General features: G+C 72.1%; 58 protein-coding genes and 2 pseudogenes (2 of these 60 running past the window's edge). 34 read left to right on the top strand and 26 right to left on the bottom strand.

Annotated elements, in window-relative coordinates:
• From ABZ128_RS12755 to ABZ128_RS12725, 7 genes are all read left to right on the top strand, one after another.
• A protein-coding gene (locus ABZ128_RS12755; protein WP_356848003.1) for an exo-beta-D-glucosaminidase crosses the window boundary here: on the top strand, positions 1–671 show its final stretch. Its footprint begins 2,149 nt before the window's first position; the window shows 671 of its 2,820 coding nt (coding positions 2,150–2,820); its start codon lies beyond the left edge, outside the window; it ends in the stop codon at positions 669–671.
• Positions 668–1,837 carry a DUF1343 domain-containing protein gene (locus ABZ128_RS12750; RefSeq protein ID WP_356848002.1) on the top strand — a complete coding sequence of 390 codons (1,170 nt, stop codon included), beginning with the start codon at positions 668–670 and terminating at the stop codon, positions 1,835–1,837. The genes ABZ128_RS12755 and ABZ128_RS12750 overlap by 4 nt, the downstream gene beginning before the upstream one ends.
• 117 nt (positions 1,838–1,954) lie before the next feature.
• Complete coding sequence (locus ABZ128_RS12745; protein ID WP_356848001.1) at positions 1,955–2,935, top strand: GNAT family N-acetyltransferase; 981 nt, start codon at positions 1,955–1,957, stop codon at positions 2,933–2,935.
• A complete protein-coding gene (locus ABZ128_RS12740) occupies positions 2,932–4,272 on the top strand; it encodes an ABC transporter substrate-binding protein (protein ID WP_356848000.1) in 1,341 nt (446 codons plus the stop codon). The genes ABZ128_RS12745 and ABZ128_RS12740 overlap by 4 nt, the downstream gene beginning before the upstream one ends.
• Positions 4,266–5,228 (top strand): sugar ABC transporter permease, encoded by a 963-nt coding sequence (locus ABZ128_RS12735; protein WP_356847999.1) that lies wholly within the window; start codon positions 4,266–4,268, stop codon positions 5,226–5,228. The genes ABZ128_RS12740 and ABZ128_RS12735 overlap by 7 nt, the downstream gene beginning before the upstream one ends.
• Positions 5,225–6,094 (top strand): carbohydrate ABC transporter permease, encoded by an 870-nt coding sequence (locus ABZ128_RS12730; RefSeq protein WP_356847997.1) that lies wholly within the window; start codon positions 5,225–5,227, stop codon positions 6,092–6,094. The genes ABZ128_RS12735 and ABZ128_RS12730 overlap by 4 nt, the downstream gene beginning before the upstream one ends.
• A 155-nt stretch (positions 6,095–6,249) precedes the next feature.
• Complete coding sequence (locus ABZ128_RS12725) at positions 6,250–7,743, top strand: M1 family metallopeptidase (RefSeq protein ID WP_356847996.1); 1,494 nt, start codon at positions 6,250–6,252, stop codon at positions 7,741–7,743.
• 17 nt (positions 7,744–7,760) lie between these two features.
• Here the strand turns inward: ABZ128_RS12725 and ABZ128_RS12720 are convergent, their stop codons facing one another.
• Positions 7,761–8,453, bottom strand: a complete 693-nt coding sequence (locus tag ABZ128_RS12720) for a peptidoglycan recognition family protein (RefSeq protein WP_356847994.1) — start codon at positions 8,451–8,453, stop codon at positions 7,761–7,763.
• 373 nt (positions 8,454–8,826) lie between these two features.
• Here ABZ128_RS12720 and ABZ128_RS12715 point away from each other — a divergent pair, with 373 nt between their 5' ends.
• Positions 8,827–9,717, top strand: a complete 891-nt coding sequence (locus ABZ128_RS12715) for a DUF4436 family protein (RefSeq protein ID WP_356847993.1) — start codon at positions 8,827–8,829, stop codon at positions 9,715–9,717.
• A gap of 202 nt (positions 9,718–9,919) precedes the next feature.
• A complete protein-coding gene (locus tag ABZ128_RS12710; RefSeq protein ID WP_356847991.1) occupies positions 9,920–10,939 on the top strand; it encodes a glycosyl hydrolase in 1,020 nt (339 codons plus the stop codon).
• Between the two features lie 52 nt (positions 10,940–10,991).
• Here the strand turns inward: ABZ128_RS12710 and ABZ128_RS12705 are convergent, their stop codons facing one another.
• Positions 10,992–11,867 (bottom strand): AraC family transcriptional regulator, encoded by an 876-nt coding sequence (locus ABZ128_RS12705; protein WP_356847989.1) that lies wholly within the window; start codon positions 11,865–11,867, stop codon positions 10,992–10,994.
• A 49-nt stretch (positions 11,868–11,916) separates the two neighbouring features.
• Between ABZ128_RS12705 and ABZ128_RS12700 the strand changes: the two genes are divergently transcribed.
• Together ABZ128_RS12700 and ABZ128_RS12695 are read left to right on the top strand one after the other, a co-directional pair.
• Positions 11,917–12,414: a DUF2000 domain-containing protein gene (locus ABZ128_RS12700; RefSeq protein ID WP_356847988.1), complete on the top strand. Its 498-nt coding sequence runs from the start codon at positions 11,917–11,919 to the stop codon at positions 12,412–12,414.
• 131 nt (positions 12,415–12,545) lie between these two features.
• Positions 12,546–12,980: a VOC family protein gene (locus tag ABZ128_RS12695; RefSeq protein WP_356847986.1), complete on the top strand. Its 435-nt coding sequence runs from the start codon at positions 12,546–12,548 to the stop codon at positions 12,978–12,980.
• Between the two features lie 115 nt (positions 12,981–13,095).
• On the opposite strand, the gene ABZ128_RS12690 is transcribed toward ABZ128_RS12695, so the two are convergent.
• Both ABZ128_RS12690 and bla read right to left on the bottom strand, forming a co-directional pair.
• Positions 13,096–13,836: a class I SAM-dependent methyltransferase gene (locus ABZ128_RS12690; protein WP_356847984.1), complete on the bottom strand. Its 741-nt coding sequence runs from the start codon at positions 13,834–13,836 to the stop codon at positions 13,096–13,098.
• 198 nt (positions 13,837–14,034) lie between these two features.
• Positions 14,035–14,943 (bottom strand): class A beta-lactamase, encoded by a 909-nt coding sequence (gene bla, locus ABZ128_RS12685; protein ID WP_356847983.1) that lies wholly within the window; start codon positions 14,941–14,943, stop codon positions 14,035–14,037.
• A gap of 160 nt (positions 14,944–15,103) precedes the next feature.
• Here bla and ABZ128_RS12680 point away from each other — a divergent pair, with 160 nt between their 5' ends.
• The gene (locus ABZ128_RS12680; RefSeq protein ID WP_356847981.1) at positions 15,104–16,378 is read left to right on the top strand and encodes a hypothetical protein; all 1,275 of its coding nucleotides are present in this window, start codon (positions 15,104–15,106) and stop codon (positions 16,376–16,378) included.
• Between the two features lie 45 nt (positions 16,379–16,423).
• Here ABZ128_RS12680 and ABZ128_RS12675 read toward each other — a convergent pair whose 3' ends face one another.
• Positions 16,424–16,984 carry a hypothetical protein gene (locus ABZ128_RS12675; RefSeq protein ID WP_356847979.1) on the bottom strand — a complete coding sequence of 187 codons (561 nt, stop codon included), beginning with the start codon at positions 16,982–16,984 and terminating at the stop codon, positions 16,424–16,426.
• Positions 16,985–17,076: 92 nt separating this feature from the next.
• Between ABZ128_RS12675 and ABZ128_RS12670 the strand changes: the two genes are divergently transcribed.
• Entirely contained in the window at positions 17,077–17,634 is a 558-nt protein-coding gene (locus ABZ128_RS12670; protein WP_356847977.1) for a PadR family transcriptional regulator, read from the top strand.
• A 274-nt stretch (positions 17,635–17,908) separates the two neighbouring features.
• Here the strand turns inward: ABZ128_RS12670 and ABZ128_RS12665 are convergent, their stop codons facing one another.
• Positions 17,909–19,141, bottom strand: a complete 1,233-nt coding sequence (locus tag ABZ128_RS12665) for a glycosyltransferase (protein WP_356848067.1) — start codon at positions 19,139–19,141, stop codon at positions 17,909–17,911.
• Between the two features lie 143 nt (positions 19,142–19,284).
• Between ABZ128_RS12665 and ABZ128_RS12660 the strand changes: the two genes are divergently transcribed.
• Both ABZ128_RS12660 and ABZ128_RS12655 read left to right on the top strand, forming a co-directional pair.
• Positions 19,285–20,094 carry an inositol monophosphatase family protein gene (locus ABZ128_RS12660; RefSeq protein WP_356847976.1) on the top strand — a complete coding sequence of 270 codons (810 nt, stop codon included), beginning with the start codon at positions 19,285–19,287 and terminating at the stop codon, positions 20,092–20,094.
• A gap of 198 nt (positions 20,095–20,292) precedes the next feature.
• On the top strand, positions 20,293–21,333 hold the full coding sequence (locus ABZ128_RS12655) for a CorA family divalent cation transporter (RefSeq protein ID WP_356847975.1): 1,041 nt from the start codon (positions 20,293–20,295) through the stop codon (positions 21,331–21,333).
• Between the two features lie 96 nt (positions 21,334–21,429).
• On the opposite strand, the gene ABZ128_RS12650 is transcribed toward ABZ128_RS12655, so the two are convergent.
• Entirely contained in the window at positions 21,430–21,807 is a 378-nt protein-coding gene (locus ABZ128_RS12650; RefSeq protein ID WP_356847973.1) for a hypothetical protein, read from the bottom strand.
• Between the two features lie 89 nt (positions 21,808–21,896).
• On the opposite strand from ABZ128_RS12650, the gene ABZ128_RS12645 reads away from it, so the two are divergent.
• Positions 21,897–22,349, top strand: coding sequence for a GNAT family N-acetyltransferase (locus ABZ128_RS12645; RefSeq protein ID WP_356847972.1), 453 nt, complete (start codon positions 21,897–21,899; stop codon positions 22,347–22,349).
• Here ABZ128_RS12645 and ABZ128_RS12640 read toward each other — a convergent pair.
• Positions 22,346–23,266 (bottom strand): LysR family transcriptional regulator, encoded by a 921-nt coding sequence (locus ABZ128_RS12640; RefSeq protein ID WP_356847970.1) that lies wholly within the window; start codon positions 23,264–23,266, stop codon positions 22,346–22,348. The two genes, ABZ128_RS12645 and ABZ128_RS12640, sit on opposite strands and share 4 nt — an antisense overlap.
• Positions 23,267–23,337: 71 nt before the next feature.
• Between ABZ128_RS12640 and ABZ128_RS12635 the strand changes: the two genes are divergently transcribed.
• Both ABZ128_RS12635 and ABZ128_RS12630 read left to right on the top strand, forming a co-directional pair.
• A complete protein-coding gene (locus tag ABZ128_RS12635) occupies positions 23,338–24,000 on the top strand; it encodes a maleylpyruvate isomerase family mycothiol-dependent enzyme (RefSeq protein ID WP_356847969.1) in 663 nt (220 codons plus the stop codon).
• Positions 24,001–24,002: 2 nt separating this feature from the next.
• A complete protein-coding gene (locus ABZ128_RS12630) occupies positions 24,003–24,482 on the top strand; it encodes a DUF1772 domain-containing protein (protein WP_356847968.1) in 480 nt (159 codons plus the stop codon).
• Positions 24,483–24,562: 80 nt separating this feature from the next.
• Here the strand turns inward: ABZ128_RS12630 and ABZ128_RS12625 are convergent, their stop codons facing one another.
• Positions 24,563–24,859, bottom strand: a complete 297-nt coding sequence (locus ABZ128_RS12625) for a hypothetical protein (RefSeq protein WP_356847967.1) — start codon at positions 24,857–24,859, stop codon at positions 24,563–24,565.
• A 429-nt stretch (positions 24,860–25,288) separates the two neighbouring features.
• On the opposite strand from ABZ128_RS12625, the gene ABZ128_RS12620 reads away from it, so the two are divergent.
• The 8 genes from ABZ128_RS12620 to ABZ128_RS12585 all read left to right on the top strand — a co-directional run bounded on the left by ABZ128_RS12620 (position 25,289) and on the right by ABZ128_RS12585 (position 31,059).
• On the top strand, positions 25,289–25,765 hold the full coding sequence (locus ABZ128_RS12620; protein WP_356847966.1) for a hemerythrin domain-containing protein: 477 nt from the start codon (positions 25,289–25,291) through the stop codon (positions 25,763–25,765).
• A gap of 93 nt (positions 25,766–25,858) precedes the next feature.
• Positions 25,859–26,068: an HTH domain-containing protein gene (locus ABZ128_RS12615; protein WP_030315760.1), complete on the top strand. Its 210-nt coding sequence runs from the start codon at positions 25,859–25,861 to the stop codon at positions 26,066–26,068.
• Positions 26,068–26,628 (top strand): Clp protease N-terminal domain-containing protein, encoded by a 561-nt coding sequence (locus ABZ128_RS12610; RefSeq protein WP_356847964.1) that lies wholly within the window; start codon positions 26,068–26,070, stop codon positions 26,626–26,628. The genes ABZ128_RS12615 and ABZ128_RS12610 overlap by 1 nt, the downstream gene beginning before the upstream one ends.
• A gap of 315 nt (positions 26,629–26,943) precedes the next feature.
• Positions 26,944–28,374: an amidohydrolase family protein gene (locus tag ABZ128_RS12605; RefSeq protein ID WP_356847963.1), complete on the top strand. Its 1,431-nt coding sequence runs from the start codon at positions 26,944–26,946 to the stop codon at positions 28,372–28,374.
• 1,011 nt (positions 28,375–29,385) lie between these two features.
• Positions 29,386–29,718 (top strand): DUF6233 domain-containing protein, encoded by a 333-nt coding sequence (locus tag ABZ128_RS12600; protein WP_356847961.1) that lies wholly within the window; start codon positions 29,386–29,388, stop codon positions 29,716–29,718.
• Between the two features lie 23 nt (positions 29,719–29,741).
• Entirely contained in the window at positions 29,742–29,957 is a 216-nt protein-coding gene (locus tag ABZ128_RS12595; protein WP_356847960.1) for a hypothetical protein, read from the top strand.
• Between the two features lie 216 nt (positions 29,958–30,173).
• Positions 30,174–30,404, top strand: a complete 231-nt coding sequence (locus ABZ128_RS12590) for a helix-turn-helix transcriptional regulator (protein ID WP_356847958.1) — start codon at positions 30,174–30,176, stop codon at positions 30,402–30,404.
• Positions 30,405–30,702: 298 nt separating this feature from the next.
• Positions 30,703–31,059: a hypothetical protein gene (locus ABZ128_RS12585; protein ID WP_356847957.1), complete on the top strand. Its 357-nt coding sequence runs from the start codon at positions 30,703–30,705 to the stop codon at positions 31,057–31,059.
• A gap of 20 nt (positions 31,060–31,079) precedes the next feature.
• Here the strand turns inward: ABZ128_RS12585 and ABZ128_RS12580 are convergent, their stop codons facing one another.
• From ABZ128_RS12580 to ABZ128_RS12565, 4 genes are all read right to left on the bottom strand, one after another.
• Positions 31,080–32,084 carry a HEAT repeat domain-containing protein gene (locus ABZ128_RS12580; protein ID WP_356847955.1) on the bottom strand — a complete coding sequence of 335 codons (1,005 nt, stop codon included), beginning with the start codon at positions 32,082–32,084 and terminating at the stop codon, positions 31,080–31,082.
• A 6-nt stretch (positions 32,085–32,090) separates the two neighbouring features.
• Positions 32,091–32,765 carry a HEAT repeat domain-containing protein gene (locus ABZ128_RS12575; RefSeq protein WP_356847954.1) on the bottom strand — a complete coding sequence of 225 codons (675 nt, stop codon included), beginning with the start codon at positions 32,763–32,765 and terminating at the stop codon, positions 32,091–32,093.
• A 222-nt stretch (positions 32,766–32,987) separates the two neighbouring features.
• Positions 32,988–34,109: a nucleotide disphospho-sugar-binding domain-containing protein gene (locus tag ABZ128_RS12570; protein WP_356847952.1), complete on the bottom strand. Its 1,122-nt coding sequence runs from the start codon at positions 34,107–34,109 to the stop codon at positions 32,988–32,990.
• 171 nt (positions 34,110–34,280) lie between these two features.
• The gene (locus ABZ128_RS12565; RefSeq protein WP_356847951.1) at positions 34,281–35,309 is read right to left on the bottom strand and encodes a hypothetical protein; all 1,029 of its coding nucleotides are present in this window, start codon (positions 35,307–35,309) and stop codon (positions 34,281–34,283) included.
• A gap of 249 nt (positions 35,310–35,558) precedes the next feature.
• On the opposite strand from ABZ128_RS12565, the gene ABZ128_RS12560 reads away from it, so the two are divergent.
• Positions 35,559–36,032 (top strand): hypothetical protein, encoded by a 474-nt coding sequence (locus ABZ128_RS12560; RefSeq protein ID WP_356847949.1) that lies wholly within the window; start codon positions 35,559–35,561, stop codon positions 36,030–36,032.
• 67 nt (positions 36,033–36,099) lie between these two features.
• Here the strand turns inward: ABZ128_RS12560 and ABZ128_RS12555 are convergent, their stop codons facing one another.
• Entirely contained in the window at positions 36,100–36,453 is a 354-nt protein-coding gene (locus ABZ128_RS12555; protein WP_356847948.1) for a hypothetical protein, read from the bottom strand.
• A gap of 399 nt (positions 36,454–36,852) precedes the next feature.
• On the opposite strand from ABZ128_RS12555, the gene ABZ128_RS12550 reads away from it, so the two are divergent.
• Positions 36,853–38,250: a M20/M25/M40 family metallo-hydrolase gene (locus ABZ128_RS12550; protein ID WP_356847947.1), complete on the top strand. Its 1,398-nt coding sequence runs from the start codon at positions 36,853–36,855 to the stop codon at positions 38,248–38,250.
• Between the two features lie 10 nt (positions 38,251–38,260).
• Here ABZ128_RS12550 and ABZ128_RS12545 read toward each other — a convergent pair whose 3' ends face one another.
• From ABZ128_RS12545 to ABZ128_RS12535, 3 genes and pseudogenes are all read right to left on the bottom strand, one after another.
• Positions 38,261–39,565: a peptide ligase PGM1-related protein gene (locus ABZ128_RS12545; protein ID WP_356847945.1), complete on the bottom strand. Its 1,305-nt coding sequence runs from the start codon at positions 39,563–39,565 to the stop codon at positions 38,261–38,263.
• A gap of 145 nt (positions 39,566–39,710) precedes the next feature.
• Positions 39,711–40,391, bottom strand: a complete 681-nt coding sequence (locus ABZ128_RS12540) for a DUF2071 domain-containing protein (protein ID WP_356847944.1) — start codon at positions 40,389–40,391, stop codon at positions 39,711–39,713.
• Between the two features lie 133 nt (positions 40,392–40,524).
• Positions 40,525–40,794: pseudogene (locus ABZ128_RS12535) on the bottom strand (MBL fold metallo-hydrolase); the annotation flags it as partial.
• 270 nt (positions 40,795–41,064) lie between these two features.
• Here ABZ128_RS12535 and ABZ128_RS12530 point away from each other — a divergent pair.
• Positions 41,065–41,499, top strand: a complete 435-nt coding sequence (locus ABZ128_RS12530; RefSeq protein WP_356847943.1) for a YciI family protein — start codon at positions 41,065–41,067, stop codon at positions 41,497–41,499.
• A gap of 240 nt (positions 41,500–41,739) precedes the next feature.
• Positions 41,740–42,387 (top strand): hypothetical protein, encoded by a 648-nt coding sequence (locus ABZ128_RS12525; RefSeq protein ID WP_356847941.1) that lies wholly within the window; start codon positions 41,740–41,742, stop codon positions 42,385–42,387.
• An 18-nt stretch (positions 42,388–42,405) separates the two neighbouring features.
• Here ABZ128_RS12525 and ABZ128_RS12520 read toward each other — a convergent pair whose 3' ends face one another.
• Entirely contained in the window at positions 42,406–43,452 is a 1,047-nt protein-coding gene (locus ABZ128_RS12520) for a LacI family DNA-binding transcriptional regulator (RefSeq protein ID WP_356847939.1), read from the bottom strand.
• A gap of 283 nt (positions 43,453–43,735) precedes the next feature.
• Positions 43,736–44,581 (bottom strand): alpha/beta hydrolase, encoded by an 846-nt coding sequence (locus ABZ128_RS12515; protein WP_356847937.1) that lies wholly within the window; start codon positions 44,579–44,581, stop codon positions 43,736–43,738.
• A 304-nt stretch (positions 44,582–44,885) separates the two neighbouring features.
• Here ABZ128_RS12515 and ABZ128_RS12510 point away from each other — a divergent pair, with 304 nt between their 5' ends.
• Positions 44,886–45,116 carry a helix-turn-helix transcriptional regulator gene (locus tag ABZ128_RS12510; protein WP_356847935.1) on the top strand — a complete coding sequence of 77 codons (231 nt, stop codon included), beginning with the start codon at positions 44,886–44,888 and terminating at the stop codon, positions 45,114–45,116.
• A gap of 43 nt (positions 45,117–45,159) precedes the next feature.
• Here the strand turns inward: ABZ128_RS12510 and ABZ128_RS12505 are convergent, their stop codons facing one another.
• On the bottom strand, positions 45,160–46,329 hold the full coding sequence (locus ABZ128_RS12505; protein ID WP_356847934.1) for a PIG-L family deacetylase: 1,170 nt from the start codon (positions 46,327–46,329) through the stop codon (positions 45,160–45,162).
• 567 nt (positions 46,330–46,896) lie between these two features.
• Here ABZ128_RS12505 and ABZ128_RS12500 point away from each other — a divergent pair.
• The gene (locus ABZ128_RS12500) at positions 46,897–47,514 is read left to right on the top strand and encodes a TOPRIM nucleotidyl transferase/hydrolase domain-containing protein (RefSeq protein WP_356847932.1); all 618 of its coding nucleotides are present in this window, start codon (positions 46,897–46,899) and stop codon (positions 47,512–47,514) included.
• Between the two features lie 49 nt (positions 47,515–47,563).
• Here the strand turns inward: ABZ128_RS12500 and ABZ128_RS12495 are convergent, their stop codons facing one another.
• From ABZ128_RS12495 to ABZ128_RS12485, 3 genes are all read right to left on the bottom strand, one after another.
• Entirely contained in the window at positions 47,564–47,713 is a 150-nt protein-coding gene (locus ABZ128_RS12495) for a hypothetical protein (RefSeq protein ID WP_356847931.1), read from the bottom strand.
• A gap of 285 nt (positions 47,714–47,998) precedes the next feature.
• A complete protein-coding gene (locus tag ABZ128_RS12490) occupies positions 47,999–48,688 on the bottom strand; it encodes an AAA family ATPase (protein WP_356847929.1) in 690 nt (229 codons plus the stop codon).
• A 511-nt stretch (positions 48,689–49,199) separates the two neighbouring features.
• Complete coding sequence (locus tag ABZ128_RS12485) at positions 49,200–49,817, bottom strand: TetR/AcrR family transcriptional regulator (RefSeq protein WP_356847928.1); 618 nt, start codon at positions 49,815–49,817, stop codon at positions 49,200–49,202.
• Positions 49,818–49,881: 64 nt separating this feature from the next.
• Between ABZ128_RS12485 and ABZ128_RS12480 the strand changes: the two genes are divergently transcribed.
• The gene (locus ABZ128_RS12480; protein ID WP_356847926.1) at positions 49,882–51,498 is read left to right on the top strand and encodes an FAD-binding oxidoreductase; all 1,617 of its coding nucleotides are present in this window, start codon (positions 49,882–49,884) and stop codon (positions 51,496–51,498) included.
• Between the two features lie 31 nt (positions 51,499–51,529).
• On the opposite strand, the pseudogene ABZ128_RS12475 reads toward ABZ128_RS12480, so the two are convergent.
• Positions 51,530–51,987: pseudogene (locus ABZ128_RS12475) on the bottom strand (MarR family winged helix-turn-helix transcriptional regulator).
• Between the two features lie 119 nt (positions 51,988–52,106).
• Positions 52,107–52,949, bottom strand: a complete 843-nt coding sequence (locus ABZ128_RS12470; protein ID WP_356847925.1) for an alpha/beta fold hydrolase — start codon at positions 52,947–52,949, stop codon at positions 52,107–52,109.
• Positions 52,950–53,047: 98 nt separating this feature from the next.
• On the opposite strand from ABZ128_RS12470, the gene ABZ128_RS12465 reads away from it, so the two are divergent.
• On the top strand, positions 53,048–53,482 hold the full coding sequence (locus ABZ128_RS12465; RefSeq protein ID WP_356848065.1) for a MarR family transcriptional regulator: 435 nt from the start codon (positions 53,048–53,050) through the stop codon (positions 53,480–53,482).
• A gap of 68 nt (positions 53,483–53,550) precedes the next feature.
• On the opposite strand, the gene ABZ128_RS12460 is transcribed toward ABZ128_RS12465, so the two are convergent.
• On the bottom strand, positions 53,551–53,921 hold the end of the coding sequence (locus tag ABZ128_RS12460) for a HAMP domain-containing sensor histidine kinase (protein ID WP_356847924.1). 1,093 nt of this gene lie beyond the right edge of the window; the window shows 371 of its 1,464 coding nt (coding positions 1,094–1,464); its start codon lies off the right edge, out of view — the gene reads right to left on this strand; the stop codon is at positions 53,551–53,553.

Here is a 53,921-nt window from a genome sequence, read left to right as displayed (position 1 = left end):
ACCGCGCGGTGAGCGTCGTCAACGACCGCGCGACCGCCGTCTCCGGGCTGAACGCCCGGGTCACGCTCTTCAACCCGGACGGGACCGAGAAGTACGACCGCACGGTGACCGGTGTCGAGGTGGGAGCGCGCGGCGTGACCACCACCTCGCCGGCCCTCCCGGCCACGGTGCCCGGTCTGGCGAGGACGTACCTGGCACGGCTGCTGCTCACCGACGCGACCGGCCGGGAGCTGAGCCGCAACGTCTACTGGCTCTCCACCCGCAACGACGTCCTCGACCACGCCGAGACCGACTGGTACCACACCCCCACCACCTCGTACGCCGACCTGAGCGGACTGAGCTCGATGCCGCAGGTCTCGCTGGAGGTGAAGGCCACGACGACGGCCACCCGGGCCGGAACGTCGACGACGAGCGTGACCCTCCGCCACCCGGGCACCACGAACACGCCCGCTCTGCTCACCGACGTCGACCTGGTCTCCGCGGACGGGACTCCCCTGCTGCCCGTGCGCTGGAGCGACAATCAGATCACCCTGTGGCCGGGCGAATCGGTGACCGTGAAGGCCACCCATGGGACGGATCCGGGCCGCGCCCCCCGCGTACGCGTCTCCGGATGGAACGCCCGGGCCGTCACCGTCCCCCTGGTGGTGCGTGCAGCGGAAACGTCGCGGTGACGACCGGGATCGCACGACTGCACGCGTCGCCCGCACTCGCCGGGCCCGGCCGGCTGGGGCTGGTGACCAACCACACCGGCGTGCTGCCCGACCTGCGTCCGGCCGCGCCCGCCCTGCTGGAGGCGGGGGCGCGGCTGGTCGCCCTGTTCGGTCCCGAGCACGGGCTGCACGGGACCGCTCAGGCCGGTGAGAGCGAGGCCGCTCGTGCGGACCCCGCCACCGGTCTGCCGGTGTACGACACCTACCGGTGCGGCGGCGAACGCCTCGACGAACTGCTGCTCGACAGCGGCGTCGACGCCCTGGTGTACGACCTGCAGGACATCGGGGCCAGGTTCTACACCTACGTGTGGACCATGTTCGACCTGATGGTCTCGGCGGCCCGTACGGGCGTGCGGTTCGTGGTCGCCGACCGGCCCAATCCCCTCGGTGGGCTCGTCAGCGAGGGCCCCCTGCTCGACCCGGCGTGGGCCAGCTTCGTCGGGCGGGCCGCGGTGCCCGTCCGGCACGGGCTCACGTGCGGCGAGCTCGCGCGGTATCTCAACGCCTCGGTCGTGCCCCGCGTGGCGGGCAGTGCGGCCGACCTGAAGGTGATCGAGGTCGCCGGATGGCAGCGCGCCATGGACGCGGAGGCAACCGACCTGCCGTGGGTGGCGCCCTCGCCGAACATGCCGACGCCCGCCACGGCCGCCGTGTACCCCGGGACATGCCTGTTCGAGGGCACGAACCTGTCGGAGGGCCGGGGCACCACGCAGCCCTTCGAGATCGTCGGGGCCCCGTACGTCGACGCACGGTTCGCGCCCTCGCTCGCCGAGCTCGGCCTGCCGGGTGTGCACTTCCGTGATCTGCGGTTCGTACCGACGTTCCACAAACACGCCGGGCGGTTGCTGCGCGGAGTCCAGGTCCATGTGACCGACCGCGAGGTCTTCGCTCCCGTACGTACCGCCGTGGCGATGCTCAGCACGCTGCGGCGGCTGTACCCGGACGACTTCGGCTGGTGCGCCGCCGACGGTGGGGAGGGGAGCGACCGGCGTCCCTTCATCGACCTGCTGTGGGGGTCCGACCGGTTGCGGCGTGCCGTCGACGCGGGTGACGACCCGCTGCCGCTGTGCGACCCGCCGGCGCCGCCCCGCCGATGGGCCGGGGACGACGTGCTGCTCTACCCCTGAGACCTGCTGCCGGAAACCCTGGTCGCCGTGGCGCAGCGCACCCCCACCGGACCGAAGCGGCTCTGCGGGCGACGTTCGACGTCGCCCCGGCCTGCGTATGGAAGGACAACCCCGCCGATGACCGATCGCACAACGACATCCCGGGCCGTCATCCGCGGCTTCCGCGCGGGCGACGGACCGCAGGTGGTGGAGGTGTGGCGGCGCAGTGCGCCGTCCGACCCCATCACGGCGGACCGCTTCCGCTCCCTGGTGCTGCTCGACGCCAACTTCGATCCGGAGGGGCTTCGGGTCGCCGTCGAGGGCGACCGCGTCATCGGTGCGGCCTACGCGGTGCGCCGTCTGACGCCGATGGCCGGCACCGACCTGGAACCGGAGCAGGGCTGGATCCCGTTCTTCTTCGTCGACCCGGACGCCCGCGGGCGCGGACTCGGCCGCCGCCTGCTGGCCGACGCCCTCGACTGGCTGAACGGCCACGGCCGTACCCGGGTGGACTTCTCCTCGTACACCCCGAACTACGTCCTCCCCGGCCTGGACGCCGAGGCCTACCCGGAAGCGGCCGGGCTCCTGGAGTCCCTGGGCTTCCACACGCTGTACGAGGCGGCGGCGATGGACCGCGGCCTGGTGGGCTACCGCTTCCCGGAGGACGTCGCGCGCCGCGTGGAGGAACTGACGGCGAAGGGCTTCCGGTTCGCCACCCCGTCCGACGACGACCTGGTGGATCTCTTCGCGCTCGCCGGGAGCCACTTCGGTCCGGACTGGGCGTGCACGATCCGTGGTTCCCTGGCCGCGGGTACGCCGCTCGACCGGATCGTCGCCGTCCGGGACCCTTCGGAGCGCATGGTCGGCTGGGCGATGCACGGCGCGTTCGACGCGGTGGACGAGCGGTTCGGCCCGATCGGCGTGCTGGAGGAGATGCGGGGCACCGGACTCGGCGAGGTCCTGCTGCACCTGGTGCTGGAGAGGATGCGGGCGCGCCGCGCGCACTCCGCGTGGTTCCTGTGGACCGGGGCGCAGTCCCCGGCGGGCCACATGTACCGCAAGAGCGGTTTCACCACGACCCGCGTGTTCCGCGTGATGCGGCGGGAGGCCGCTCGATGACGCCGGCAGGCCGTGCCGGCGGCCTGAGCCGCCGGCATTTCGCGCTGGCGCTCCCCTCGGCGCTGCTCGCCTCCGGATGCTCCGCACCGCACCAGGGGACCGGACGGCCCGGGGACCCGATCGTGCTCACCCTGCTCTCCCACTACGCGAGCGGGGTGCTCAAGGAGGCGCTCCAGGGCCCGGTCGACGAGTGGAACGCCACCCACGACCGGGTGAAGGTGCAGACCAAGGCCGTCGAGTTCACGGACCTGCTGACCACGTTCATGGTCCGGCAGGCCGCGGGCCAGGGCGCCGACATCCTCCACCCGTACTGCTTGTGGAACGGCCAGCTGGTCCGGGCCGGCGTCCTGCGGCCCGCTCCGTCCGAGCACGCCCGGGAGATCACGCGCGGCTACGGTGAGGCCGCGGTCGACGCCGCGTCGGTGGCCGGCCGGGTCTACGGCTACCCCACCGAGGTGCAGACGTACGCCCTCTACTACAACAAGCGGCTGCTGCGCGAGGCCGGCATCGAGGGCCCGCCGCGCACCTGGCGGGAGCTGGAGGAGACCGCCTACCGCACCGCCCGGCGCGACCGGTACGGCAATACCCTGGTCCAGGGCTTCGGGCTGTCGACCGCCGACGACTCCACCACCGTCGGCCAGACGCTCGCCCTGCTCAACGCCGCAGGCGGAACGTTCGTCTCCAAGGACGGCAGGAGCACCGCCATCGACTCGCCGGCCGGACGGGCCGTGTTCGACCTGGAGCACCGCCTCGTCGTCGGAGGTGCCAGCTCCCCCGGTGTCAACGTCTACAAGGCGTTCCGGTCCGGGCAGGTGGCCATGATGGTCAGCGCCGGCTGGTGGACCGGGAGCCTGAAGGACCAGATGGGCAAGGACTACCGCGACGTCGGCGTCGCGCCGCTGCCCCTGCCCGAGGCGGACGGCAAGCGTGCCACGCTCTCGACCGGCTTCATGCTGGGGGTCAACGCGGCCAGCAAGCACCCGCGCGCCGCCTGGGAGTTCCTGCGCTGGCTCAACACCGAGAAGGTGAGCGTGAAGGGCGACAAGGGGGGCGGGACGGCGACCCGGATGAGCTCCTTGCAGGTGTCGGTCGGTTCCCTGACCGGCCGCGCCGACGACATGCGCACGCTCCTGGGCGGGCACGGCGATGCGAACCTGCGTCCCTTCCTGGACGCACTGGCGTACTCGGTGCCGGAGCCGAACGTGCCCGGCGCCCAACAGGCCAAGGCCGTGCTGCGCAGGAACATCGAGGCGCTGTGGACCGGTCAGCAGTCGGTCGACCAGGCACTGCGCACCACCCGCCGTCAGGTCGATCAAGAGGTGTCGCGCTCATGGTGAACACGCTGACCGCGACGACGGCCGAGCGGGCGGCGCCCCCCGCGCTCTCCGCCGGGCCCGTCGTCGACGGCCGCGCCCGGACCCGGCGCCGGCAGGCCGTCGTCGCCTATCTCTTCCTGGCGCCGACATTGCTGTTCTTCGCCGTCTTCCTGATCCTGCCGCTCGGCTTCGCGCTGCTGTTGTCGACGTCCCGGTGGTCGGGGTTCGACCTCGGCGAGATCCAGCCGGTCGGCGCGGACAACTTCACGGGCCTCTTCGCGGACGGATCGACGTTCCTGGTGCCGGTCCTCAGCAACACGCTGCTGTTCGCCCTGGGCACCCTGGTCCTCGCGCTCGCCGGCTCCGTGGTCGTCGCCACCTGCATCGACAACCTGCGGTTCCAGGGGCTGTGGCGCACCCTGTACTTCCTGCCCATCGTGACGACCGTCGTCGCCGTCGGCAACGTGTGGAAGTACATGTACGAGCCGGGTGGCCTCGTCAACGGCGCCCTCAACGCCCTCGGGCTGGGCTCGGTGGCCTTCCTCCAGGACCCGGACACCGCGCTGCCCTCGGTCGTGGTCGTCCAGGCCTGGGCCTCGGTCGGCTCGGCGATCCTCGTCCTGACCGCCGGGCTGAAGTCCATTCCCGACTCGTACTACGAGGCGGCGGCGCTCGACGGCGCCGGTCCGGTCACCGTCTTCTGGAAGATCACACTGCCGCTGCTGCGGCCGTCCCTGCTGCTCGTGTGCATCACCCAGCTCATCAGCGGCCTGCAGTCCTTCGCGCTGATCATCGTGATGACCAAGGGCGGTCCGGGTGACGCGACCGACGTGGCTGCCCTGGAGATGTACCGGCAGGCCTTCTCGTACGGCCAGTGGGGCCCTGCGAGCGCCGCCGCCTTCGTGCTGTTCGTGGTGGTCCTCGTGGTCACCCTGGTGCAGTTGTGGATCTTCCGGCGCAAGGGGGAGGACGCATGATCAGCCGCCGTTTCCCGTGGTTTTCGTACCTGGTGGTCGTGACCGGTGCCGTGCTCACGGTGGTGCCGTTCCTCGACATGGTGATGACCTCGTTCAAGGGGGCCGGCGAGGCCGGCACGCTGCCGTACCGGTTCCTGCCCAAGGCCTTCGAGCTGTCGAACTACCGGGCGGCGATCGACCAGCTCGATCTGCCGGTGCTCTTCCGCAACAGCGTCATCGCAACCGCCCTGATCACCGGATCGGTGCTGGTCACGTCGTCACTCGCCGGGTATGCGCTCGCCAAACTCCGCTTCCCCGGCCGGAACTTGATCTTCCGGCTCGTGCTGTCGACGATGATGTTCCCCCCGTTCCTCTTCTTCATCCCGCATTTCCTGATCCTGGTGCACTGGCCGCTGGCGGGCGGCAACGACCTGTTCGGACGCGGGGGCGCGGGCCTGACCGTCAGCATCGCGGCACTCGCCGTGCCGTTCCTGGTCAACGGCTTCGGGATCTTCCTGATGCGCCAGTTCATGGTCTCGATCCCGGACGAGGTCCTGGAGGCCGCGCGCATCGACGGCGCCGGTGAGTTCGCCGTGTGGTGGCGGATCGTCGTGCCGCAGACCAGGCCGGTCGTGCTGACGCTGGCTCTGCTGACGTTCGTCCACGCGTGGAACGAGTACATCTGGGCGCTGCTCATCTCGACCGCCAACCCGGACGTGATGACCCTGCCCGTCGGCATCCAGCTCCTGCAGGACTACGTGGACCCGAGCCGCACCATGCCGATCGTCATGGCCGGTCTCGTCCTGAGCATCCTGCCGGTCCTGGTCCTTTTCCTGCTCCTGCAGAAGTACTACATCCGCGGCGTGATGCTCAGCGGGCTCAAGTGAGCGCCCTTCGTCGCACGCCCCAGCCGGGGCCCGAGCGGGAAGGCGGCTCACCGGGGGACCCGATGCCCTGCCCGGGCGGGGCCGTGCCCGCCGGAGGGACCACCCCCCGGCGTGGCGAGGTCGGGGCGCCGGACAGCTGGGTCATGATCGGCTGCGTGAAGACTTCCGGACGTCTGGCCGCTCTGGCGGTCGCGGGCCTGCTCGCGGTGCTCCCTGCGTGCTCGCAGTCCCACGGCCGTGGGGGCGGTGCGACGGGTGCCCGTACGGGCGCAGACGCGGGGTCGGGTACCCGTACCGGAGCGGACACCGCCCGGAAGGGGGCTGCCGGCACGGCGTTCCGGGGCGGGCACCCGGCCGCCGAAGGCGCCGGTGACCCGTACTTCCCGGAGCTCGGCAACGGCGGCTACGACGTCACCCACTACGCCCTGACCCTGGCCTACGACCCCGACAGCGGCCGCCTTGAGGGCACTGCGCAGATCACCGCCAAGGCCACCGAGCACCTCAGCGCCTTCAATCTCGACCTGCTGGGCATGGAGGTGCTGGGCGCCACCGTCGACGGCCGCACCGCCGGGGTCCGGCGGGACGGGCAGGAGCTGACCCTCCGGCCGCACGACCACCTCAGGAAGGGCACCACCTTCCGCAGCGTCGTGCGCTATGCGGGCACGCCGGAGCCGATCACCCACGACAACGGGTGGCGCGAAGGCTGGTTGAGGACGGACAACGGAGCGGTCGCGTTCGGCGAGCCGACGGGCTCCATGTCCTGGTTCCCGGGCAACCACCACCCCTCGGACAAGGCCTCGTACGACATCACCGTCACGGTCCCCAAGGGGGTGCAGGCGATCTCGAACGGGCAGCTGAGCGAGCGGCGCTCCAGCGGCGGCCGCGAAACCTTCCACTGGCACCAGGCCGAGCCCATGGCCGGCTACGTGGCGACCGTGGCCATCGGGAGCTACGACATCAAGACCTCCCGGACGCGATCGGGGGTCCCGGTCCTGTCGGCCGTGGACACGACCGCGGGCGTGGACGAGGACGGCGAGGTCCTCGGCCGGTTCCCCGAGATCATGGAATGGGCCGAGGGGAGGTTCGGCCCCTACCCCTTCTCCTCCGCCGGGCTGATCGTGGATCAGGCAGCCGATGTGCCCTACGCGCTGGAGACCCAGACCAGGCCCACCATTCCGGCGGACATCTTCCACACCACCAACGTGGTGCACGAACTGGCCCACCAGTGGTTCGGCAACTCCGTCACCCCGCGGACCTGGCGGGACATGTGGCTCAACGAGGGCTTCGCCACCTACGCGGAGTGGCTGTGGACCGAGGACCACGGCGGGGCCACCGCCCAGGAGCACTTCGACCGCAACCACGCCAAGGCCGCGGACGACGACGAGTGGGACTTCCCGCCCGCGAAGCCGCCGACCGCCTCGGACATCTCCGGCCAGCCGGTGTACGTGCGCGGCGCGATGGTGATCCACAAGATCCGCCAGACCGTGGGCGACGAGGCCTTCGGCGCCCTGGTACGGGGCTGGACCCGGCGCCACCGCCACGGCCACGCCTCCACGGACGACTTCACCGCGTACGCGGAGGCTCAGACCGGCCGGGATCTCGACTCGATCTGGGACTCGTGGCTCTACGGCGACGGCAAGCCCGCATGAGGGGGGTCGAGGTGGTGTCAGGTCCTGATGCGCCGGTGGGCGGTCTCGACGAGTTTCATGTACTTGTCCCAGTTCCACATGGGCCCGGGGTCCTCGTGAGTGGACTCCGGGATCTCGACGTGACCGAGGATGTGGTTCCGGTCGACCGGCACGCCGTACTTGGCGCAGATCGTGGCCGTCAGCACGGCGGACGTCTCGTACATCTCGTCGGCGTAGAGAGGCTGGTCGATCCAGCCTTCGTGTTCGATACCGATGCTCCGGTGGTTGTACCAGACGCTGTTGGAGTGCCAGGCGACGTCGCGCTCGCGCACGCACTGGGCGATCCGCGTTCCGGTTGCGCTGATCACGTAGTGCGCGGACACCCTCTCCTCGGGGTCCTGGAACGTGGCGAGCATGATCGGCAGGAAATCCGTCGTCAGGTGGATGACGACGTATTCGATGGGAGTTTCCTCGGGGCGGTTGGAGGGCGTGTAGTTGGACGGGGAGGCGTCGGTCCAGACGGCGGGCGCGTAGTCCACCGAGGAGTCCCGGCGCAGTCCCGTAGACGGTCCGGCGGGGACGGGGGTCTGGCGCGGGGGGTTCGCCGGCGCGGCCTTCTGCTGCTCCCCGGGCCCCGTCAGCCGGGGTAGCCCGACGACGGCCAGAGCCGTGCCCGCCGCTCCGGCAGCGCCCCACAACAGCCGTCGCCGGCTCAGCGGGCTGTCTTCCATGACCACTCCTCATGAAGTCGGGCAGACAGAGAACGACACACCGCGAAACATGCCATCACTGGACAGAGCGGCGTGTCCGAAACCTGATCCTTCACCAGCACCCACACCCCAGCAAGCCGGTCCCCCACCAATCGGCGCACACCCTCACCCCTGGCGCGGGCAGCGGGAGTGCACGCCGACACGCCCGTCCGGATGCGGTGGATCGTCGGCCCGGTCGAGGAGGATCGCACTGCGCCCCGCCCCGCGGCCCGGAGCAGGCGGCCGCACGGGACGGGCGTGTCCGGCCCCGGCAGGCCGCGCTGCACGGGCGCGAGGTCCGCTCCCGGCGTTGGGCCGGACGAGCCCGTTGCCACACCACGTTGTCGGAGTCACCATGGCGCCACCCTCGGACTCGCCTCGCCCACGCCGCTCGGGAGCGTCGCTCCTGCCGGTCCTGCTGTCCCTCGCGGTTCTGTTCGTCGTGGCGGTGGGAGTGGGGTCGTGGCTGCAGTTCACCGAGCGGCAGGCGTTCGACACGGTCCACCCGGTCGGATCGGGAGCCTCCGACCGGGTGGACGTGGAGGCCACCGTCCAGAGCGTCGACGCCGCGGCCAGAGAGCTGGTCCTGAGGGTCCGCGTCACCCCGCGCGGGACCCTCGGGGAGGAAGAGGGCACCGCACCGGCGGCCGATCTCAGCCTCCAGACCTCCGCGGCGACCCTCGGCGACCTGGCGTTCAAGGCGCACGAGCGGGTCACGACCAAAGACGTACAGGTCGCGCTCACGGGCGGATCGATCAGCGACTACCCGTTCGACACGTACGAGACCGACATCGAGTTCCGTGCACTGCTGGGAGGCAAGCAGGTGCCGGTGCGGATGCTGTTCTCCAACAGCGACACGCTCTTCTCCGTCGCCGCGACGCCGGCGCCCTCCCGGTCGGCGGCCGTCATGGGGCTGCGGCTGAGCCGATCGGGCAGTCTGCTCGTCTTCGCGGTCTTCATGATGGGCGTGATGTGGGCGCTGGCCGCGTCCGTGATCATCGGGGCCTGGTACCTGACGACCCGCCGCGAGGGTCTGGTCTGGCCCGCCCTCAGCTGGATGGCCGCCACGCTGTTCGCTCTCGCGGCGTTCCGCAACACCGCTCCCGGCACTCCCCCGATCGGCTGCGTGCTGGACTGGTTCGCCTTCCTGTGGGCCGAGACCCTCATCGCCCTCTGCGTGATCGCCGTGGTCCTCAGCGGTGTCCGCACGGCCCTCAACGCCCACGACACGCCGCGCGCCCCGTGACCTGAGGGGGCAGCCGGGGGGAAGTCCAGCTCCGTGGCGGCCGACATGCGGACGGGGTGAAGGCTTCCACCAGGTCGGCCCAACCGCAGGGGCGCCTGGTACCGCGAACGGCCCAGCATCGGGACACCGGACGGGCCGCGAGGCGGACGTGATGCCTAACGTCGCTGCAAGCACATCGGTTCGCCAAGCCTGCGGAGACGCCATGTCCCATAGAGGCCGCCGGATGGCCGGCGCCTGCATCAATACGGCCGTCGCCGGCCTCCTCGCCACCGGGGGCGCCCTTGCCCCGGCGCAGCGAGAGGCCACCGGAAGCAGTTCCGGGACCCGGGTCGCAGTGGGTGCCTATCTGCACTACGGCTCACCCGGCGTCAACAGGATGCAGGGACTCTCGCACTGGCTCGGGGGCACCGAGCTGCGCGCCGGGCACACCTACCTGCCCGGAGACACCTGGTCGAACATCGAGGGAGAGCCTGATTCCCTGCGCAGCTGGGCCCGGTGGCGCGAGGAGAGAGCCGACCGGCTGTTCGTCCTGAACGTGCCCATGCTGGAGGACAACGAGGGCGGCGTCCCCGACGACCAGGTCGCCGAGCTGCTCCGTTCCGGCGCGCAGGGCGCGTACGACCACCACTTCCGGCGGCTGGCCGAGCGCCTGGTCTCCCTCGGGATACCGGACACCGTGATCGTGCTCGGCTGGGAGATGAACGGCTTCGACTACACCCACCGGTGCCGGCCCGACCCCGAGAACTGGAAGCGCTATTGGCGGCGGATCGTGGCCGCCATGCGCTCGGTGGAGGGGGAGCGGTTCCGCTTCGACTTCGCCCCCAACCGGGGCATCGACGCGATCCCGTGGACCAGGTGCTACCCCGGCGACGACGTGGTCGACATCGTCGGCATGGACTCCTACGACCAGCCTCCCGGCAACAACTTCGACGAGCAGGTCACCCAGCCGTACGGCCTGCAGCAGCAGGTCGACTTCGCGAAGGCGCACCACAAGCAGATCTCGTACCCCGAATGGGGGCTCTTCCGGCGCGGCGACAATCCCGAGTACATGCGACAGATGCTGGTGTGGATCGCCGACCAGAAGCCGCTGTACCACAGCATCACCGACTACTGCCCGCACGGCGTGTGGCAGTGCAGCCGCAACCCTCGTTCCGCGGAAGTGTTCCGGGAGTTCCTGTCGACCGACCCGGACCGGCGGGCGGCTTCCCGCCCGCACCCGTGAGGGCGAACGGGTCGCCGGCCGAGCTGCCGCGCCAGGACCTCCCGTTCACGTCCTACGCATCCGGCTCCCAGGCTCGGCCGGGGAGTTTTCCCGGGGACGCGGAGGGCGTCCGGGCCGTCAACCGGGTCCGAGCGGCGTATCGGCCCGGGGTGGTGCCGATGAGCCGCTTGAAGTGCCGGGTGAGGTGAGACTGGTCGTAGAACCCGGTCGCGGTCGCCACCTCGCGCGGCGGCTGTCCGTCGAGCAGCAGGGCGCGGGCGAGGTCGACGCGGCGGGAGACCACGTACTGGTGCGGGGCGATGCCGAAGGCGCTGCTGAAGGCGCGTACGAGATGCGCGGGGTGGGCGTGGATCAGGCACGCGGCCTCCTCCAGGGCGATGCCTTCGACCAGTCGGGCATCGAGGAGGTCCCGCAGGCTCCGGGCGACGCCGCGGTCGGGCAGCGGGCCGCCGGCGGCCGGTCCGGGACGCAGCCCGGGACGCAGGTGCCTGCGCAGTCGCTCGCCGATGAGGGCCAAGCGGCTCTCCGCCTCGAACTCGTCACCGTGGTGGGCGAGGACCGCGTGCAGCTGTCCGACACGTCTGCGCAGGAGGGGGTCGGTGAGGTCCGGGCTGTCCACCGCCGGCCCGATGAAGCGCTCGTCCAGTTGCGTCATGTCGAGGTAGAGCACGCGTTTGCGGAAGCCGTGCGGGGTGGCGGGCGAGCCGTTGTGCGGGACCTGCGGCGGGAGCAGGCTCACGGTGTCGCCGGGGGTGCCGCGCCGGTGGCGGTCGAGGTCGTAGCGGACCGCACCGTCGTCGACGATCACCAGCGTCCAGGCGTCGTGCACGTGCATCGGGTACGCGTGCTCGGTGAAGTGGGCGTGGAAGACCTCCACGACGCCCGGGACCGCCGGGCGCCAAGCCGAGATCTCCTGCCGGGGCGTCACGCAAGGAACGTACAAGACGGAGAAGGGGCGCGGGCCGCAGTCTCAAGGCATGAGAACCGAGAACGAAACTGTGTCCGGAACCGGCCCGGGGGCCGCGGCCGGAGTCGAGTCCGGGGCGCGCGGAGTGCAGGTGCCCGTCCGCTTCGACACGAAGATCGCCGTGCTGCTGCGCGACGACCTTGAGCCCTGGCAGCGGCTGAACGTGACCGCCTTCGTGGTCAGCGGGCTCGGCACGGCCTCACCGGAGGTGATCGGCGAGCCGTACGCGGACGCCGACGACACCGCGTACCTGCCGATGTTCCGCCAGCCCGTGCTGGTCTTCGAGGGGACCAAGGAGACGCTCACCCTCGCGCACGGGCGGGCCCTGTCCCGGTCCCTGCCGATGGCCGTGTTCACCTCCGACCTGTTCGGGACGGGCAACGACCGCGACAACCGGGCCGCGGTACGCGCCGTGGGCAAGGAGCGGCTCGATCTGGTGGGGATGGCCGTGCACGGCCCGCGCAATGCGGTGGACAGGATCCTCAAGGGCGCGCGGATGCACCCCTGAACCACACGTCCTCGCCGCAAGATCAGCGGGATCGGCAAGCGGCCTGTCAGCGGGCGGTGCGAGGATGATCGGGTGTTCCGGGAGACGACCGGGACGAGCACGCGGGCAGGGTTCGAGCGGTCGGAGGCGGCATGGCCAAGGAATTCCAGGTGACGTACGACTGCGCCGATCCTGGCGCGCAGGCGGTGTTCTGGGCCCAGGCGCTGGGCTATCGCGTCCAGCCGCCACCGGAGGGCTTCCCGGACTGGGCGGCCGCGCTCACGGCGTGGGGCGTGCCGCCCGAGCACCACAACGACCGGTCGGCCATCACGGATCCGGACGGCAAGGGGCCGCGGGTGTTCTTCCAGAAGGTCCCGGAGGGAAAGACGGCGAAGAACCGCTTGCACCTGGATGTGCGCGCCGCACCCGGTCTGACCGGGGAGGAGCGGATGGCCGCGCTGGAGGAGGAGGCCACCAGGCTGGAGGGGCTGGGAGCGAAGCGGCTGTACCGGCTGGAGCCCGATGGCATGGACGAGGGGATCATCGTGATGACCGACCCGGAGGGAAACGAATTCTGCCTGGACTGAGGGCTGGAGGGGCACTGGCGGCTGCGCTCGTGCCGAGTGCCGTCGTCACCTTCCCCGTGGGCAGTCAAGGGCCGGCCCGGCCCCGAAGGGCCGGGCCGGCAGCCGAGTTCACCGCTCAGGCAGTGCAGCGGATCATGGTGAGCGGCCGGTTCGCGGTGTAGTCCGCCCAGAACTCCTCGCCGTACTCCTCCACGCCGGCATCCGAGACGTCCAGCCGAACCCACTCGATCCCGGTGAATCCGGCGGCCTTCAGTGTCTGCTCGTACGTCTCCTTCGACGGCGTCGTGGCCTCGAAGGAGACCGGCGGATCCAGCAGGGCCGTGATCCGCGTTCCCCGGCCGATCTCGTTGTCCTTGCCGGTCGGCTCACACAGGAAGCCGTACTTGGCCAGCGAGGGGCCGCCGAAGTCGAAGTCCGGGTTCTGCCCGAACAGGAAGAACTCCCCGCCGGCGACGAGGCTGCGCCGGATGTTGTGCATCATCTGCTCGATCTCGGCGACGTCACTCGCGTAATTGAACGCCTGCACAGCCACGGCGACGTCGAAGGGCTGATCGAACTCGCGCAAGGTGGCCGTGTCGGCGACTTCGTACGCGATGCCCAGGGGCTCCGACTGCTCGCGGGCGTTGGCCGCGTCGATCATCGCGCCGGAGATGTCGAACCCGAAGACACGGGACGCGCCGCGGCGCTTGAACTCGCGGCTGTAGAAACCGGTACCGCAGGCGATGTCGAGTACGGACTTGCCGGTGACGTCGCCGACCAGGGCGAGGAAGCCCGGCACCTCGGTGTAACGAATGATGGGCAGGGTCTTGAAGCCTTCGAATGCTTCACCAATGCCGTCGTACAACTGACCACTCATCGTGGTGATTCCCCTCGATTTGTGGCGTCGGCTCTCAGAACGAGCCGCGGCCCTCGCCAGGAAGTCTCCTTGCTCGTCCAGGGGACTTCGTACTGGTGGAAGCTACGAACCTGTCGGGTGCAGCACCGAGATGAGTCCAAAGGGGGCCGTGTGCAACGGACATGCTGACGGGGCCCTGGCGTCCAACGCGTCGGGAGGTCACGTCAACGCTGCCGCCAGCACCGCGGCCGCATCGGCGATGAGCGGTTCGTCGGCCGGCGCGGCGGAATCGTGCCGGGTGGAGAGGACCGCCATCGTGATCGGTCCCCGTCCGGGCGGCCAGGCGATGCCGACGTCGTTGGCGGTGCCGTAGCCGCCGGTCCCGGTCTTCTCGGCGACGCTCCATTCCTTCGGCAGTCCGGCGCGCAGGCGGTTGCCGCCGGTCGTGTTGGCCAGCAGCCATCCGGTCAGCCGCTCCCTGTCGGGTGTGGCGAGAGCGTCCCCGACGGTGAGCCGGGCATAGGTGCGGCCGAGGGCGCGTGGGCTCGACGTGTCGGTCACCCGTCCGGGTATCGCGGAGTTCAGTTCGGGCTCCCACCGGTCGAGGCGGGTCACCCGGTCACCGATGGACCGGCAGAAGCGGGTGACGGCGTCCGGGCCGCCGAGCTCGCGCAGCAGGAGATTGGCAGCAGCGTTGTCGCTGTGGGCGATCGCTGCCGCGCACAGGTCCGCGACGGTCATGCCGCCTTCGAGGTTCTCGGGCGATCCGGTGACCGGCGCGTAGCCCGACTCCGTGACGTCCTTCTCCGTGTACCGGATGCGCCGGGCGAGGAAGGTGCCGTCACGGTCGAGGTCCCTCAGCACCGCGGCCACAGCGATCGTCTTGAACGTCGAGCACATGGGGAAGAGCTCGTCCGCGCGGTAGAGCACCGTCCTGCCGGTGACCGCGTTCCGCGCGAAGACCCCCAGGCGCGCCGCATGCGCCCGCTCAAGCGCACGGAAGCGGCCGGCGATGGCGTCGTCCACCGTGTCCTGCGCGAAGGCCCGTCCCCCGGCGGGGAGAACGAAGGCCAGGGCAGTCGCGGCAACCCCGCCGAGAGCCTGACGCCGAGTGGGGCGTAATTCCATGAGCGCTTCCTCTTGTCCGCGTGGGCACGGGGGCGGGCCGGCCGTCTCTTTCCGGACGACCCGTCGTGTTGATCCCTTGTCAGGACGTACGGGCACACGGGATCGTTCCGGCTCCGGAGTCACCGGGCGCGGTCAGTGGCCGGGGCTACTGTTCTGACGCATGAAGATCGAATCCCTCCTTGAGGACCTGGACAGCGGCGACGCCGCCCGTGTGGAGGCCGCCGCAGCACGGCTTGCGGAGCAGGCCGACCGCATCGTGCCGGCGCTGCTGCGCAGCGTGGCGGGTGTACAGCGGACGGCGGAACTCCAGCCGGTGGTGTGGGCGTTGCAGTTGATCGGACCGCCGGCCTTCGACGGCGTACTGGCGGCCTGGCGGCGCAAGGAGGTGACGGATTGGCAGGCGGGTCGGCTCCTCGGGGTGTTCGACGAGCGCTCCGCCGAGCAGTACGCGGCCTTGGCGGCCGATCCCGACCACGGGAGGTCGGGCAACGGTTTCCAAGGACTCGTCCGGCTGCGGGTGGACTCCGAGGGGGCGCTGCGCGCCCTGGTGGACACCTACGCCCGTGGGCGCCACGTCCCGTACAAGGCCGCCGACTACGCCCGCCTGCTGGACGACTCCTTCCGGCCGCGTCTGCGCTCCCTGCGCCGCGACCCGGCCGCGTCCCCCCGGACCCGGCGGGGCGCCATGGCGGCCCTGGTCGCCGGCGGTGGCACCGACGCGCTCGACGACCGCGACCGGGCCGCGATCGAGCGGCTGATACGGGTGAAGATCCTGGACGAGGTCCCGAGGCTTCCGTCGGCGACCCTGAGCGGCTGGTGGATGGCCGTGCCGGGGGCGTCGTACGAGGGGGTCTTCGAGGCCCTGGGCCTGCACGACCGGCGGCCGGTCACGGTCGCCGCCGGGGTCCAGGCAGCGGAGAGCCAGGAGATCCGGGTCCCCGGGCCGGACGGCGCCGGCCTGTGCGTGGGGCGGGCCTTCGTCACGCCGGAGCTGAACGGCTGGCGTCTCGTCTTCGGACCGTTCGACCTGCTGGTGGGCGACCCCTGGGACGACATGATCGAGACGGTCGAGCGGGTCAGCGTCCACTGCGGGCAGGCCCAGTTCTTCTTCCTGGACGACGCGGGCGGCTCCGACGTGTGGATCGTGGCCGAGGACGGTCAGGTGATCCGCCAGTACGCCGCCGAGAGCGACCCCGAATGGGAGGGCGATCCGCTGCCCTGGGAGACCCTCGCGGTCGACGACCCGGACTTCGATCCCGAGTACGACGAGGCTCCGCCCAACGCGGGCACGACGGGTGCCCGGTCCGCGTGCGGACACCTCTCGGTCGACCCCGGCGAGGTCGGCCCGGACACCGGGATGCGCGGCCACGGCTGGCTGGCCGTCACCGCACCGGGTGTCGGCCACGGCGCGTTCCCCGGGACGCTGCGCATCTGAGGCGCAGCACCGGCGGCGGCCCCGGCCGCCGGCTACCGGGGGTGCTCATCGGGCAGCGGCCTGGGCCTTGGCCTGGGCCGCGGCGACGTAGCGGACCGTGAAGAGCATGGGAATGACGAACCCGGCGGCCTGGACCAGCGTCGCGGACGTCGAGTGGCCCTGCCCGGCGTGTGCGAGGGCCGCGAGCGCGGCGGCCGTGACCGCGAACGCCGCGGTCCACACGGCGGTGATGACGGTGTTGATCCGGATGAACGGCCGCAGGCCCCAGACCTCCCGCGGGGTGGTGCGCTTGGCGATGCCCAGGGTGAACGGCCGCCCCACGAGCAGCGAGCCCCCGGCGATGAGTGCCAGGGTGGCCGAGGAGAGGGCGGCCGAGTAGGCGTGCACGTCCGAGGCGGGGTCGGTGAAGGCGATGCCCGTCAGGGCGGCGAAGAAGACCGCCGAGCCGATCTCGATGATCAGCGCGTCGTACCCGGCCCCGGCCCGGCGCTGCTGCAGGGTCACCGCCACCGCTGCCACGAGACCGGCGAGCGCGCCCCACTGCCACTGTGCGGACGGGAAGACGGCGAAGACGATCCACGGAAGGAAGGTGCGTACGTACGACATCGGAAGACCCCCGGACTGACGTTCCTGGTTTGACATGTCAAAAGTAGAAGGTCCAGGCGTGACATGTCAAGAATGGAAGGTAAGCTGCGGCCATGAGCCTTCGACACGCCCTCCTCGGTCTCCTGTCAGAACGCCCCGCCAGCGGCTACGACTTGCTGAAGCGCTTCGAGACCTCGTTGGCCAACGTCTGGCCCGCGACCCAGAGCCAGATGTACACGGAGCTGTCCAAACTCGCCGCGAGCGGACTGATCAGCGTCTCGGCGGAGGGCCCGCGCGGCCGCAAGGAGTACACCCTCACCGACGAGGGCCTTGCCGAACTGCGCAGCTGGCTCACCGAGACCAAGCCGCAGCGCAACACCCGCAGCGACCTGCTGCTGCGGGTGTTCTTCCTCGGCGTACTCCCCCCGGAGCGCGCGCGGGGCTACCTCGACGAGCTGGCGGACATGTCCGAGCAGGAGTACGAGGACCTGCGCCGCCTGGAGCAGTCCATCGACTGGGGCGACGACACCCTGTCGGTCCACGGCCGGATCGCCCTGGAGTACGGCCTGCGCTTCAACGCCATGCGCCGCGAATGGGCCCGATGGGCGGCCGGACGGATCCACGAGCCCGGTGGCAGCGGCGCCGCGGCCGACGGCGCCGGCACGGAGTGACGGTGGACCCCCGCCTTTGGCGGGGGCGCCCGCCGCTCGTCACCTCAAGGATGCCGGCCGTCACCGTCCAGGCCCTGCTGACGGCTGACCGAGCGCGCGGGGCTCTGGCCCCCCGTCATGGCGGCGGCGCGGGTGCCGACTTGGAGCTGCCGCGGCTGAGGGCCGCGAAAGCCATGTCGGTCGGCTGAAACAGCCGCCCCCGGGGCGTCGGCGGCGCGCGTGTCCGAGGCGCGCCGGTGTGCGCTTCCTGCCCGTACGCCGCGGGAGGTCCTCGTCAGGGGCGTACCAGCAGTTCGAGTGCGGCAGCGACGGGTGCGATGCCGTCCTCCGCTGCGAGCCGGCGGGCGATGTGCCGGGCGCGGTCGCGGTAGGAGGGGTCGGTGACGGCCCGTCGGAGCGCGGATCCGAGGGTGGCGGGGTTGAGGTGGCGCAGAGGCACCACCCCGGGGGCCGTGCCCAGCTCCACGAGACGGGACGCCCAGAAGTGGGCGTCGAACTGCACGGGGACGGGTACGCACGGAACGCCCGCGCGCAGGGCTGTGCCGGTGGTGCCCGCTCCGGCGTGGTGGACGACGGCCGCCATGCGCGGGAAGAGCAGGGCGTGCGGAACGTCATCGATGGTGATCACGTCGTCTTGGGTGGCGGAAAGTCCAGCCCAGCCGTGCTGGATCACGCCGCGCAGGCCTGCCGCGCGCAGGGCGGTGACGATGTCGGCGCTGACCCGCCGGGGGTCGGGTGTCGTGGCGCTTCCGAGGCCCACGTAGACCGGGGCCGGTCCGGAGCGGAGGAAGTCCTCCAGCTCTGGCGGCAGCCTGCCGATTGGGTCGTGGGGCCACCAGTACCCGGAGACCTCCAGGCCGGGGCGCCAGTCGCGGGGCCGGGGAACCACCAGCTCGCTGAAGCCGTGCCACACGGGCCATCCCTGCCGCTCGCGAGCGCGGCGGGCGGCGGGCAGACGGCTCGGACGGAGGCCGTGTTCGGCGGCGAGGGTGCGTGCGGCCCGGGTGAAGACGTGGTCCACGGCCGCGGCGACGGCGTGGCCGCCGATCCGGTTGCCCAGCGGGCCCAGGGAACGGGTGCCGAGCATCGGCGGCGGGAAATGGCGGGTTCCGTGCAGTGGCTGCAGGAAGAGGCCCATGCTGGGCCGGCCGAGGCCCTGGGCGATGGCGTAAGCGAGTGGTGCGACCGTCCCTCCGGCCAGTACGACGTCCGCGTCGCGCGCCGCGTGCACCAGCTGGTGCGTCATGTCAGGGGCGACCCTCCTCGCCAGTGCGACGGCCCGCAGCAGCTTTGCGGCTCCGCTCCGGCTCCGGTGCAACCCTCGGCCGCGCGTCGAGTGCAACTCGGCCCGCGGATCCCCCGGTACGGTCTGGAAACGCACCCCCGAACCGGCCACCAGTGGTTCGAACACGCCGTGGCTCACCAGGGTGACGTCGTGCCCGGCCCGGGCAAGGCCGGCCCCCAGGCCCGTGTACGGCGCGACGTCTCCTCGCGACCCCGCCGTCATGATGGCGATCCTCACGCCCGTCAGTGTGGCGGCCGGAGCCCGCCCGCGCCGCCCGTCCTCGCACGGGCGGCACGGAAATCCTCCGAAACGGCTGCATGGCGGATCCGGTTGACCAGCGGGATGCCGTCGCTATCCTGCGCGGCATGATCGAATCACATCAGGACCTTGACGATGCCGGGGTCGCGGCGGCTGCGGTACGTGCCGGCATGGATGTCGTACGCGGCTTGTACGGGCGCCGGCTCAGCCGCATCGACAAGGGCGCCGGAGACTTCGCCACCACCGCCGACGTCGAGGCGGAGAAGGCGATCCTCGGCGTCATACGTGCCGCTCGGCCCGACGACGCCGTGCTCGGGGAGGAGGGCGGGCAGCAGGGTGCTGCGGAGGCTGCGCGCCAGTGGCTGGTGGACCCGCTGTGCGGCACGCTGAACTACGCCGTCGGCAACATGCTGGTGGCCGTCAACGTGGCGCTGCGCGGCGGGGCCGCGGCGGTGGGCGACCCCTTCAGCGGCGAGGTCTTCCTGACCGACGGTGCGACCGCCCGGGTCCGCCAGGGCGACACCGTCGCCGAGCTGGAGCCGACCCCCGCCACCCGACTGGTGGACGTCAACCTGGACCCGCCCTTTCCCGGCGCGCCGGGATTCAGGGCCGTGGACCTGTTGGCCCATCCCGAGTTCGTCGCACGCTTCCGGCCCCGGGTCGTCTCCACGACGCTCGCGTTGGCCTGGGTCGCCGCCGGCAAGCGCGCCGCGTACGTCACCGACGGCGCGGACCTGTCCCGGAGCGTGCATTTCGCGGCCGGTATCGCGCTGTGCCGGGCCGCCGGCTGCGTCGTCACCGGAGTCGACGGCGCCCCGCTCGGGCAGGCCGGCCGCGGACTCGTCGTGGCCGCCGATCGCGAGACGCACGCAGGGCTGATCTCGATGATCGGCGACCGGGGCGAACACCGCGCCTGAAAGGTCATGTCCCCGGCCGTGCTCCGTCCGACCGCGGCGGACTACGCCACGGGGGTCGGTCGCGGACACCGCCCTGCCCGGCGTCTGACCCGCGCGCAGCCGACCGAGCAACCATGGCTGTATGGCATCTGCGCTGCCCGCCGCGCCGCCGGACGGCGGTGAGGCGGTGCACGTCCGCCGTACGCGAGGAGGAACGCCATGATCGTCGACTGCGCGCACTACCGCGACGGGCACCGGCAGCAGGAGGGCCCGATGTCGCTGGACCAGGCGGCCGCATGCTGCGAGCAGGGCGGCTTCGTCTGGCTGGGCATCTTCGAACCGGGTCCCGAGGAGATGGACACCGTGCGCGAGGCCTTCGGGCTGCACGAACTCGCCGTCGAGGACGCCCGGACCTTCCACCTCCGGCCGAAGGCCGAGCAGTACGAGGACGGCACCGAGCTGATCATCCTGCGCACCGCGCGCTACGACGACCAACGCGAGGAGATCGACACCGGCGAGATCAGCGTCTTCCTCTCCGAACGCTTCGTGATCACCGTGCGCCAGGGCATCGCCAGCGAGCTGCACGGCGCCCGCAGCCGGCTCGAACGCCGCCCCGAGCTGCTGCGCACCGGCAGTGCCTCGACCTTGTGGGCGATCCTCGACCAGGTCGTCGACAGCTATGCGCCGGTCGTCGCCGAACTCGACCGCGACATCGAACAGATCGAGGCCACCGTCTTCTCCGGGGCGGTCGCCCCGACCGAACGGATCTACTTCCTGCGGCGTGAGGCCACCGACTTCTACCGCGCCGTTCACCCGCTGCTCGCGGTGCTCTCCCGCATGCTCACGCCCGGCAAATCGCCCTCCGAGCTCCTGCCGTACTTCCACAACGTGCACGACCACCTGCTGCTGGTCAACGAAGAGGTGGCCGCCCAGCGCGACCTCCTGGCCACCGTCCTCGAAGCCAACATCGCCGTGATCTCCGTCGAACAGAACAAGATCACTTTGCGGCAGAGCGCCACGATGGAGCAGCTCACGATCCTCGCGACCGTCTTCCTGCCCCTGTCCTTCGTGGTCGGCTTCTTCGGCCAGAACTTCTCCTGGCTGGTCGGGCGGATCAGCGGCTTCACCGCGTTCGTCACCCTCACCGTCCTCGGCCTGCTGCTGCCGTGCCTGGCGCTGTACGTCTGGCTCCGCCGCCGGCGCAGCCCGGCGCAGCCCCGTCCGGTCGTCCCGGCAGGCCTGCGGGACGAGCACCCGTAGCCGGCCGGCCGAGTCCCCTGGAACCGGGGCCGGGCTTGGCGGTGGCTGCGCCGCCGGCGCCCTGGAACGGGGCCGGGCCTGGCCCCGACCGTGCCGTCAGCGCCCTGCGGCGACCGCCGCCTCAAGGAAGGTCCAGCCGTCGACCTTCGTCTCCCGCCTCTCCCCCGGTTCCCACCCGCGGCCCAGTGCCGTGTCGAGCAGGAAGCGTACGGTGCCCGGTTCGTGCAGGTTCAGGGCGCCGACACCGACGGCCCCCACCTCCCCCGAGCCCGTGGTGAAACCGGAGACGTACCGGCCGGGGCCCGCGTCGAAGACGAAGCGCAGCAGGCCGCCGGTGCCCGACGGATGGGGGCGGAGGGTGAGGGTCTTGCGGCAGCCGCCGTCCTCCAGCACGCAGTGGCCGTGGCGGACCGTCCACAGGTAGGTGTGCCCGTCGGCGACGAGCCGGCGGGACTTCTTCGACGAACGGGGCATGCGCCCGAGCGTATGCGGCCGGACGGGAAGATCCGCAAGGGATTTCCGCCCCCGGAGTGGACGGAGCTCGGCGCGGTAGTGTGACGATCATGGCGGAGTGGGGAATGCGGCCGGCCTCGGCGGCGGATGCCGAGGCGGTGGCCGAGTTGCGGGCCGTGGTGCTGCGGGAGGATCTGGAGCGCCTCGGGCGGTACGACGAGCAGCGGGTACGGCAGCGGCTGCGGGACGGCTTCGTGCCGGTGCACACCTGGGTGATCGAGGTGGATGGCGCGTTCGCAGGCTGCGTGTCGCTGCGGCCGGAGGGGGACGCCCACTGGCTGGAGCACTTCTACCTGGCCCCACACCTGCAGGGCAGCGGCATCGGTACGGCCGTGCTGCGCGGGCTGCTGGAGCAGTGCGACCGCGAGGGCAGCCGGGTCCGACTGAACGTGCTCCAGGGCAGTGCGGCCCGGCGGCTGTACGAGCGGCACGGGTTCAGACGGGAGACCGAGGATCCGGTGGACGTCTTCATGGTGCGTGAGCCGGTCTCGGCCTCGGCCTAGCTTTCAAGCGGCTTCGGGAGGGCTTCGCGCAGACGATCGAGCAGCGCCCGGGCCGCCGGGCTCGCGGGTCCGGTGGCCCGCCAGGCAAGGGCGATGCGGGCGCGCATCTCGGGCCGGACGATGCGCAGCGTACGAAGCTGCCGTCCGTCCTGGGCCGGGTCGTCCTCGCCGGCCGGCAGCACCGCGACGCCCAGGCCGCCGGCGGCGAGCTGCGCGAGCACCTGGGGGGCTGCCGCCTCGAAGGTGATGCGGGGACGGAACCCGGCGTGCGCGCAGCCACGTTCGAGGGCGGCGCGCACTCCGGTGCCGCGCGGCAGGCAGATCAGCGGCCGGTCCCGCAGCTCGCCCAGCGGCACGCGCGTGCGGCCGTCGGGGTCGAGCAGCGGGTCTCCGGGGGCGACGGCGGCGACCAGCGGGGCGTCGATGACCGTCTGGAAGGCCACTCCGGGCGGGGGTGCCTCCTCCGTCGGCCCGAGGAGGGCGATGTCGAGCTCGCCGGCCAGCAGCGCGGCCTGCATCCGCTCCGAGGTGTCCTCGGTGAGGGCGACCTCCAGCGCGGGGTGGGCGTCGTGGAAGCCGGCGAGGAACGCGGCGACGTCGAAGGCGTGGCCGGTGGCGCCGGATACCAGCCCGAGCGTGACCCGGCCGCGCAGCAGTCCCGTGTACGAGTCCACCGTCTGCTGCACCGCTTCCGCAGCGGCCAGGGCGGCGCGGGCGTAGGGCAGGACGGCCCGGCCCACCTCCGTCAGGGTCACCGACCGGGCGGACCGGTCGAGCAGGGGCTGCCCCAACTCCTTCTCCAGCTGCCGTACCTGGGCGCTGAGTCCGGGCTGGGCCAGATGCAGCCGGGCGGCGGCGCGGGTGAAACCGCCCTCTTCGACGACGGTGACGAAGTAGCGCAGCTGCCGAAGTTCCATAACCAGTGATTCTAGGTCGGAGCACAAGCATCTATTGGAGATATCGACCGGCCGCCCGCACCCTTGATCACATGGAGAACATGACAGCGCGCAAGGTGCCGAAGGCCGAGGTGAGGGCCGCGATCGCGGCCGAACGCCGTGAACTGGCCGAGGTGTTCGACGGCCTGCAGCCCGGTCAGTGGAACGAGCCGAGCCTGTGCGCGGGATGGCGGGTCCGCGAGGTCGCGGCGCACATGTCGATGGGTTTCCGGCTCTCGCTGCCGGCGACGTTCGGTGAACTGGCAAGGGCCCGCGGGAACCTGCACCGCATGACCGACCGGGTGGCACGCAGGGACGCGGCCGCCCATTCCACCGCCGAACTCGTCGCATTCGTACGGGACAACGCCCACCACCGCTGGACGCCGCCCGTCGGCGGGGTCACGGCGGCCCTCGGTCACGACGTGGTGCACGGGCTGGACATCACCGTCGCCGTCGGCCTCGACCGGCGCGTCCCCGAGGACCGGCTGCGCATCCTCCTCGACGAGATCCGGCCCAGCGGCCTGAAGTTCTTCGGTGCCGACCTCGACGGCGTGCGGCTGTGCGCCGAGGACCTGGACTGGTCGTACGGTTCCGGCTCGCCCGTGTACGGCGCCGGCCAGGACCTCCTCCTGCTGGCCTTCGGCCGCAGGCTCCCGGCCGGACGGCTGCGCGGCGAGCAGAGCGGCCGTTTCACCCGGGCCGGCGCGGAGGTCTGACCATGGCCATCCCGATCCGGCTCCTCCAGGGGGTCTCCCTGCTGTCCACCGGACTGCTCGCCGGAGCGTTCGGTTACGGCGCCGCCAACCTCGTCCCGACGTTCAATGCCGTACCGATCGACATGAGGCTCGACTTCCACTCCCAGCTCATGCACATGAACGGGATCACCATGCAGGGCGCGATGGCGGTATCGGCCCTCAGCTCCCTCGCCCTGGCCGCTTTGACACGCAACCGCGCCCGGGTCCTCGCGGGCGCGGCAGGTCTCCTGACCGTCGCTTCCTTCCTCATCACACGGCTCGGGAACGTGCCGATCAACGGCCGCATCAAGCAGTGGGCCGCCACCGCCCCACCGGCAGACCACGCGGTCGTCCTGCGCCGCTGGGAGTTATTCAACGATGCCCGCACTCTGACGGCCGTAGTGGCGTTCGCCGTTCTGATCCGTCTCGCCCTCCGACAGGGAAGGCGAGCTACGGACTCTTGACGCCGCCCTTCACCACCGCCGAAGCAGACCACTTCGCCCACCTGTCCGGGGCGCCCGTCATCCGCCCTCGGGCCGGTCGCTTACCGGTGCCAGGGCAACCGGGGCCCGTGGCCCTGGAGGTGGGAGACCGTGAGGACGGCGCCGATCCAGGCGATCACCCCGCCCCAGGCCAAGGGTTCCGATCGTACGAGACTCGCCGACACGAGCAGCATGAGCGCAGCGGACAACAGCACTGCCGTCACGCCCAGACCGCCGGCTCCGACCGTTCCCCGGCCCCGCCCCCGGGTGGGCTCCGGCGCGCCGGAACGCTGGTCCAGCTCAGCGACCAGCTGGTCCCAGAGCGCGGATTCCCGTGCGGTCAGTCGAGTCCCGGCCATGTCCGCCTCCTTGAACGCCACACAACACCTGAGGCCGAACGGATGCCCTCCATCCCTGGGCCCATGCCACAGGACGCCTTGAAGACGCTCGTCACCCGGCCGTACGACCCAGCCGACGCGCCGTCGTGCGGTGGGGGCGCTCGGGGGTGCCGCCCGGCGGCCGCCGGCCCGGCGCACTGCCGCGCAGCACCACGTGCGACCGGGTGCGCGCCGTTGTGACGCCGCGGGCGGCTCCATACCGTGCTGCATGCCGGTCCGCCGGCGGAGCCACAGCGCGCCGCTGAAGTCGGCGGCGGACCGTCGCACCGTCGGAAGCTCCGGGGGCACATGCCGGAACCGGAGTCGACTCCGCGTGATACGCCGGGGCCACAGGAATCGCACGCTCGGCCCCGGGGGCGGATCTGTACACGTCGCACCCTTCGCTCTCGCGTGACTGAGCGCGAGACGACCAGGTTTGTCGCCTGGAGCCAGGAACTCCGTCGGGTGCACCGCCGGCTTCGGGAAGCGCTGTCCGTGACGCGTGCTTCCCTGGCCGAGGGCACCCCCGGCGAGGCGGCCACGCGGGAACTGCTGCTGTACTGCCATGGCTTCTGCGCGGCTCTCGACGCCCACCACCAGGGCGAGGACCGCACCCTGTTCCCGGCCGTCGCAGCTGCGCACCCGGAGCTGCGCCCGGTGCTGCGCTCGCTCGAACAGGACCACTCGATGATCGCCCAGCTGCTCGGCGGTCTGGCTGCCGCGGTCGGCCGGGCCGCGCCGCCCGAGGAGCTCGACCGCCACCTCGAAGGCATCGCCGCGATCACGGAGAACCACTTCCGCTACGAGGAGCGGCAACTGCTCACCGTTCTGGAAACCCTCGAACTGGCGGCTACGCCCGAAGAGGTGCTGGGTCCGATGTGGTCCTGAACCGGTCAGTCTGCCCGCTACCGGCACGGTCGCCGCCGCCGTCACTTGTCAATCAAGGTTGACACAAGGCCGACGTCAACGTAAGTTGACACCATGACCGATGCGACCGATCTCGCCGCACGGGCGGGCGACCGCGACCCCCGGGTCGGGTTGCGGGCCGTCTCCGCCCTGCGGCGGCTGTTGGAACAGCTGGAAGCCGTCCAGGTACGCAGTGCGCGTAACCAGGGATGGTCGTGGCAGGAGATCGCGACCGAACTGGGAGTCAGCCGCCAGGCCGTCCACAAGAAGTACGGGAGGCAGTGATGTTCGAACGGTTCACGAAAGCCGCACGCGCCGTGGTGAAAGGCGCGGTCGAGCACGCGGATCGAGCCGGGGCGAAGGCCGTCACCGACGAGCATCTGCTGCTGGCCCTCCTCGACCGGGACGACACCCGGGCAGCGGCGGCACTGCGGGAACTGTGCCCCCCGGCCCGCCGCCCCTCCCTGGCGGCCGCCCTGGCCGACGCCAGGCGCCGGGCGGGCTTGTCCCGTGCGGACGCGGAGGCGCTGGCGGGACTCGGCATCGACGTCAGCGCGATCGTGGCGCGGGTGGAAGAGGCCCACGGAACGGGCGCGCTGGCAGGCGACCGCAAGGGCGCGGGGTGGCGGTCGGGCCGCCGGCCGTTCTCGCGGGAGGCCAAGACCGTCCTGGAGAAGTCGCTCCGGGTGGCGCTGGCCCGCAAGGACCGCGAGATAGGCGACGAGCACATCCTCCTGGCCCTGACCACGACCGGCCGGATCGTCGCGGAGGCGCTGGCCGACCACGGCGTGACGTACGCCGCCGTCGACACGGCAGTCTCCAGGTCCACGGCCTCCTCCCGTTGACCGCTCCCCCGTCAGCATCAGGAAGCCAGGTGCGTGCGGGCACCCCCGCAGGCCGCCGGCGGAGTTGATGTGCCCGTACGCAGCCGCAGTGCGGAGGATCGCTTCGGGGCGGGACGCATGCGGCCGTTCCCCCGCGGCATCCGTCAGAGACATGAACGACGCCGGGCCGGAACGGAAAAAGTTTTCCGCAGGCATCTATCGGGTGGTCGCTCCCGGGGGCATGCTGCGTGTAATCCCCCGCCTCTGCTCGACGCTCCGTCTCAGCCTCCTGCCCGGGCGGGCCTTCCGTTCTGAGCCCTCGGGAGGTAACACGCCATGCAGTCAGTCGCCGCTCCGTCGTCGGTCCCCAGCCGCCGAGATCTCCTCGCCGGCCTCGGTCTGGCCACCGCCACCCCGCTCTTACTCGGCCTCACCCCCCGCCCCGAACCCCGCGAGCACCCCTCCCGGCGGCCCGTCCCGGGCGGCCGGACGGTCCTGCTCCGCGCGGCGTCCCTGGTGCTCACCATGGACCCCGCCCTCGGCAGTGGCCCGCTCGGCGCCGTCGAGAACGCCGACGTCCTGATGCGCGACGGCGCCATCGCCGCCGTCGGCCCGGCGCTGCAGGCGCCGCCCGGCGCCTGGGTGGTGGATGCCTCGGGCAAGCTCGTCATGCCGGGGTTCGTCGACACCCACAACCACCTCTGGCAGGCGATGATCCGCGGCGGGTGTACGGGCCGGGACCTGTTCGGCTGGCTCCAGGGGTGTACCGACCCCCAACGCGGTCGGCTGACACCGGCGGCCCTCCACAGCTTCGTCCGGCTCGCCGCCCTCGACGCCGTCCAGTCGGGCGTGACCACACTGGTGGACTGGGTGGACATCTTCTCGTACGACCTCATCGAGAGCTACGTAAGGGCCCTGGCCGGCACCGGGGTGCGGTTCACGTACGCGATGTTTCCCCCGGCGCCCGACGCGGTGCTGGTCGCCAAGGTGAAGAAGGAACTCGTCGACCCGGTGCCGCTCGGTTCCTTCCAGATCGCCACCCATGCGGCGCGGCCCATCCAACACCTCAACCGCGCCCACTGGGACGCCGCCCAGGAGTTGGGGGTCATGCTCAACTCCCATGTCCTGGAACGACCTGAGCAGCGCGCCGACGATCCCCTGGCGGTCCTCACCGACATCGGCGCGCTGGGCCCGCGGCTCCTGATCAACCACGGGATCCACCTGACCGACGCCGAGATCACGGCCATCGCCGAGCACGACGTACGTGCGGCCCACTGCCCGCTCAGCAACATGCGGCTGGCCTCCGGCATCATGCGGCTGTCCGAGCTCGGGCAGCGGGGCGTCAAGGTGGGCCTCGGCCTGGACGGCGGAACCAACGACAGCTCGGACTTCCACGCGCTGATGAAGACGGCGATCGGCCTGCAACGCGCCCGCACGACCGAGGCCGGGGTCTTCCCGCAAGTGCACGACGTCCTGCGGATGGCCACACTGGGTGGCGCCGAAGTCCTCGGCCTCGCCGACCGGGTGGGCTCTCTGACCCCCGGCAAGCGGGCCGACCTCGTGATCATCGACCCGGCCGCCCTGAACTTCGCACCGCGCTTCGACTGGACGGGTCAGATCGTCTTCAACGGACGACCCGAGAACATCGACGCCGTGTTCGTGGACGGGCGGGCGCTGAAGTTCGGCGGCCGACTGGTCGACGTGGACACGGACCGCGTGGTGCGGGAGGCCGAGGCGGCCGCCACCCGCCTCCGCGTGGCGGGGTAGGTCTGGGACACCGCTCGACCTGCCGGCCCGTGACCGTCCTCGGGCCGGCAGCCGAGCTCAGGGCCGCGGAGGATGCGGTCCAGGCGGGCGGTCGGCGCGACGACCGTCAGAGGTGCGGGCGGTCGGGGTGGTGGAAGGACGGGTTCCGCCGCCCGGACCGGAGCAGTCGCGGCGAGTACGGCTCCCGCCGGCACGACGTACGCGCGGCCGGCCCGGAAGCCGCGGGCGTGTCGGAAGAGGCAGGCGTAGACCGGGGCGGAAGCTCGGCCGACCCGGCCGATTCCGCCGGGGCCGGAGCCGTGGCCGGCGACCTGTGACGGCGGGTATTGACCGCCGCGGCGACCCCGCTCATCATCCCGCCTACGGCAGAAACGGCCGCTGCTGACGCACTCGCCCACTCGGCCCCCGCATCAGACGCCTGGGGATCCACGGACGCAGGAGGCGTAGACGGATCAGGCCCGGGGTCAACTGTCGGCGAAGACACGTCCGCGCTCTTCGGCTCCGTCCTCGGGACCGGCGTCGCGGACGACGCCCGGCTTTCAGCTGCCGCCGAGGTGGAGGCAGATGGAGGCGGGGCATCGGGTGCGGATCCGGAGCCTGCGTTGAATGCGTGAACGGCCAGGATCAGCGCCGCCAGCCCCAGGCCGGCCGCCGCGCCCGCCCACAGCCGGCGCACGCGCCTCGCCGCGCCGCCCCGCGGCCGGTCAACACCTTCGACCCCCCTGGCCAAGGCGCCTACGGCGGCCCGCAGGGTGGTGAGGCGTCGGGGCTTGGTGGCCATGGGGGGTGCTCCTTGTCCGGGGTGGCGGGCGCTGCGGCGGCCTTGCTCCGCCGGCGCTCTGCGATTCCATTGCGCCCCGGGTGGGTCTGCGGGTCACGGCACGAAATCTCGGGGCTTGACAGCCACGGCTCCGGGCGGCGGACGGCGCTGCACCCCCTCGTACGAGCGCGCGGGCTTGCCGGTGGGTCCGTCCTGGTGGCGGTTCTGCACTCGGACATAGAATAGAACACGTGTCCGAATTGCCTCCCGATCTGCCACGTCTGCGCACCGTGGTCACCTACCTCCGCGCCGAGCTCGGCCGGGCCGAGCGGGCCTTGAGCACCGCGGAGGAACGCGAGTCGCTTGCCGCCCGTCGGCGACCTCGGGCCGAGCCGCCCGCCTGGCTGATCGAGCGCGGCATCGGCGCAGGCCGGCTCCCGGTCCGCCTCCACGCCGGAGGCTGCTGGGACGCAGGAAAGCGCTGCTCACCCCTGAGCGGCGAGGAGGCGCGCCGAGCCCTGACCGAGGGAGTGCCCGCGTGCCCGCACTGCCGGCCCGACGCCGCCCTGGGAATGCCGGAGTGAACGGTCGGCGGCAGGGTGGAGGGGTGAGCCCTGCTGCGCGCGTGATCGTCTACCCGCCGGACGCCCAAGGCGGACGCCGCGTCCGCTGCGACGGCGCGATCCTCGGCCGCGCCCTGGGCCCCGGCGATCTTCTGGAGCTTCTGCAGCGGGCCGGCCTCGACCTCGACGACGTACGCCTGACCGACGCGCGCCTGATCGAGTGGCGTGGCGGCGGGCCGGCCGTGTGGTCCCCGGAATAGCGGCCACAAGCCGGAACGGCGGTCACGGCGAGACGGCCGAGGCGTGACGTTTGGTGGCCGCGTCCGGGGTGCCTGTCACACGCCTGTGACAGTTGGCGGACACTCCCGCGAAGTCGCCGGGTCAGGCTTTTAACCACAGACAAAAGGGGCATTTGCCCCGACTGCTTCCGAGGGCGCGAGCAGTGGTGACCGAGCCGATCCGGCGGAGGAAATCCCATGAGCCGCACCCTCACCATGACGGACGCCGAGCCCCCCGCGGGCGAGCTGGCACCGCGCGAGCGGGAAGCCCTGCGCCACATCGCCGCCGGCCGCACCTACCTGCAGACGGCCCGCCACATGGGCGTCTCCCGGCACACCGTCGACGCCTACCTCCGCCGTATCCGCGCCAAGCTCAACGCCCACACCACTGCCGACCTGACCCGCCTCGCCGTCACCCTGGGCCTGTGACCGCGCACAGTCCGTACCCCGCCACCCAGGCCGAGTAGGGGCAGCAGAGTCTGCCGGAAGGGATGGCTGCGGAGAAACGGACCGGCTCACGTGCAGCGGATGCCGGGAGACGGGCAGTTACACGTCGGGCCGACCTGCGGCACAACCAATCGGTCCGGTTCCGCGTCCTATTGACCGAGCCGTCTCCGGCCGGCAGGGGGCGGAGCAGCGCCGAGCCTGGAGGGGCCTCATCGATACCGTCACCGCCCGCCGACCCGACGAAGACGCGCGGAGCCGCCGGACCACCGGAATCGGCAGGATGTTGCTGGGCGGCGTGGCGGGTGTCCTGCTGACCGTCGCGGTCATGACGGTTCTGTGGTGGCCGCGGACCGAGGTGACGTACCGCGCCAGTGCTCCCGCGGCGATCGTCTACGCCGACCAGTCGCCCCACTTCCTGGGGTTGTTGCACCGGTACAGCCTCTCCGGAGAGGACTCCTACAAGCTCATGATCGGCAAGTCCCCCGGCCTGTCCTACGGACACTGGGTGGACGTCGACCCCGCTCTGGGCGTCGAGGGGGTCGAATCCACCGCGTGGACGGATTCCGGTGTCCGCGTCCGCTTCCTCACCGGCCACGAGGTCTTCGTCCCTGCCCGGTACTTCGTGGGCGGCAGGTGACCCCGGGCTGCGAGACCGGGTCAGCATGCCTCGCGCATCCCGAGAATGTAGGCCGCTGTCAGCGCAACGACGCGGTCGCCGTCCTCCGACAGGTCTACGAGGGCACGTGACGCGGTGGTTCCCGGGATCTCCGCCAGCGCCTGTGTCAGGCGTCGGCGTGCCGAGGATCCGGCCGGATCGCGGGCGAGGCGGTCAACGAGACCGGTGGCGATCACATCGGCCACCGCGGGACGGCCCGCCAGCGCGCTGAGTGCGTCGGCTGCATCGGCGTCGTTCACCCCCTCGACGATCATGTCGACGAGCGTCGGGACCGCGTCGGCCACCCCACGTGCCCCGAGCGCCAGGGCTGCGTACCTGCGGACGACGAGGTCGGCGCTCCTCAGGGCGCCCTGCAGCAACGCGGTCGCCTCACCCTCCGGAATCTCGGCGATGGACTGGACGGCACGTGTGCGGACCTCGGCTGCTGGTGAGCCGAGGCCCTCCGCCAACAGTGGCAGTGCGCTGCCGCCCGATTGCGCCAGGGCCCATCGAAGGGCTCCGGCGACGTTCGGGTCCGCCTCGCCCAGCACTGCCTCGACGAGTGCCTCGACCGGCACCGGTACGTTCTCGACCGAGGACAGGGCGGCACGCTGGCGCTTGCCGGCGTTCTCCGAGCCCAAGGCCTGGAGGAGTGCAACGGTCTGGAGGACGTCCTCCCAGTCGGCAGGTTCCACGGCATCGATCCGGCGCAGCCGCGTGAGCAGCGCCGTCTCGGCCGCAATGCGTTCGCCGGTCTGGCGGATGAGGTCGTCGACGAGCTCCGAGGGCGTGAAGCCGGGGTCGTCGAGGGCCCGCCCCACTTCGCGCAGTGACAGCCCCAAGGACCGCAGGCTCTCAATGTGGAAGATTCGCCGGATGTCCTCGCCGGAGTACTCTCGATAGCCGGCCTCGGACCGGCCGGTCGGCTGCACCAGGCCGAGCGAGTCGTAGTGCCTGAGCATGCGGGCGCTCACCCCGGACCGTCGCGCCACATCGCCGATCAGCACGGCCTGTCACCCCTTCTCGCCGGTTGCGCCGGTTGCGCCGAGGGCCATGATGCGCTTCGCCTCCTCGATCGCGCATTCGAACCCGGCGTCCGGGTGGCGCAACAGCCGTTCCGTGGTGATCGCGTGCTCTCGTACGCGAGGGTCCGGATTCCTCGTCGCGGCGTGCAGGATCGGCGTGATGACCTCACCGAGCGCGGTCAATGCCCGGCTGAGGCTCAACTGCGTCTCGTGCTCGCCGCGCCCCAGCTGGGTCGCCAACGCTTCGGCCAGCTCGGGCTCTTCCCCCTCGGGCACGAGTACGACCGCTGCCCTCCAGGCGCTCCGTGCCACCTCGTCGTGGGCGTCGGCAAGAACCGCCCGGGTGATCGCCGGCCACGCTCGACGGTCCCCGATCTTGGACAGCGTGTGCAACGCCTGGCTCCGTGCCTGCGCATGCCCGGAGCGGACTTCCTGGAGAAGCCCCGGGACCGTCATGGATGCCGAGTGGCGGGTGAGGGCCCATGTGAGCATGTCGCGCACGTAGAAGTCGGGCTCGACCGCGCATCGTTCAATGAGCTTGTCGATGAACTGCGGGTCGGGACTCGTACCGACCGCCAGCGCTGCCTGCAGCCGCACCGACGAGCTGCTGCTTCCCAGCCCCTGGAGAGCACGGGTCATGTCGGTGTCCTGTTTCGTGGGCATGGAGACCACCTCCTTGGCCACAGTGAAGGCCTTGTCACCGTGTCAAGGTCAAGCCGGGGCACCCTGTGGGACCACCAGGTGCCCTCCGTCCACCGAGCCGCTTGTCTCGTGGCCGGAAGTTGCGGCAGACCGGTGGGCGGGCCACGTTTTCGGCGCGAGGCAGCGACACGCGGTGCCGGTGGCGGGGTGACAGGTGCCCCGCCACCGGCGGCTGCGCCGTGCTCAGGAGGTGGTCAGGGCCTCCAGAGCGGGGACCGTTTCGGCCGGGGTCGGCAGGGCGGCGTTCTCCGCCTGGAGGCGGACGGCGGCCTCGCGCAGGTCCGAGTCGGTGACAAGGCGGGTCAGGAGCGCGGCGTCGACGTCGTCGGACGCGGAGCGCAGGGCGGCACCGGTCGCGGTGAGGGCGTCCGCGTTGGTGAAGTGGTCGGCGCCCTGGGGCAGCAGGAGCTGCGGCAGGCCGGCCTGCAGAGCGGTGAGCAGGGTGCCGGATCCGCCGTGGTGGATCTGCGCGTCGGAGGCGGTCAGCAGTTCGGCCAGCGGGACCCAGGGCAGCGGGCGGACGTTGTCCGGGAGGGTGCCGAGCGGAGTGAGGTCGGCGTCGCCGACGGCGAGCAGGAACTCGGCGTCCACCGAGGCGGCGGCCTCGATCAGGCGGACGATGGCGCGCACGCCGTCCACTTCGGTGAGCACGGTGCCCAGCGTGACGGCGACGCGCGGGCGGGTGCCGCGGCGGAGCAGTCCGGCGGGGATGGTGCCGCCGCCGTTGTAGGGGAGGTAGCGCATCCGCAGGCCGCCCGGGTCGCCGCCGAGCGAGGCCGGGACGATGTTCAGCGCGGTGGCCTCGGCGGGGCCGGCCACCCCGTACGTCTCGTACGCCTCGGTGAAGTGGGCGGCGATCCGCCCGACCATGTCGTGGCCGGAGGTGACGCCGAAGTTCTGGATCACCGACGGGATCTTGAGCTTGGCCGCGACCAGCGGGGCGGAGGCCTGGAAGGAGTCGTAGACCAGCAGGTCGGCGCCCCAGTTCTCGGCCACCTCCAGAAGGCCGTCCACGGTCGCGCGGGAGACGTACGCGAAGCCGCGGGCCGCCCTGTCGAGGATCTCGTCCGGCGTCATGTCGTGGGCGACGTAGCGCACTTCCTCGCCGGTGGACTGCTCGAACGCGTCCCGGATGGTGCGGCCGTCACCGATCTCGACGATCGGGAAGCCGGCCTCGCGGAGCCGGTCCAGCGGCTGAGAGCTCGCGAACAGCACCTCGTGGCCGGCGGCGTGCAGGGCCTGCGCGGTCGGGATCATCGGGAAGAGGTGGCCGGCCGCGGCCGGTCCGGTGAAGAGTATGCGCACGGTTTCTCCTTGCCAGTGGTATGCCGGTCGAGGACGAGTCGTGCGAGCTGGCCCCCGGTTCCGTTCGGTGAACTGACGGGGAGCCGCGCTGTGTTCCCCACAGAGGGGCGATAATCGGACGTTCTGGTACGGGTTTTGCCGGGCGGGGCGCGAGGTGTTGCCGGGACGCCGTCAGGCTGCCCGGCTCCAGCGGTTGAGCGTCCCGCTGCCGGCATCGTAGGTGAGCCAGGTTCCGTCGCCGAGTGGGCGTATGCAGCCGTCGACGGCCCCCTCGGGATACGTAACGGCCCCGCGCACCTCCAGCGTGCGGGCGTCGAGCAGCCAGTGGCCGCCGCCCTCCTCCGTCGAGACGATGACGGTGTCGGCATCGACGAAACCGCAGCCGTAGTCGCAGGAGGGCGGGTCCTCGTCCTCATCGGCCGGCCCGGGCTCTCCCTGGGCCAGCACGGAACCGTCCAGGGCGTGCAGTTGCAGGTCCGCTCCGTAGTGCTCGACGGTGAGGAAGCCGGGGTGCCCCCCGTGGACGTCGATCAGGATGCGGTCCATGGTCGCGTTGAGGTCCCAGGACGTCAGCTGCCCTCCGTCCCAGCGCGCCCAGTGGAGCAGGATTCCGTCCTGGCCCATGCCGATGGAGAGACCCATGTGGATCCCGTCCGGGTGGGAGAGATGGTGCGATCCGGAGGCTGCACTCTCCAGTGGCAGCCGGGCCAGCTCCCGACCGTCCCGAGCGTCGAGGACGACCCAGTTCTCCACCTCCACACCCACCACGTGCGCCCAGACGAGCCGGCCGTCGTCGGAGACCCGGCAGGAGCCGTGCTCAAGCCCGCGGCAGACCTCCTGCTCGTCCCCCGTGTGCGCGTGCCCGACCTCCGGCCCCCAGCAGCCGTGCCGGTACTCCCACACCATCTCGCCGCCTGCGCCCACGGCCCGCACGGCCCGCTGGCCCGAGAACACGGCGAAGGAGCCGTCAGGGCTGACGGACGGAACGACGCGGTCCCACGTCCACGGCACGGGGAAGACCGCAGCCGGCGCTCGCTCGCCCGCGAACACCTCGTCCAGGTCGTAGACCTCCAAGTCGTGCCCGCTACGGAGCAGAGCGCGGCAGGAGCCGTCCCCGCGGCTCTCCAGGGCGAACCCGTTGACCAGCTCCTCGCCACCCGGCAGGTGTACGGAGCCACGCAATCGTGCAGTGATCGACATGCCAGGGAATCTACTTCTCCACACTGACACCGCCCCGAGTCCGCGGCACGAATGCCTCCGGTCCGTACAGCAGGCGGGACCCATCCATCCGGCTTAGCCTGGAATCAGAGTGTTTCTTCAGGGGGATGCCGGTATTCCGCCAGGCAGTAGAGCGTGAGTGAGCCGGCCTCTGTCGAGGGGCCGGTCAGATGCCGTGCCGGCGGGACCGATGGACGGGTTCATCGTTTTCCAGCTTCCCGAGGAAAAGTCATGCGCCACCTCTCGCACACAACCTCTTACCGTCAGCGCCGCATCGCGGTCGCAGTCACGGCAATGGCCGTGGTCGGCCTGGGAGTCGCACCGGCTGCGACGGCATCGGCAGCTCTGGCACCAGTCGGCACGGCCGCCCGGACCACATCGACGCCGGCCGGTCTGACCAAGGCCCCGGCAGGCCTCTACCTGTTCCAGTACACCTACCGCAACCATCTCAAGATCGGCGGCGGCAACTTCACCCTGGGCGGCCGGGTGTACGTGGTCGTCAAGTACAACTCGGGGCAGGTCAGGTACGGCGGGACCGTGACGGCGAAGACGAACTCCGGTGTTCCCGGCGGAGCCGTTTACCTGGAGACGAACATCTCCTCCCCCTGCGCCCCCGGGAACAACGGCTACGCCCAGGCGTACGACTACAGCACCGGTACCTGGTCGCCGCGGCTCCCCGTGCCGATCTGCGTGCGGTTCGACTGAGGGCCGAGCGACCGCCAAGGCAGCCCTGCCGCCGTGACCCTCACCCTGTAACACGCACGGCCCGGGGTCAGTTGCCGGGCCGGAAGCGGAGCGCTGACCAGGTGTCGTCGATGGCGATCTGCCGTACGGCGCGCACGCCTTGCTCGGAGAGCGCGGCGTTGAGGGAGTCGCGGTTCAGATCCGTTCCGAGCTTTCCGCCTTTCGGGTAGGCCACCCAGGCGAGGGCATCGCGCCGCGCGGCGGCGACCGCCGCTTTCGCGTGCGCCCCGAGAAGGTCCTCGGAGGTGGTCACGAAGGCGAGTACCGCATCGGCCGAAGCCGGGTTGCCGTCGGCGTCGACTTCCAGCTCCAGATCGTCCGGTTTACCCAGGACGACGACACTCTGACCGGGCTTGATCTGCAGCTTGCACGTGATCGACACCTGCCTGATCCTGCCACCCGATGCGCCGCTCCGCACGCCCGGGGTGAGCCCCACCCGATTCCACCGGAACGGGTCCTCGGTACCTCGCAGCGCCTGAACCTGAGCGGCGGCTCCGGGTCGGGCAACAACGTGGGCGTCGTCAACGGAAACGTGGGGCACATCGGGCACGTGCACGGCCAGCCGCCGCCCACTCGCGCCGAAGGCGACCGAGACCGCCGGGCGCGTGAGGGTCGTCGACCTGATCCCCCGGCTGGCCCGCGCACGCGGGACGGGACGACCATTACGTACTGCAGGCTCGACGGTGGCACGCCGTCCTCGTTGCAGAGGCACCCGAACGCACGGGGGCGGCGCAACCGGTGGGAGGCGGTTGAGGCCGGTGAACGCGGGCAGCCGCCGACCATGAGCGCGACAGAGAGCCTCATCGGGCAGGACGGCTTGCCCGAGCCGGACGCCTTGGACGCCCTGGCGCAGTGGGTGGAGGTCCCGTCCGTGTCCTCGGACCCCGACCGGGCGGCCGACGTGGGGCGCTCCGCACGATGGCTGGTGGAGAGGCTGCGCCGGATGGGTTTTCCCCGTACGGAGATCTGGCAGACCGAAGGTTTGCCGGCCGTCTACGGCTGCCGGCCGGCCGCTGATCCCCACGCCCCGGTCCTGCTGGTGTACAGCCACCACGACGTCCATGCCGTCGATCCCTCCACCTGGCGGGTCACCGCTCCGTTCGCACCGCTGCAGCGTGACGGCCGGCTGTACGGCAGGGGGGCCTCGGACGCCAAGGGGCAGATCATGTGCCATCTGTGGGCCCTGGGCGCGCACCTGGCGTCGGTCTCCGGCGGCGCGCCGGCGGTGACGGTGAAGTACCTGGTCGAAGGAGAGGAGGAGATCGGCTCCGTGCACCTGGCCGACCTGCTCTCGGCACACGCCGACGAGCTGACCGCCGACGTGGTCATGGTCTCCGACACCATGCTCTGGTCCCTGGACGAGGCGGCCGTCTGCACCACGGTCCGCGGGTCGGTCACCGCCACCCTCACCGTCCGCGGCGCCCACCGGGACATCCACAGCGGGGCCGTTTCGGGGGCCGCCACCAATGCGGCGTCCGAATTGTGCAGGCTGCTGGGCACCTTGCACGACGGAGCCGGCCGGATCACGCTCCCCGGGTTCTACGACGCAGTGGCCGAGCCCGGCCCCGCCCTGCGCGAGTCCTTGGACACCCTGCGCTTCGACGAGCGGACCTGGCGTGCGGACACCGGTGCGTTCGGAGCCGGCGGCGAGGCCGGGTTCCGTGCGCCGGAGAGGCTGTGGATCCGCCCCTCGGCCGAGGTCGCCCGCCTCACGGCCGGCCGTACGGACGCGCCGGCGCTCGGCCTCATCCCCGCCGAGGCCGACGCCGACCTGCTGCTGAGGCTCGTTCCCGACCAGCGGGCCGACGAGGTCGCGCAGCAGTTGCGCGGCTGGCTGCGTGAGCACCGCGCATCCGATTTCGGCTACGAGCTGGAGGTGTCCCCCACGATCTCCGACCCGTACCGCACCCCTGCGGACCATCCGGCGCTCGCCGCGCTGGTCCGCTCGGTGGGCCGCGCCTACGGGTCCCCGGCCCGGTGCATCGGCAACGGCGGTGCGGCCCCCGCCGCGCAGCTGGCCCGCGCCTGCAAGGCTCCCGTGCTCTTCTTCGGGACCGGACTGCCCGGGGACCGCTGGCACGGCCCTGACGAGAAGGTGGAGATCGCAGCGCTCCGCCTGGGGGTCCGTGCCCTGAGTGCGTTCCTGGGGGAACTGGCGTCGGTGCCCGTCACCCGGTGAGGGGGCCGCCTCAGGGGACGGACGCCCAGGAGGAGTGCAGCTGCGCCTCGTACCGCGCCAGCGTCGCGTGCCCGTCGGCGATCACCGCGTAGCGCCAGGTACGGCCGTCGGGTGGCATCCCGGCGTACAGGACGACGCCTTCCCCGGTCCGGGGGTCGTAGGCGGTGCCGTCCTCGTGCAGCCGGGCCACGGCCTCCTCGAAGTGGTACGGACGCGGTGCCCGCACGGTGCCCGTCGCCCACGCCGGATCCCGGGGCCCGGCGGAGGCGGTGACGGCGGCGGTCGCGGCCGTGGCGGCGAGACGGGTTACCATGGCCTGCGGCGTGCTGGTCGCCGTACGCCTGACGTTGCTCTCGCCCGCGAACAGGGAGCCGTCGGACGACACCATGGCATCGAGGCTGAACGGCCCCGCGTAGCCGTGCTCCGCCAGGAAGCCGCCCAGAGCCCGCCCCCATTTCTCCAGTGGGGGCCCGGCGTGCGCGAGGGAGGGCGTCAGGGGCGACACGTATCCGGTGAAGGAGCCCTCGTCGGTCCGCATCGCACCGCTGAACAGCGGCCACGGGCCCTGCGGCCCCGTCTCCAGCTGGATGCTCACCGAGCAGGCCACGTCGATCCGCTCTTCGACCACCCAGCGGCCTGCGGCCCCGCCCACCGGCGCGAGGTCGTCGCAGGTCCACTCCCCGGCTGCCGCCGAGAGGAAGCGCAGCCCGTGGCCGCCCGCCGACCGGTCGGGCTTGACCACGACGTGCTCGTGCGTGCGCAGCAGGTCCCGTACGGCGCCGGGCACCTCCTCGCGGCGGCAGACGCGGCCGTCGGGCAGGTTCATGCCGAGCTCGCGTGCCGCGGTCCGGAACCCCGCCTTGGTGTTGAGCAGCCAGGTCACCTCCAGTGCGGCCTCGGCTGCGGCCGCCGAGGGGTACGGGGCCAACGGGACTCCCAGGGCGTTGGCGAGCGCCACGGCGGAGGCGTCCAGGGCGGTCGGGAGCACCGCGCCCACCGGACGGCCTCCCGACGCGCTGCGCACCCCCGCCACGGCGCCGTGGTGCCGCGCGTGTGCGTCGACCGCCCCGAAGGCCTGCGGCATGGCCACCACGGTCACCGATTCCCGCGGGACGCCGGTCAGGGCACAGGCGTACGCCAGGAACTCCTCGCCGACCGGCACCGGGGACACCAGCACGTCGCCCGGGTGGAGCAGCCACACTTCGCGGGGTGCCTGCTCGGCCCACGTGCGGAGCACCTCGCGCTGGTCGAGGTCCACCGCGAGGTCGGAGACGAGGTTCGCGTAGAGGAGCACGGGGCGCACGGGGCGGCTCATCACACGAGTATGGGCCCCGGCCAGGGACACTGCCCACGGCGAAGGACGGTCCGGCCGGGCCGGCTCGTGCCGGGTGACCGGTGGTGCGGCGCTCGTGACGCGCGGCGACCCTCGCATACGAGCCGTGGTGTGCGGCGCCTGGCCCTCAGCCGCGCCGGGCGAATCCGAGGCGTACGGGGCCGACACCGGGCGAGGTGTGGACGAGGGGGTACGCGGCCGGTTCGGGCAGTCCTGCGGCGGCCAGCAGGGACTCCTCCGAGCGGACGAGCGTTCCCCGGAAGAGCGGCCAGGGCTCGTGCGCGGCCGGGGTCCGCCAGAGCCGTCCGGCGGACGTCGAGTACACGTGGAAGCGGTCGGTCAGCCACGTGTCCAGGAGGTGCGGCGCCTCGATGCGCTCGTCGGTGCGCACCTCAAGCTCGTAGCCGGGACCGTCGCGTCCCCGTCGGCCGGCGTAACGGCAGGTGCGGCCCCGGCCCTCCACGGAGAGGTGTCCCAGCGCGTAAGGGATTCCCACCAGGCGCGCGGCCAGCATGGCCGGGTGCGTGACGTCGAGGGAGAAGAACCACACGCCGCTCGGCCCGCCCGTGCGCCGCACGTAGGTGCGCAGGTTCGTCTCGGGGAAGGTCCCCCAGGGCATCGGAACTCCCAGGACCTTCGTGGAGGACATGAGGAAGGGCGTCAGGCTCACCCAGGCCTGCCCTTCGAACACGTCGACTTCCAGGGGCGGCGGCAGGAAGCGCTGCAGGAGCGCGGGCGGATAGGGCCAGTGCAGGAACGCCTGCCGCGTCCAGTGCACGGACAGCAAGGGGACCCGCACGTACTCCACCGCCACCTCCCCTGCCGAGCCGGCGCGGGCGCCGACTCCCCCAACGAGCGGGGGCCCTGCGCTTGCTCGAAAGAGTGCCCAGGAAGAGTGCTCAGGCACCCCATCGTAGGGCGCCGTACGCCACACGGCACACCTGGGCCGGCGCCCGGGCACTCTCGGCTTCGCACAGCAGCACGTCGCATCCGTCGGCCGGGCGGGTGAGGTTCGGGCACGGTGCCGGGTCCCCGGAGTGGACCGGCGATCGGCCTTCCGTCTCGATGCACCCGGCGAAGGCGGGGAAGCCGTGCGCCACTGGCCGGCTGGTCATGGTGGATGCGCCGACTCGCGCGCGGTGACCGTCGTACAGCTCGTGGACGGCGAAGGCTGACGTGACCGGGCTGCGCGTCGAGGTGTTGGTGAGAAATGGGTCGGCAGCCCCGCGCTGGTGCGGTGTCCCTGCTGGTGCTGCGCCTGCTCCGGCACCTGCCCGGCAAGGACCGCATGCCGACGAAGGGCCTGGAGCCCCTCCAGCAGGCGGTTCCAGGCGCCGGGGAGCGCCGGGCAGGGGGCCGTTCGTGCCCTGCGGAGGAAGCCGTACCGGTGAGGCACGGCGAGGTGTCGGGAAAGGCGCCCGGCCCCGACGTCTCCTGTGCACGGGCCCCGCAAGGGGCGACCCCACGGAGGAGAGAACGCGATGAAGTACCTGGTGATGGTGCAGGGGGCTCAGGCCGACTACGACGCCATGAACGGCAAGGCGTCCGACCACTGCCCGGCCTGGAGCGAGGAGGAGCTCAGGGCGATGTTCGCGTACATGAGCGCGATCAACGACGATCTGGCGGAGACCGGGGAGTTCATCGACGGGCAGGGACTCGTCGAGCCCGGGAGGACGCGGTTCGTGACCGCGGACGCGGAGGGGCGGCCGGTCGTCACGGACGGGCCGTACGAGCAGACCCAGGAGGTGCTCGCCGGGTACTGGGTCCTCGACTGCGCGAACCTGGAGCGGGTCACCGAGATCGCGGCGAGGGTGGCGCAGTGTCCGGCGCCGGCCGGTTCGCCGGTCTATCCGGTCGTGATCCGGCCCATCGACGAGGCCGGCGGGAGCGAGCTCGGCGCGGACGGGAACGGTTGACGGTGCCCGCGACCGCCGAGGACCTGCTGCGGCTGAACGCGCCGCAGGTCCTCGGCCCGCTCGTGCGGTCCTCGCCCTCCACGACGTCCTGGCGGCCCACTCACCGGCCCGCGACCCGATGGCGGTGCTCGGCCCCACGGTCGCCCTGGCGATGGTCGAGGGCCGGGAGCCCGCCTGGACCCCTGCCGGGGCCGTGGGGCGGTATCCGGCACACTCAAGGCCTGACGCAGGGGAGGGAACGTGCAGTCGTTGCTCGCCGAGGTGGACCGGGCCGCGATCGACCGCTTTCTGTCGGCCGTCGACGCGGTGATGAACAGCAACACCTTGCTGCTGAAGGTCGAGGCCGGCCGGTCGGTGACCGTCGACAACCGCCAGGGGCTGCTGGACGCGTACCTGCGAAGCGACCTGTTCGAGCAGATGATGGTCGCCGCCGACCGCCGACGCGAGTGGTACAACCTGAGCGACTTCACCCCCGGGCCGAACGAGGGCGACGGTCCGGCAGCCGGGAGCGATCCGGTCAGGTTGCTCCGCGAAGGCTTCCGGGCCACCGTCACCCCCCTCGCGGAAGAGGAGTTCACCGAGCGGCTGCACTGGATGCTCACCGCGGCACCCTCCCCGTACCGTCGCCGTCTGCCGATGGACGAGGCCGGCCGGACGGTGGCGGGCTTCCTCCACGAGGTGCTGACGCCGGCGGAGAGCTGGGGCAGCGCCGACGAGCGGGAGTGGGCGTTCGCCTCCGTGGAGCCCGACTTCCTGCGCTCGTCGGAGTACCACGGCCACGAGCCCCCGCTCCCACCCGTGTACTTCGACGGGTCCGCGAGCGATACCGCGACGCTCTTCCACCGGGGCACGGTCTTCCATCTGCTGCTGACGAACGGCTCACCGTAGCCGCATTCGGCAAGCGTCTCAGGAGGAGTCCCGCACGATGAGCTCCGTCGGGAGGACCCGTCGGGGCTGCTGCATCGGCGTGCCACCGGCCACGGACCCGGACGGCTCCGTGATCTGCTGGAGCAACATGCGGGTCATCATGCGGCCCATCTCCTCGATCGGCTGGCGCACGCTCGTCAGGGGCGGGTCCATCAGTCGGGCCACCGCCGAGTCGTCGACGCCGACGAGGGCCACGTCGTCCGGGACCCGTCGCCCGGCTTCGCGCAGCACGCCGAGCGCGCCGGCCGCCATCACGTCGGAGGCCGCGAAGACGGCGTCCAGGCCGGGGCTGCGCTCCAGTAGCTCACGCATCGCCCGCCTGCCGCCCTCCTCCGTGAAGTCGCCGGCCGCCACGAGCGACTCGTCGGGCGCGAGCCCCGCCTCGGCCAGGCCCTCGCGGTAGCCGCCCAGCCGGGCGCGGGCCACGTCCATGTCGAGCGGCCCGCTGATGGTCGCGATCCTGCCCCGGCCCCGCGCCACGAGATGGGAGACGGCCGCCCGTCCTGCGCCGCTGTTGTCGGAGTCGACGTGGGCGACGGGTTCGGACGCGGAGCGCCGCCCGTTCATGACGACCGGCAGCCCCAGCTCCCCTATCCGGTCGGGCAGCGGATCGTCATCGTGTACGGACGCCAGCAGCACGCCGTCCACCCGCTGGGTGGCCAGGTACTGTTCGAACCGCTGCCGTTCCCGCTCGGTCCGCACCAGGGTGAGCAGCAACTGCCGTTCCGCCTCGGCGAGTTCGGCGCTCACCCCGCGGATGAGGTCGAGGAAGTACGGCTCCGAGAACAGCCGGGCCCCGGTCTCCGGGATGACGAGGGCGACCGCGTCGGTCCGGCTGCCGGCCAGCGCGCGTGCCGCCTGATTGGGTACGTACCCCAGTGCGGCGACGGCACGGGCGACGGCTTCCCTGGCCCGCTCGCTCACCCGGGGCGAGCCGTTGACCACCCGTGAGACCGTGCCCCGGCCGACGCCGGCGAGAGCCGCGACCTCTTCCAGGGTGGGCCTGCCGCTGCGCCGTCCGCTCACGACCTCGAACTCCCCTCGTGCGAACTTCGCGCGCCGCACCGGTCGGCTCGCGGTTGATCGGGCAAGGCTGCGGCGCTCGTCCCGGTTGGCTCCCCGGTGCCTGCCCGATTGCCTTCCGGGCTGCTCTTCCCCGCCGGCACCGGCACGCTACACCGGCTGCGGAGGGAAGCTCCCGCCCCTCCGACGGGTGGGCGTACACGGCTACTTCCTCCGGTCGCTGCTCGACGACTTCGAGCGGGCGTACGGGTGGGCCAAGCGGCGGCCCGCCGCCCCTGGCGGGCCCTCAGCGCCCGGCCCCGGCGAGGAAGGACCGGACGGCGGCGTGGACACCCTCGGGGTCACGCAGCTGGAGGAAGTGGTCGGCGTCCAGGGCGGCGTACGTGGTGCGGGGGCGGCGGGCAACCATCTCGGCGGCGAGCTCGGCGCCGAGGACCTGACTGGAGGTGCCGTGCAGGAGGAGCGCGGGGCAGTCGCCGGCGAGCCACTGCTGCCAGTGGTCGCCGTGGACGGCGTTCTCGGAGGTGACGGTGTCCTGCGGGTGGAAGGGCAGCCGCCAGCCTCCCCCGGGCAGCGGACGCAGGGCGCCGCCGAGCAGGGGAGCCGCCGGGCCCAGCGCGGAGAGAAGCTCCTCGCGGCTGTCGGCCGTGTAGGGGAAGGACAGGACGAAGGCGAGCGGGCTCGTGTCCGCGCGGGGGATGTCGGCGGCGGTGTCGAGGTTGACCAGGGCCTCGACGCGGTGCGGGAGCTCGGCCGCCAGGTGGAAGGCGTTGACGGCGCCGAGGGAGTGGCCGAGCAGGGTGAACCGGTCGAGGCCCAAGTGGTCGACGAGGGCGCGGAGGTCGGCGACGTAGCCGGCGCGGGTGTAGTCGGAGGCGCGGTCGGAGTCACCGTGGCCGCGCTGGTCGGGGGCGATGACCCTCCACCCGGGGCCGAGAGCGGCGGCCAGGGCGCAGAAGGAGGACCCCTCCGAAAGGTGACCGTGGAGGGCGAGCAGCGGACGCCCGGTGCCACCGAAGTCGAGGTAGGAGAGGGCGCGGCCGTCCAGGTCCAGGGTGGCGCGGACGGGGTGGGCGGTCTGCGTCGCGGTGGTGGCCGTTGCGGTGGCGGTTGCCGTGGTGCTGGCGGTCATGGCGGTTCCTCGTGGCGTGATGGGACGGCTCGTGGGCTCAGGGTGCGAGCGGATGGTCCGGCCGCTTCCCCTCGCCAACTATACGCACGTCTATGACGGTTGTTCAATACGCCTGTATAGATCGAGCGGGGCGCAGTCGTGGAGGGGTGAGCCCTGTGACACGCCCGTGACAGTCCACGGACGCCGCCATGAACTCCCGGGGTCACGCTTTTTAGCAGGGACAAACCAGACATTTTGGTGAATGTCCCCCTGCTTCCGAGGATGCGAGCAGAGATGACCTGACCGATGCGTCGGAGGAAATCCCATGAGCCTCACCCTCACCCACCAGCCCGCCGAAACCGCCGCTCTCTCCCTGGCACCGCGCGAGCAGGAAGCACTGGGACACATCGCCGCCGGACGCACCTACCTCCAGACGGCCCGCCACATGGGACTCTCCAAGCACACCGTCGACGCCTACCTCCGCCGCATCCGCGCCAAGCTGGGCATCAACAACACGGCCGAACTGACCCGCCTCGCCATCTCCATGGGACTCTGACACCGGACCACCGCGACGGAACCGGCCACGTCGGCTCGCCGCCCTACCACTGCCAGCGCACCTCGGGCTCAAACGGACTGCACGGTTCCAGACCGAGTCGGGGGTTCAGCATCGCCAGGTCGTCCTGATGCAGACAGCGGCCGCCCGATCCGATCCTTCCGTCGGCGTCACGCCACCACGCCTGGGCGCTCGACCCGCTGCACGGCTCCACGCTGACCTGCAAGGACGCGGTGAGACAGGCCCCGGACCCGGTGGCCCGGACGGTGGCTCCCACGAAGGTCCACCGCTGGGCCGGCCCGCCGTCGCAGTCCGCCGTGGTGACGGAGCCGTGCGCAGGCAGGCGGGGGTCCCTCGCGAGGCAACGCTCGACGGCGACCTTGGCACTGGTGCGGCCGATCGCCGACACGATCTCCCCGGGGCGGGCCTGCCGGTGCGTCCTGCGGTGTTCCCTCCCGATCCACCGGCGAAAGTTCTGACTGAGGGCGAATCCGGCCGGGCAGGGGGCCGTGGAGCATCCCGCGTACCGGAGATAGACGTCGTAGACGGCTTCCTTGTCGCGCCGTTGCTGCGGAGTGAGATTGGCCGGGAGCAGAGAGAGGCCGTAGCCGACGTAGGAGGCGACGGTGGGGCGGGCGGGAGCCAGGAATGCGGCCTTGCGGAAGAACCGCCCTGTCATCTCGTGGTCGCTGTGATCGGCCGGATTGGGCGGGCCGGCCCCGAAGGTGGCGCTGTCGTAGTCGAGCGTCAGGACGCGTTCGGCCTTCCGGGAGGAAAGGACTTCGGAGATCACCGAGGTCAGCTCCTCCCTGGTGTAGGGCTTGGCTCCGTCCACCGGCTTGATCGTGGCGATCTGCCCGCGAAACAGCTTCAGCAGGCTTTGCCTGGAGTACCGCGGGCTTCCGGCGCCCTTGGCGAACCCGTCCGGCAGGCGGAGGAAGACGAGCCGTACGTCGGGGCGGTCGCGCAGGACGTGGGACACGAGACGGTGGCCCCGTACGGTGATGTCGCTGCGGTGCCAGCGGTCCGGGACACCCGCCATGGTCGCGTAGGCGGCCCGTAAGCCTTCTTCTCGTCGTCGTACGTAGGGATCCTCGGGGAACGGGTGCCCGGCATCGCCGGCGGTCAGATAGACCGTGCCGACGGAACACCTGTGGCGGATGAGCCGCTGGACTTCGGGATTGATGAAGAGCAGGTCATCGTCCTGGTGGGCCACACCTATCACGGTGGGTCGGCACTCGGTGCCCGGCTCCACACCTCTCCGGGCTCCGGGCCGCTGCCCAGCGTGGGAATGCGCGACGTCGACCTGCAGGAACGGAGCCATCCCACTCAGCACGATGCCCAGGGTCAAGGGAAGCACCAGCCGCCAACGGCGCCGCCGCCGCTCGGGCGGGGTCCGGCGCTCCGCACACCGCGGGGGTCCTGCTCCGAGGTGCGGGGCCGAGACCGGGACGCTTCCGGTACCGACGCGTATCCGGCTGTCGACCGACTCCGACTCAGACCTCACCTCGGACCCCTTCGGCGGACTCGTCCGTCCCTGCGCCTGCGCCGACGCCGGGAACGGCACCGCACGCTCTCGGTGTGCTGTGCCCCGATGCTAGGGGCGAAGCCGCGGTGGCAGCGACACGGGCGGGCCGATCGGTGGACGGCGATGGGAGCGGGCGTCGGCGGTGGCCGTGGTCGTGTCGCCTGGTCCCAGGCTCCGTCGAAGGCGGCGAGCCGGGATGGCGGGGGGCGTCGAAAATTCCGCGCCCCGCCGTCGGGTGACGTGCAGACTCGCCCCATGACGGACATGAGGGCATTCCGGGACGCGGTCAGCGGCTGGGCGAACGGCGGTGCCGGCGGGGTGGCGAGGGATCTGGCGGTGCGCCTGGGGGTGCGGACGGCGGTGCTGCTGGAAGGGCCGAGTGACCTCGCGGCCGTTGAGGCGCTGACCGCGCGGCAGGGCCGGGACCTGGCCGCCGAGGGGGTGTGCGCCGTGTCGATGGGCGGGGCGATGAACGTCGGCCGCTACGCCGGCCTCCTCGGGCCGCCCGGCCTCGGGTTGCGCCTCGCAGGACTCTGTGATGAGCGTGAACAACCGTTCTACGACCGCGGCCTGAACCGGGCGAGGGCGCCTCACCGGGGTTTCTTCGTCTGCGTGACGGACCTGGAGGACGAGCTCATCCGCGCGCTCGGCACGGCGACCGTCGAGGAGATCGTCCGCGCAGAGGGCGATCACCGCGCCTGGGAGACCTTCCTGCACCAGCCCGCCCAGCACGGTCGGCCGCGGCAGCAGCAGTTGCGGCGTTTCCTCGGCACGAAGAAGGGCCGCAAGATCCGCTACGGTCGCCTGCTCGTGGAGGCCCTGGACCCCCGGCAGGTACCGGCCCCGCTCGACGGACTCCTCGGAAGCCTGTAGCCGACGCCGGGCCCAGGGGCCCGGGCACCACGGCTCCACGCGCCGGAGGCTACCCGCGGGGCAGTGGCGCGACTACACGCCTCCGCCAGGTGGACGTGGTGAGGACGGCGACCTTGTCGAGGCGGTGTTCGGGGTTGTTCTGCGCGTCCCGCCAGTAGTTGCCCGCCGCCTCGCCCTCCGGGGTGAGGCAGGTGGACATGGTGATCACCGCGTGGCCCTGGTCCTGGATACGGGTGCCCGCCGCGTCGTCGGGGCTGCCCCGGTACGGGATGACGGGGAGTCCGCAGATGCCGATGGTGGTATCGACAGCGTGGCTGCCTGGATTCCCGCGGGCGCGGAGTCATGGGGGTGTCCGAAGGTGTGCCGGGTACCCGTACGGGTCACACCGGCCGGTCGCCCCTTCCAGCGGGACAGGGGGCGGGACGTACGGCAGCCGGGCGCAACCGCCCCACGCGCCGGCGCCGGCGCCCTCCGGGCTCGGTGTTCACGGTGCGGTGCGCGGTTCCCCGGCCGCCGTGTGCGGATCCCCGGTGAACGCGATGCCGGAGAGGTGGCCGCGGGAAGACCGGTCCAGCAGTACGACGGAGGCCGCCTCCGGCACCGCTTCACGACCGCGGGCGGCCAACGCTCCGGCAAGCCGCCCGAGTCCGCGCACGTGCCCGGCGAAGGCCCGCCGGGAGACGTATCGGCCGCGGGACCGCTGCCCGGACAGTGCGGTGGCGGGGCCGACGTCTATGAGGACCAGGTGGACGCCGCCGGTGCGGCCGGCGCGGAGTGCCGCCGCGCGCAACCACGTACGCATCCAGGCGCGGCTTCCGCAGTCGTGCACGAGGAGGGGCTCGCGGGACGCCACGGCCGCCCGCAGCCAGGTGAAGTGCCGCAGCCGGGCCCAGGGCCGGTAGACCGGGTAGGGCAGCCATGCCGGCATGCGGGACTCGCACTGCACGTGGGTCACCCGCGGCTCGACGACCTGCACGCCCGCGGCGTGCGACCAGCGCGCCAGCAGCGTGCTCTTGCCGCTGCCCGGCAGACCCGAGACGACCACGACGGCGCCCGGGGGATACACGACCGTGCGCGCCGGTCCCGGCAGCATGCCGCGCAGGTCGACCAGTCCGCGGGGGCGTAGTTCGCCCGCGGCGGGAACGTTGCCCGCGGAGGCCGGTGGTTCGCCCATCGCACTCCCCTGTTCCTGCGCGCGGGGCCGCGCGTTCGCCGATGCCGGGGCCCCGGGGGCCGGCCCGTTCGAGGAGCGCGCGAGCATCGCGGATATCGCGGAGACCGCGGCCGCGCAGTGGGACAGCCTCGTCGACGGTGAACTGCCCGTCCTGGGCGCCCAGACCACCGAAAGCCCGCGAGGACGCCTTTGGACGGGGCTTCCGGCCGGCTCTCCCGCGTCGCGCGGCAGCGGCTTCGCCCAGGGGTTTCGTGGGACGGCACCGGACGGAGGGCCGGGCGTCCGGCCGGCGCGCGAGGTGGGAGGGACATCCCGGTTTCGGTCGATCACCCGGTGAACGCTATCGGTCCGTGCGCGTTCGCCGACCGCCGCCGCCGACACGTGGGGCGCTGTGCTCCGCGCCCGCCTGGCCTCCGCACCCGCTTGAGGACTGCGGCCGGGGTCCCGGCGGGGTCGGGCGGGGTCGACGGGCTGCCCGTCGGCGGTGCGGCGGGCCGGCTCGGGCCGGGGGTCAGTCCGCGAGGCCTGCGGCGGCCGCGAAGAGGCGGGCGCAGCGCTGCGTCATGGCCTGCGGGGTCTGCTCCGGGTGTTTGACCCACCAGCGGACGAGGGTGGCGACCAGGTCCCGCCAGACGTACATGAGGGCGTCGGCGTCCAGCGGGTCGGTGGATCCCGTCGCGTGCAGCAGTTCGGCGGTGCCTCCCGCCGCGAGGCCGTCGATGGCGGACCAGTACTCCGAAGCCCGGCGCGCTGCCTCGCCGCCGGGCGGCAGGGAGGTGTCGTACAGCACGAACCACGCCTCCCGCTGCCCCTCCAGGGCGGTGAAGATGCTGTCGAGTACGCGCAGCGGGGTGTGCGGCGTGGTCCCGTCCGGGCCCATCGCCGTGCGGATGCCGTCCAGGAGCCGGTCCCCGACGGGGACCAGGCAGGCCAGGTAGAGGTCTTCCTTCGTGCCGAAGTACTGGTGCAGCAGCGTCTTGGTGACGCCCACGCGCGCGGCGATCGCGGGGAGCGAGGCAGCCGCGTAGCCGCGGGTGCCGAACTCCTGCGTGGCCGCCTCCAGCATCTGCTGCCGGCGGTGCTCCCGCGGGACTCCCTTGGTGCCGGCCTTCGTCGGAGGGGTTGCCATGGACCGATATTATCAGTAGGTAATTTACCTCTAGGTAAATTACCTCGACCTCTGGAGCGCATCCATGGCCGCCACCCCCTCGCAGCCCACGTCCCGCACCCGCTCCTGGTGGGGCTGGGGCTGGACGGACGCCCATCCCGACGACGCGGAGTGCACCGCCATGGGCGCCCTGCTGCCCGGCACCCTCGGCCGCCCGCTCCCGGTGCCGCGCGTGCGGGACCTGGCCATCGCACGCCCCGTCGTCGAGCCCCCGCGCAGCCTCGCCGACCTGGTCAGCGACGAGCCCCGCGATCGCGCCGCCCACGCCATGGGAAAGGCCTACCGGGACGTGGTACGGGCGCTGCGCGGGCGTCCCGGCCGCATCCCGGACCTCGTCGCCCGCCCCACGGACGAGCGCGGCGTCGCCGACCTGCTCGACTGGGCCGGAGATCACCGGGTCGCCGTCGTCCCGTACGGAGGGGGCTCCTCGGTGGTCGGGGGCGTGGAGTACCGCGGCGACGCCCACCGGGCGGTGATGTCCCTCGACCTGACCGCCATGGGGCGGGTCCTGGAGGTCGACACGGTGGGCCGGGCGGCACGCATCCAGGCCGGCACCCTCGGGCCGAGCCTGGAGGACCAGCTGCGGCCCCACGACCTCACCCTGAGGCACTTCCCGCAGAGCTTCGAGTTCTCCACGCTCGGCGGCTGGCTCGCCACCCGCGCCGGCGGCCACTACGCCACCGGCCGCACGCACATCGACGACTTCGTGCAATCGATGCGCGTCGTCACCCCGGCCGGAACGAGCAGCTCCTGGCGGCTGCCCGCCTCGGGGGCGGGCCCCTCCCCCGACCGCCTGTTCCTGGGCTCCGAAGGGGCACTCGGCGTCATCACCGAGGCATGGGTCCGCCTCCAGGAACGCCCCCGGCACAAGGCCTCCGCCGCGGTCGCCTTCACCGACTTCCACGACGCGCTGCGGGCGGTGCGCGCCCTCGCGCAGTCCGACCTCTCCCCCGCCAACTGCCGTCTGCTGGACGCGGGTGAGGCCGCGTTGTCGGGCTCGGCCCAGGATGGCTCCGCCGTACTGGTCCTGGGTTTCGAGTCGGCGGACGAGCCGGTGGCTTCCCGGCTGGAACGGGCGGTCGGTCTGGCCCGCTCGCACGGCGGCCGGTACGGCGGGGCCACCGGCCGGGACGGCGCCGCGGCAGGCGCCCCGTCGGGCGACGCGGCCGTGGCCGCCTGGCGATCGGCCTTCCTGCGGATGCCGTACCTCCGCGACGGCCTGGCCAGGATGGGCGCCGTCGCGGAGACCTTCGAGACGGCGGCCACCTGGGACCGGATCCCCGCCCTGATCGAAGAGGTACGCACCGGGATCGGAGAGGCGGCACTGAAGGCCACGGGGTACCCCGCGACCGTCAACTGCCGTCTGACGCACGTGTACCCGGACGGAGCGGCGCCGTACTTCACCGTCCTGGCAGCAGGCCGTGCCGGTGACGAGGTGGCCCTCTGGGACGACCTCAAGGCCGTCGCCGGCGAGGTCCTGCACCGCCACCGGGCCACCATCACCCACCACCACGCCGTCGGCCGGGACCACCGGCCGGGCTACGACCGCCAGCGCCCCGAACCCTTCGCCCTCGCCCTGCGGGCCGCGAAGGGGGCGCTCGATCCGCGGGGCATCCTCAACCCGGGTGTGCTCGTGGACTGACCGCGAGCGCGACCGCGACGGCCGGGGTCGGTCAGTGGTGCCAGGCCTTGCCGCCGGTGTTGTGGATGAACCGCTGGAGCACCTTCAGGGTGGTCAGGTACTCCTCGTCGGAGATCCCCGCGTGCCGCTCGCCTTGCAAGTCCCGCTGGAGGGCCGCCGCCTCGTCGTAGAAGGCGCGGCCCTCCGGCGTCGCCCGGAGGCTCCCGTCGGCGTCCTGGTTGATCCACCCCCGGGCGATGGTCGTGTCGAACTCCTCGCCCAGCACCTCGGCGCCCACGGCGAGGTAGTTGTGCAGGATCCGCGTCACCTCCTCGCGGGTCTTCGTCCCCCCGGTCCCGGCCACCTGGTGGAGGATCCACCACTGGGGCTGTGTGGTGCCCAGTTCGGCGAGGGCGCCCCGCGTGCGGGTGACGACCGCGTCGTAGGCGGCCTGCTCCGGCAGCCGATCGGCTGCCGGAGCAGGCCTGCGTCGTCGTGCGAGTACTCCATGGCGGGTCCGCTCCGTTCCCTGTGGAAATCGTCCGTCGAACGGACCCCAGGACCTCAACCGCACGTGAGGTCCAGTCCGCGTCCGTGCGGGCGGCCGACTTCCGCCAGGGAGAGCCGGCCTATGGCCGGACGAGCCACCGGGCGATGTCCGGGGCCGCCGTCAGCGGCAGGGCGTGGTGGGACACCCCGGGGAGTACGTCGATCCGCGCGTCCGGCAGCACCGCGCGCGCCGCCCCCGCCGCCCGGGCGGCGTCATGGCAGCGGGCATCGGCGGCGAACAGCGCCTGCACCGGCAGTTCCCCCAGGCCGCGGAGGTCGGGGCGCCGTCCGGTGGCGGGCCGGGCCGTGGGGAAGCGGGCCGTCTCGTCCTGGAGCCGCAGCCACCCGGGGTCCACGGCCGCCCCGCCGCTCTCCCACGCCAGGAAGCCCCGGATCCGGGCGGGGGTGGGCCGCACCAGCATCGGCAGGGCGCGCACCACGTACGCGGGCCGGAGCCCGGCGAACACCCGGGTCGGATCGAGCAGGAGGAGCCGGGCGAGCCGCTCGGGGCGCCGGGCCGCGTAGTGGGCGGCGATCCAGGCTCCGTACGAGTGCCCGCCGAGGGCGACGGGTCCGCCGCCGAGCCCGTCGAGTACCGCGTCCAGCCACCGCACGAGGGCTTCGACGTCCCGCACCGGCCGTCCGGGTGCCGGCACGCTGAGCCCGGGGTCCCCCACCAGGTCCACCGCGTGCAGCCGGAACTCCCCGGTGGCGGCGCACCCGCCCCACACCGTGGAGGTCGCCCCGCCGCCGGGGAGCAGCACCAGGGGCGGGGCGCCCGCGGGACCGCAGCTGTTGACGCGGGTGATCCCGTACGGGGTGGGCAGCCGCGCCGCTTCCACGGGGCCGGGCCACTGCTCCAGGACGGCCTCGTAGGCGGCACGGAAGGAGCCGGGCACGGCGGTCCCGGACGTGACGGGCATGGCACACATGGCGCCCCAATCCCTCGACAGGCGATAATCTCGCTCAGCGAGAGATACTAGGCGGAGGCGATGTGGACGACAACAGGGCGGGCGACCCGATGGACCTGGTGCACCTCCTGCGGGCGGTTTCCGTCGAATTCGGCCTGCGCCAGACGGAGTTCGCGGCGCGCAACGGCATGCACCCGACCGATGTGCGGGCCTTGATCTGCCTGTTGGACGCCGCGCGCGCGGACGAACCCGCCACGCCGGGCCTGCTCGGGACCCGGCTCGGCCTCAACTCGGCCGGGACGACGGCCGTGGTCGACCGGCTGGAGCGGCTGGGGCACATCGCGCGTGTGCGCGACGAGGAGGACCGCCGCCGCGTCCTGCTCCGCGTCGAGCCGCAGGCGGTGCGTCTGGGCTGGGAGTTCTTCGGCCCGCTGATCGAGGGGGTGCTCGGCGTCCTGGACGGTTTCACCCCGACCGAACGCGAGACGGTCCGCCGCTTCCTGACGGCGGCCCACACGGCCGTCGCCCCGCAGCGGCAGCGGTGACCGGGGCCGGCTTGGGGGAGCGGTCTGGGGCCGGATGATTCCCGCCCGTCCCCCGTTCTCCCTGCCGGTCAGCCGCCCGCCCCGCCAGGCGGCACGGACGGGAGGGTGAGGGTGAACACCGCTCCCCCTTCAGGGCCGTGGCCGGTGGCGGTGAGGGTGGCCGCCAGGCGGGTGGCCAGGCGGTGGGCGATGGCCAGGCCCAGCCCGCTGCCCACCGGCCGCTCCGCGCGGTAGCGCTGGTGCAGTGCCCCCCGTTCGAAGGCCACCGACACGTCGTCGTCCGTCAGCCCCGGACCGCCGTCGCGGACCTCGATGCGCGGGCCGCCGCCCGGGGCCGCCGTGAGGGCCAGGACCACCGGCCGGCCCGCCGGAGTGACCCGCAGGGCGTTCGCCAGCAGGCAGTCGGCGAGCTGCCGGACCCGGAAGCCGTCGGTCCGTA

It is taken from the genome of Streptomyces sp. NPDC006326 (assembly GCF_040612915.1).
Classification (GTDB): domain Bacteria; phylum Actinomycetota; class Actinomycetes; order Streptomycetales; family Streptomycetaceae; genus Streptomyces.
This window is presented reverse-complemented; position numbering and strand designations above follow the sequence as displayed.

Coding starts and splice junctions, on each gene's coding strand:
- ABZ128_RS12515 (WP_356847937.1), bottom strand. CDS start 44,581: ATGACCGCCAGCACCACGGCAACCGCCACCGCAACGGCCACCACCGCG.
- ABZ128_RS12740 (WP_356848000.1), top strand. CDS start 2,932: ATGACGCCGGCAGGCCGTGCCGGCGGCCTGAGCCGCCGGCATTTCGCG.
- ABZ128_RS12565 (WP_356847951.1), bottom strand. CDS start 35,309: ATGTCGATCACTGCACGATTGCGTGGCTCCGTACACCTGCCGGGTGGC.
- ABZ128_RS12490 (WP_356847929.1), bottom strand. CDS start 48,688: ATGGGCGAACCACCGGCCTCCGCGGGCAACGTTCCCGCCGCGGGCGAA.
- ABZ128_RS12585 (WP_356847957.1), top strand. CDS start 30,703: ATGTTGCTGGGCGGCGTGGCGGGTGTCCTGCTGACCGTCGCGGTCATG.
- ABZ128_RS12610 (WP_356847964.1), top strand. CDS start 26,068: ATGTTCGAACGGTTCACGAAAGCCGCACGCGCCGTGGTGAAAGGCGCG.
- ABZ128_RS12625 (WP_356847967.1), bottom strand. CDS start 24,859: ATGGCCGGGACTCGACTGACCGCACGGGAATCCGCGCTCTGGGACCAG.
- ABZ128_RS12680 (WP_356847981.1), top strand. CDS start 15,104: ATGAAGATCGAATCCCTCCTTGAGGACCTGGACAGCGGCGACGCCGCC.
- ABZ128_RS12635 (WP_356847969.1), top strand. CDS start 23,338: ATGGAGAACATGACAGCGCGCAAGGTGCCGAAGGCCGAGGTGAGGGCC.
- ABZ128_RS12670 (WP_356847977.1), top strand. CDS start 17,077: ATGAGCCTTCGACACGCCCTCCTCGGTCTCCTGTCAGAACGCCCCGCC.
- ABZ128_RS12730 (WP_356847997.1), top strand. CDS start 5,225: ATGATCAGCCGCCGTTTCCCGTGGTTTTCGTACCTGGTGGTCGTGACC.
- ABZ128_RS12715 (WP_356847993.1), top strand. CDS start 8,827: ATGGCGCCACCCTCGGACTCGCCTCGCCCACGCCGCTCGGGAGCGTCG.
- ABZ128_RS12665 (WP_356848067.1), bottom strand. CDS start 19,141: ATGACGGCGGGGTCGCGAGGAGACGTCGCGCCGTACACGGGCCTGGGG.
- ABZ128_RS12465 (WP_356848065.1), top strand. CDS start 53,048: ATGGACCTGGTGCACCTCCTGCGGGCGGTTTCCGTCGAATTCGGCCTG.
- bla (WP_356847983.1), bottom strand. CDS start 14,943: ATGGAATTACGCCCCACTCGGCGTCAGGCTCTCGGCGGGGTTGCCGCG.
- ABZ128_RS12735 (WP_356847999.1), top strand. CDS start 4,266: ATGGTGAACACGCTGACCGCGACGACGGCCGAGCGGGCGGCGCCCCCC.
- ABZ128_RS12695 (WP_356847986.1), top strand. CDS start 12,546: ATGGCCAAGGAATTCCAGGTGACGTACGACTGCGCCGATCCTGGCGCG.
- ABZ128_RS12710 (WP_356847991.1), top strand. CDS start 9,920: ATGTCCCATAGAGGCCGCCGGATGGCCGGCGCCTGCATCAATACGGCC.
- ABZ128_RS12560 (WP_356847949.1), top strand. CDS start 35,559: ATGCGCCACCTCTCGCACACAACCTCTTACCGTCAGCGCCGCATCGCG.
- ABZ128_RS12640 (WP_356847970.1), bottom strand. CDS start 23,266: ATGGAACTTCGGCAGCTGCGCTACTTCGTCACCGTCGTCGAAGAGGGC.
- ABZ128_RS12615 (WP_030315760.1), top strand. CDS start 25,859: ATGACCGATGCGACCGATCTCGCCGCACGGGCGGGCGACCGCGACCCC.
- ABZ128_RS12650 (WP_356847973.1), bottom strand. CDS start 21,807: ATGCCCCGTTCGTCGAAGAAGTCCCGCCGGCTCGTCGCCGACGGGCAC.
- ABZ128_RS12485 (WP_356847928.1), bottom strand. CDS start 49,817: ATGGCAACCCCTCCGACGAAGGCCGGCACCAAGGGAGTCCCGCGGGAG.
- ABZ128_RS12630 (WP_356847968.1), top strand. CDS start 24,003: ATGGCCATCCCGATCCGGCTCCTCCAGGGGGTCTCCCTGCTGTCCACC.
- ABZ128_RS12660 (WP_356847976.1), top strand. CDS start 19,285: ATGATCGAATCACATCAGGACCTTGACGATGCCGGGGTCGCGGCGGCT.
- ABZ128_RS12645 (WP_356847972.1), top strand. CDS start 21,897: ATGGCGGAGTGGGGAATGCGGCCGGCCTCGGCGGCGGATGCCGAGGCG.
- ABZ128_RS12480 (WP_356847926.1), top strand. CDS start 49,882: ATGGCCGCCACCCCCTCGCAGCCCACGTCCCGCACCCGCTCCTGGTGG.
- ABZ128_RS12675 (WP_356847979.1), bottom strand. CDS start 16,984: ATGTCGTACGTACGCACCTTCCTTCCGTGGATCGTCTTCGCCGTCTTC.
- ABZ128_RS12745 (WP_356848001.1), top strand. CDS start 1,955: ATGACCGATCGCACAACGACATCCCGGGCCGTCATCCGCGGCTTCCGC.
- ABZ128_RS12495 (WP_356847931.1), bottom strand. CDS start 47,713: ATGTCCACCTGCCTCACCCCGGAGGGCGAGGCGGCGGGCAACTACTGG.
- ABZ128_RS12500 (WP_356847932.1), top strand. CDS start 46,897: ATGACGGACATGAGGGCATTCCGGGACGCGGTCAGCGGCTGGGCGAAC.
- ABZ128_RS12720 (WP_356847994.1), bottom strand. CDS start 8,453: ATGGAAGACAGCCCGCTGAGCCGGCGACGGCTGTTGTGGGGCGCTGCC.
- ABZ128_RS12700 (WP_356847988.1), top strand. CDS start 11,917: ATGAGAACCGAGAACGAAACTGTGTCCGGAACCGGCCCGGGGGCCGCG.
- ABZ128_RS12545 (WP_356847945.1), bottom strand. CDS start 39,565: ATGAGCCGCCCCGTGCGCCCCGTGCTCCTCTACGCGAACCTCGTCTCC.
- ABZ128_RS12510 (WP_356847935.1), top strand. CDS start 44,886: ATGAGCCTCACCCTCACCCACCAGCCCGCCGAAACCGCCGCTCTCTCC.
- ABZ128_RS12470 (WP_356847925.1), bottom strand. CDS start 52,949: ATGCCCGTCACGTCCGGGACCGCCGTGCCCGGCTCCTTCCGTGCCGCC.
- ABZ128_RS12550 (WP_356847947.1), top strand. CDS start 36,853: ATGAGCGCGACAGAGAGCCTCATCGGGCAGGACGGCTTGCCCGAGCCG.
- ABZ128_RS12655 (WP_356847975.1), top strand. CDS start 20,293: ATGATCGTCGACTGCGCGCACTACCGCGACGGGCACCGGCAGCAGGAG.
- ABZ128_RS12530 (WP_356847943.1), top strand. CDS start 41,065: ATGAAGTACCTGGTGATGGTGCAGGGGGCTCAGGCCGACTACGACGCC.
- ABZ128_RS12690 (WP_356847984.1), bottom strand. CDS start 13,836: ATGAGTGGTCAGTTGTACGACGGCATTGGTGAAGCATTCGAAGGCTTC.
- ABZ128_RS12605 (WP_356847963.1), top strand. CDS start 26,944: ATGCAGTCAGTCGCCGCTCCGTCGTCGGTCCCCAGCCGCCGAGATCTC.
- ABZ128_RS12590 (WP_356847958.1), top strand. CDS start 30,174: ATGAGCCGCACCCTCACCATGACGGACGCCGAGCCCCCCGCGGGCGAG.
- ABZ128_RS12575 (WP_356847954.1), bottom strand. CDS start 32,765: ATGCCCACGAAACAGGACACCGACATGACCCGTGCTCTCCAGGGGCTG.